At 71.2% G+C, this 55,839-nt stretch carries 55 protein-coding genes (1 of these 55 only partly in view); 21 read left to right on the top strand and 34 right to left on the bottom strand.

Translation table 11 applies throughout. From position 1 onward, the window contains the following. The 3 genes from ACLQ29_RS08380 to ACLQ29_RS08370 all read left to right on the top strand — a co-directional run. On the top strand, positions 1–912 hold the 3' portion of the coding sequence (locus ACLQ29_RS08380) for an AAA family ATPase (protein ID WP_425771057.1). The gene continues 306 nt to the left of window position 1, outside the view; 912 of the gene's 1,218 nt are visible here — the last part of the coding sequence; its start codon lies beyond the left edge, outside the window; its stop codon occupies positions 910–912. Positions 913–1,029: 117 nt separating this feature from the next. Further along, the gene (locus tag ACLQ29_RS08375) at positions 1,030–1,671 is read left to right on the top strand and encodes an RloB family protein (protein ID WP_425771056.1); all 642 of its coding nucleotides are present in this window, start codon (positions 1,030–1,032) and stop codon (positions 1,669–1,671) included. A gap of 16 nt (positions 1,672–1,687) precedes the next feature. Further along, on the top strand, positions 1,688–2,098 hold the full coding sequence (locus ACLQ29_RS08370; protein WP_425771249.1) for a hypothetical protein: 411 nt from the start codon (positions 1,688–1,690) through the stop codon (positions 2,096–2,098). Between the two features lie 4 nt (positions 2,099–2,102). On the opposite strand, the gene paaE is transcribed toward ACLQ29_RS08370, so the two are convergent. From paaE to paaA, 5 genes are read right to left on the bottom strand one after another with little or no spacing between them, the layout of a single operon-like run. Then, positions 2,103–3,239, bottom strand: a complete 1,137-nt coding sequence (gene paaE, locus ACLQ29_RS08365; RefSeq protein WP_425771055.1) for a 1,2-phenylacetyl-CoA epoxidase subunit PaaE — start codon at positions 3,237–3,239, stop codon at positions 2,103–2,105. Continuing rightward, positions 3,236–3,709, bottom strand: a complete 474-nt coding sequence (gene paaD / locus ACLQ29_RS08360; RefSeq protein WP_425771248.1) for a 1,2-phenylacetyl-CoA epoxidase subunit PaaD — start codon at positions 3,707–3,709, stop codon at positions 3,236–3,238. The genes paaE and paaD overlap by 4 nt, the downstream gene beginning before the upstream one ends. A 47-nt stretch (positions 3,710–3,756) precedes the next feature. Beyond that, positions 3,757–4,482: a 1,2-phenylacetyl-CoA epoxidase subunit PaaC gene (paaC, locus tag ACLQ29_RS08355; RefSeq protein ID WP_425771054.1), complete on the bottom strand. Its 726-nt coding sequence runs from the start codon at positions 4,480–4,482 to the stop codon at positions 3,757–3,759. Between the two features lie 37 nt (positions 4,483–4,519). Continuing rightward, a complete protein-coding gene (gene paaB / locus ACLQ29_RS08350) occupies positions 4,520–4,807 on the bottom strand; it encodes a 1,2-phenylacetyl-CoA epoxidase subunit PaaB (RefSeq protein ID WP_355027413.1) in 288 nt (95 codons plus the stop codon). Continuing rightward, a complete protein-coding gene (paaA, locus tag ACLQ29_RS08345; RefSeq protein ID WP_425771053.1) occupies positions 4,804–5,895 on the bottom strand; it encodes a 1,2-phenylacetyl-CoA epoxidase subunit PaaA in 1,092 nt (363 codons plus the stop codon). Before paaA ends, paaB begins: the two co-directional genes overlap by 4 nt. A gap of 369 nt (positions 5,896–6,264) precedes the next feature. Between paaA and ACLQ29_RS08340 the strand changes: the two genes are divergently transcribed. Both ACLQ29_RS08340 and ACLQ29_RS08335 read left to right on the top strand, forming a co-directional pair. Then, positions 6,265–7,275 (top strand): hypothetical protein, encoded by a 1,011-nt coding sequence (locus ACLQ29_RS08340; protein ID WP_425771052.1) that lies wholly within the window; start codon positions 6,265–6,267, stop codon positions 7,273–7,275. Next, positions 7,275–8,234 (top strand): hypothetical protein, encoded by a 960-nt coding sequence (locus ACLQ29_RS08335; RefSeq protein ID WP_425771051.1) that lies wholly within the window; start codon positions 7,275–7,277, stop codon positions 8,232–8,234. Before ACLQ29_RS08340 ends, ACLQ29_RS08335 begins: the two co-directional genes overlap by 1 nt. A 36-nt stretch (positions 8,235–8,270) precedes the next feature. Here ACLQ29_RS08335 and ACLQ29_RS08330 read toward each other — a convergent pair whose 3' ends face one another. From ACLQ29_RS08330 to ACLQ29_RS08320, 3 genes are all read right to left on the bottom strand, one after another. Then, positions 8,271–9,122: a menaquinone biosynthetic enzyme MqnA/MqnD family protein gene (locus ACLQ29_RS08330; protein WP_425771050.1), complete on the bottom strand. Its 852-nt coding sequence runs from the start codon at positions 9,120–9,122 to the stop codon at positions 8,271–8,273. Next, entirely contained in the window at positions 9,074–10,444 is a 1,371-nt protein-coding gene (locus ACLQ29_RS08325) for an MFS transporter (protein WP_425771049.1), read from the bottom strand. Before ACLQ29_RS08325 ends, ACLQ29_RS08330 begins: the two co-directional genes overlap by 49 nt. Positions 10,445–10,616: 172 nt before the next feature. Then, the gene (locus ACLQ29_RS08320; RefSeq protein WP_425771048.1) at positions 10,617–11,201 is read right to left on the bottom strand and encodes an ArsR/SmtB family transcription factor; all 585 of its coding nucleotides are present in this window, start codon (positions 11,199–11,201) and stop codon (positions 10,617–10,619) included. Positions 11,202–11,370: 169 nt separating this feature from the next. Here ACLQ29_RS08320 and ACLQ29_RS08315 point away from each other — a divergent pair, with 169 nt between their 5' ends. Both ACLQ29_RS08315 and ACLQ29_RS08310 read left to right on the top strand, forming a co-directional pair. Then, complete coding sequence (locus ACLQ29_RS08315; RefSeq protein WP_425771047.1) at positions 11,371–12,621, top strand: DUF222 domain-containing protein; 1,251 nt, start codon at positions 11,371–11,373, stop codon at positions 12,619–12,621. A gap of 346 nt (positions 12,622–12,967) precedes the next feature. Next, complete coding sequence (locus ACLQ29_RS08310; protein ID WP_425771046.1) at positions 12,968–15,187, top strand: HelD family protein; 2,220 nt, start codon at positions 12,968–12,970, stop codon at positions 15,185–15,187. On the opposite strand, the gene ACLQ29_RS08305 is transcribed toward ACLQ29_RS08310, so the two are convergent. After that, positions 15,176–15,787 (bottom strand): hypothetical protein, encoded by a 612-nt coding sequence (locus tag ACLQ29_RS08305; RefSeq protein WP_425771045.1) that lies wholly within the window; start codon positions 15,785–15,787, stop codon positions 15,176–15,178. The two genes, ACLQ29_RS08310 and ACLQ29_RS08305, sit on opposite strands and share 12 nt — an antisense overlap. 251 nt (positions 15,788–16,038) lie before the next feature. On the opposite strand from ACLQ29_RS08305, the gene ACLQ29_RS08300 reads away from it, so the two are divergent. From ACLQ29_RS08300 to ACLQ29_RS08290, 3 genes are all read left to right on the top strand, one after another. Then, positions 16,039–16,980: an ABC transporter ATP-binding protein gene (locus ACLQ29_RS08300; RefSeq protein WP_425771044.1), complete on the top strand. Its 942-nt coding sequence runs from the start codon at positions 16,039–16,041 to the stop codon at positions 16,978–16,980. 10 nt (positions 16,981–16,990) lie between these two features. Continuing rightward, positions 16,991–17,728: an ABC transporter permease gene (locus ACLQ29_RS08295; RefSeq protein ID WP_425771043.1), complete on the top strand. Its 738-nt coding sequence runs from the start codon at positions 16,991–16,993 to the stop codon at positions 17,726–17,728. Between the two features lie 96 nt (positions 17,729–17,824). Next, positions 17,825–18,589, top strand: a complete 765-nt coding sequence (locus ACLQ29_RS08290; RefSeq protein ID WP_357244012.1) for a VOC family protein — start codon at positions 17,825–17,827, stop codon at positions 18,587–18,589. Positions 18,590–18,605: 16 nt separating this feature from the next. Here ACLQ29_RS08290 and ACLQ29_RS08285 read toward each other — a convergent pair whose 3' ends face one another. From ACLQ29_RS08285 to ACLQ29_RS08270, 4 genes are all read right to left on the bottom strand, one after another. Next, positions 18,606–19,442 (bottom strand): ABC transporter ATP-binding protein, encoded by an 837-nt coding sequence (locus tag ACLQ29_RS08285; protein ID WP_425771042.1) that lies wholly within the window; start codon positions 19,440–19,442, stop codon positions 18,606–18,608. After that, complete coding sequence (locus tag ACLQ29_RS08280) at positions 19,439–20,473, bottom strand: FecCD family ABC transporter permease (protein ID WP_425771247.1); 1,035 nt, start codon at positions 20,471–20,473, stop codon at positions 19,439–19,441. Before ACLQ29_RS08280 ends, ACLQ29_RS08285 begins: the two co-directional genes overlap by 4 nt. A 169-nt stretch (positions 20,474–20,642) precedes the next feature. Beyond that, positions 20,643–21,572, bottom strand: coding sequence for an ABC transporter substrate-binding protein (locus ACLQ29_RS08275; RefSeq protein ID WP_425771041.1), 930 nt, complete (start codon positions 21,570–21,572; stop codon positions 20,643–20,645). Between the two features lie 354 nt (positions 21,573–21,926). Continuing rightward, positions 21,927–23,804, bottom strand: coding sequence for a M14 family zinc carboxypeptidase (locus ACLQ29_RS08270; RefSeq protein WP_425771040.1), 1,878 nt, complete (start codon positions 23,802–23,804; stop codon positions 21,927–21,929). Between the two features lie 212 nt (positions 23,805–24,016). Between ACLQ29_RS08270 and ACLQ29_RS08265 the strand changes: the two genes are divergently transcribed. Further along, entirely contained in the window at positions 24,017–25,354 is a 1,338-nt protein-coding gene (locus ACLQ29_RS08265; protein WP_425771039.1) for a C39 family peptidase, read from the top strand. 132 nt (positions 25,355–25,486) lie between these two features. Here ACLQ29_RS08265 and ACLQ29_RS08260 read toward each other — a convergent pair whose 3' ends face one another. From ACLQ29_RS08260 to mqnE, 3 genes are all read right to left on the bottom strand, one after another. Continuing rightward, positions 25,487–25,786, bottom strand: a complete 300-nt coding sequence (locus ACLQ29_RS08260) for a DUF4229 domain-containing protein (RefSeq protein WP_425771038.1) — start codon at positions 25,784–25,786, stop codon at positions 25,487–25,489. A gap of 72 nt (positions 25,787–25,858) precedes the next feature. Then, positions 25,859–26,299 carry a hypothetical protein gene (locus ACLQ29_RS08255; RefSeq protein ID WP_425771037.1) on the bottom strand — a complete coding sequence of 147 codons (441 nt, stop codon included), beginning with the start codon at positions 26,297–26,299 and terminating at the stop codon, positions 25,859–25,861. A 23-nt stretch (positions 26,300–26,322) separates the two neighbouring features. Continuing rightward, positions 26,323–27,492, bottom strand: coding sequence for an aminofutalosine synthase MqnE (mqnE, locus tag ACLQ29_RS08250; protein WP_393365565.1), 1,170 nt, complete (start codon positions 27,490–27,492; stop codon positions 26,323–26,325). Between the two features lie 238 nt (positions 27,493–27,730). Here mqnE and ACLQ29_RS08245 point away from each other — a divergent pair, with 238 nt between their 5' ends. Then, positions 27,731–29,296: an NlpC/P60 family protein gene (locus ACLQ29_RS08245; RefSeq protein ID WP_425771036.1), complete on the top strand. Its 1,566-nt coding sequence runs from the start codon at positions 27,731–27,733 to the stop codon at positions 29,294–29,296. Between the two features lie 536 nt (positions 29,297–29,832). Here ACLQ29_RS08245 and ACLQ29_RS08240 read toward each other — a convergent pair. Both ACLQ29_RS08240 and ACLQ29_RS08235 read right to left on the bottom strand, forming a co-directional pair. After that, positions 29,833–30,135 (bottom strand): hypothetical protein, encoded by a 303-nt coding sequence (locus ACLQ29_RS08240; RefSeq protein ID WP_425771035.1) that lies wholly within the window; start codon positions 30,133–30,135, stop codon positions 29,833–29,835. A gap of 48 nt (positions 30,136–30,183) precedes the next feature. Then, positions 30,184–30,744 (bottom strand): hypothetical protein, encoded by a 561-nt coding sequence (locus ACLQ29_RS08235; RefSeq protein WP_425771034.1) that lies wholly within the window; start codon positions 30,742–30,744, stop codon positions 30,184–30,186. A 97-nt stretch (positions 30,745–30,841) separates the two neighbouring features. Between ACLQ29_RS08235 and ACLQ29_RS08230 the strand changes: the two genes are divergently transcribed. From ACLQ29_RS08230 to ACLQ29_RS08220, 3 genes are all read left to right on the top strand, one after another. After that, positions 30,842–31,195: a hypothetical protein gene (locus ACLQ29_RS08230; protein WP_425771033.1), complete on the top strand. Its 354-nt coding sequence runs from the start codon at positions 30,842–30,844 to the stop codon at positions 31,193–31,195. A gap of 355 nt (positions 31,196–31,550) precedes the next feature. Beyond that, positions 31,551–33,449 carry a DEAD/DEAH box helicase gene (locus tag ACLQ29_RS08225; RefSeq protein ID WP_425771246.1) on the top strand — a complete coding sequence of 633 codons (1,899 nt, stop codon included), beginning with the start codon at positions 31,551–31,553 and terminating at the stop codon, positions 33,447–33,449. 103 nt (positions 33,450–33,552) lie between these two features. Continuing rightward, the gene (locus ACLQ29_RS08220; RefSeq protein ID WP_425771245.1) at positions 33,553–34,173 is read left to right on the top strand and encodes a putative glycolipid-binding domain-containing protein; all 621 of its coding nucleotides are present in this window, start codon (positions 33,553–33,555) and stop codon (positions 34,171–34,173) included. A gap of 15 nt (positions 34,174–34,188) precedes the next feature. Here the strand turns inward: ACLQ29_RS08220 and ACLQ29_RS08215 are convergent, their stop codons facing one another. Both ACLQ29_RS08215 and ACLQ29_RS08210 read right to left on the bottom strand, forming a co-directional pair. Then, positions 34,189–35,280 (bottom strand): PLP-dependent cysteine synthase family protein, encoded by a 1,092-nt coding sequence (locus ACLQ29_RS08215; protein WP_425771032.1) that lies wholly within the window; start codon positions 35,278–35,280, stop codon positions 34,189–34,191. Between the two features lie 114 nt (positions 35,281–35,394). Next, positions 35,395–35,853, bottom strand: a complete 459-nt coding sequence (locus ACLQ29_RS08210) for an Lrp/AsnC family transcriptional regulator (RefSeq protein ID WP_393365557.1) — start codon at positions 35,851–35,853, stop codon at positions 35,395–35,397. Between the two features lie 269 nt (positions 35,854–36,122). Between ACLQ29_RS08210 and ACLQ29_RS08205 the strand changes: the two genes are divergently transcribed. Continuing rightward, positions 36,123–36,389 (top strand): BldC family transcriptional regulator, encoded by a 267-nt coding sequence (locus ACLQ29_RS08205; protein WP_007454516.1) that lies wholly within the window; start codon positions 36,123–36,125, stop codon positions 36,387–36,389. Between the two features lie 103 nt (positions 36,390–36,492). Here ACLQ29_RS08205 and ACLQ29_RS08200 read toward each other — a convergent pair whose 3' ends face one another. The 3 genes from ACLQ29_RS08200 to ACLQ29_RS08190 form a co-directional block, all read right to left on the bottom strand. Further along, positions 36,493–37,122: a UbiX family flavin prenyltransferase gene (locus tag ACLQ29_RS08200; RefSeq protein ID WP_425771031.1), complete on the bottom strand. Its 630-nt coding sequence runs from the start codon at positions 37,120–37,122 to the stop codon at positions 36,493–36,495. Positions 37,123–37,189: 67 nt separating this feature from the next. Then, the gene (gene mqnP, locus ACLQ29_RS08195) at positions 37,190–38,170 is read right to left on the bottom strand and encodes a menaquinone biosynthesis prenyltransferase MqnP (protein WP_425771030.1); all 981 of its coding nucleotides are present in this window, start codon (positions 38,168–38,170) and stop codon (positions 37,190–37,192) included. Continuing rightward, complete coding sequence (locus ACLQ29_RS08190; protein ID WP_425757319.1) at positions 38,170–39,630, bottom strand: menaquinone biosynthesis decarboxylase; 1,461 nt, start codon at positions 39,628–39,630, stop codon at positions 38,170–38,172. Before ACLQ29_RS08190 ends, mqnP begins: the two co-directional genes overlap by 1 nt. Positions 39,631–40,021: 391 nt before the next feature. On the opposite strand from ACLQ29_RS08190, the gene ACLQ29_RS08185 reads away from it, so the two are divergent. From ACLQ29_RS08185 to ACLQ29_RS08175, 3 genes are read left to right on the top strand one after another with little or no spacing between them, the layout of a single operon-like run. Further along, a complete protein-coding gene (locus tag ACLQ29_RS08185) occupies positions 40,022–40,909 on the top strand; it encodes an alpha/beta fold hydrolase (protein WP_425771029.1) in 888 nt (295 codons plus the stop codon). A 53-nt stretch (positions 40,910–40,962) separates the two neighbouring features. Next, positions 40,963–41,412, top strand: a complete 450-nt coding sequence (locus tag ACLQ29_RS08180; protein ID WP_425771028.1) for a hypothetical protein — start codon at positions 40,963–40,965, stop codon at positions 41,410–41,412. After that, the gene (locus ACLQ29_RS08175; protein ID WP_425771027.1) at positions 41,387–41,617 is read left to right on the top strand and encodes a hypothetical protein; all 231 of its coding nucleotides are present in this window, start codon (positions 41,387–41,389) and stop codon (positions 41,615–41,617) included. Before ACLQ29_RS08180 ends, ACLQ29_RS08175 begins: the two co-directional genes overlap by 26 nt. Here ACLQ29_RS08175 and ACLQ29_RS08170 read toward each other — a convergent pair. The 7 genes from ACLQ29_RS08170 to hemL form a co-directional block, all read right to left on the bottom strand. Then, entirely contained in the window at positions 41,602–43,083 is a 1,482-nt protein-coding gene (locus ACLQ29_RS08170; protein ID WP_425771026.1) for an AAA family ATPase, read from the bottom strand. The genes ACLQ29_RS08175 and ACLQ29_RS08170 overlap by 16 nt on opposite strands. 69 nt (positions 43,084–43,152) lie before the next feature. Next, complete coding sequence (gene ccsB / locus ACLQ29_RS08165) at positions 43,153–44,124, bottom strand: c-type cytochrome biogenesis protein CcsB (protein WP_425771025.1); 972 nt, start codon at positions 44,122–44,124, stop codon at positions 43,153–43,155. Next, positions 44,124–45,761: a cytochrome c biogenesis protein ResB gene (gene resB, locus ACLQ29_RS08160; protein WP_425771024.1), complete on the bottom strand. Its 1,638-nt coding sequence runs from the start codon at positions 45,759–45,761 to the stop codon at positions 44,124–44,126. Before resB ends, ccsB begins: the two co-directional genes overlap by 1 nt. Beyond that, complete coding sequence (locus tag ACLQ29_RS08155) at positions 45,761–46,579, bottom strand: cytochrome c biogenesis CcdA family protein (protein WP_425771023.1); 819 nt, start codon at positions 46,577–46,579, stop codon at positions 45,761–45,763. The genes resB and ACLQ29_RS08155 overlap by 1 nt, the downstream gene beginning before the upstream one ends. Then, entirely contained in the window at positions 46,579–47,148 is a 570-nt protein-coding gene (locus tag ACLQ29_RS08150) for a TlpA family protein disulfide reductase (RefSeq protein ID WP_425771022.1), read from the bottom strand. Before ACLQ29_RS08150 ends, ACLQ29_RS08155 begins: the two co-directional genes overlap by 1 nt. Further along, on the bottom strand, positions 47,149–47,796 hold the full coding sequence (locus ACLQ29_RS08145; RefSeq protein WP_393365537.1) for a histidine phosphatase family protein: 648 nt from the start codon (positions 47,794–47,796) through the stop codon (positions 47,149–47,151). Between the two features lie 6 nt (positions 47,797–47,802). Next, positions 47,803–49,140: a glutamate-1-semialdehyde 2,1-aminomutase gene (gene hemL / locus ACLQ29_RS08140; RefSeq protein ID WP_425771021.1), complete on the bottom strand. Its 1,338-nt coding sequence runs from the start codon at positions 49,138–49,140 to the stop codon at positions 47,803–47,805. Positions 49,141–49,308: 168 nt separating this feature from the next. On the opposite strand from hemL, the gene ACLQ29_RS08135 reads away from it, so the two are divergent. Continuing rightward, entirely contained in the window at positions 49,309–49,644 is a 336-nt protein-coding gene (locus tag ACLQ29_RS08135) for an STAS domain-containing protein (RefSeq protein WP_007454492.1), read from the top strand. Between the two features lie 121 nt (positions 49,645–49,765). Here ACLQ29_RS08135 and ACLQ29_RS08130 read toward each other — a convergent pair whose 3' ends face one another. After that, entirely contained in the window at positions 49,766–51,376 is a 1,611-nt protein-coding gene (locus tag ACLQ29_RS08130) for an ABC transporter permease (protein ID WP_425771020.1), read from the bottom strand. Beyond that, a complete protein-coding gene (locus tag ACLQ29_RS08125; protein WP_425771019.1) occupies positions 51,373–52,269 on the bottom strand; it encodes an ATP-binding cassette domain-containing protein in 897 nt (298 codons plus the stop codon). Before ACLQ29_RS08125 ends, ACLQ29_RS08130 begins: the two co-directional genes overlap by 4 nt. Positions 52,270–52,361: 92 nt before the next feature. On the opposite strand from ACLQ29_RS08125, the gene ACLQ29_RS08120 reads away from it, so the two are divergent. Further along, the gene (locus ACLQ29_RS08120) at positions 52,362–52,859 is read left to right on the top strand and encodes a GbsR/MarR family transcriptional regulator (RefSeq protein WP_425771018.1); all 498 of its coding nucleotides are present in this window, start codon (positions 52,362–52,364) and stop codon (positions 52,857–52,859) included. A 3-nt stretch (positions 52,860–52,862) separates the two neighbouring features. Here the strand turns inward: ACLQ29_RS08120 and ACLQ29_RS08115 are convergent, their stop codons facing one another. Together ACLQ29_RS08115 and ACLQ29_RS08110 are read right to left on the bottom strand one after the other, a co-directional pair. After that, on the bottom strand, positions 52,863–53,417 hold the full coding sequence (locus ACLQ29_RS08115) for a response regulator (RefSeq protein WP_425771017.1): 555 nt from the start codon (positions 53,415–53,417) through the stop codon (positions 52,863–52,865). Then, positions 53,414–55,839: ATP-binding protein (locus tag ACLQ29_RS08110; protein ID WP_425771016.1), on the bottom strand; the 2,426-nt coding region annotated here is incomplete at its 5' end. The genes ACLQ29_RS08110 and ACLQ29_RS08115, both read right to left, overlap by 4 nt.

Below are 55,839 nucleotides of genomic sequence, written 5' to 3'. Positions count from 1 at the left end.
GTCTTCGACTTCGTCGTCGAGAACGTCAGGTACGAGTTCGGCTTCTCACTGGACGACGAGGCAATCCGACAGGAGTGGCTGTACGCCTTCCCGAAGGGCCGGCGGCAGGTCTACCTTGAGCGCGACGGCGGGTCACTGCACTTCGGGAACAACTTGACCGGTCCGCGCGAGCTGATCGCGGAGACTGTCCGACCAAACAGCCTGTTCCTCTCCGCGGCAGCCACGCTGAACCACCCACAGTTGAGCAAGATCTACCGCTGGTTCAGTCCTCGTCAGATGATCGCCTCGGGCGATGTGTCGATCGCTCGGCCTCCACACGTCCTACCAGATGATCGGATGCTCGCGCTCCTCCGATTCGCGGATCTGGGCATCGTTGGCGCGGCGCTCGTTCAGCGGGAGTCGGACCCGGGCACGGGTCCAACAGAGCCGCAGATTGAGCTTGTGCACTCGGCACACACCGAGGACGGGAAGGCAGCTCTGCCTTGGCAGTGGGAGTCAGCCGGCACCCGCAGCTGGTTCGACCTCTTGCAACTGGCGGTGCGGGCACTCGACGTCGGCGGACTACTGGCCGTCGACGACCTTGGTAGTGAGCTGCATCCGCTCCTCACGACCGAACTGATTCGCCTCTTCCACACGCCGGATACCAACCCGCACGGCGCACAGCTCATCTTCAACAGTCATGATGTCGGGCTTCTCGGCCGCCACCGCAATCTTCGACTCAGCCGAGACCAGATCTGGCTCACCGAGAAGGGCAGCGGCGGCGCGACGCGGCTCTACCCCCTCAGCGAGTTTCGGGTACGCGGCGGCCTCGACGACGTCGAGGGCCGATACCTGAAGGGCCGCTACGGTGCCGTGCCCTTCCTGGACCACGAGGTGCTGGACCTCCTCGTTCCGCCGACGCGCGCGGCCTGAGCACCACCAGCCGAAAACTCCAAACTTTGAACACTGGCCTTTGAAGTTTGGTGGCTTGGTGGCTTGGTGGCTACTCATGCCCCTTGTCGACGTGCGCCACTTCTCGGCCGTCCGCTGATGGCCCGTCCCGGCAAGCCGCTGCGCCGCCAGCCCGGAACTCGACGGGAGCGCAAGACCTACCTGGTCTGCTGCGAAGGCGAGAACACCGAGACGCTTTACTTCAAGGGTCTGCGCCGCGAGCTACGGGCGGGCAATGTGCGGATCGAAGTCGTCTCCGGCCACGGTGAGCCGTACGGCGTTGTCGAGAAGGCCGTCGCGGACACCAACCGGGCCGCCGCCCAGGGTGATGGTTACGACGAGGTCTGGTGTGTCTTCGACGTTGAAGCTCCAGATGTACACGCCCGCCTCGGCGCGGCACTCGCGCTGGCCGCGCGGCACGGCATCAACTGCGCCATCTCCAACCCCTGCTTCGAGGTCTACCTACTCCTTCATTACGAGGAGCTGCCCTACCTGACATCCGACGAGGCGTGTCGCCGACTGGAACGACACCCGTGTGGTTATCGCCGACGGTGCAAGCTCTTGGACTTTGAGGCGCTTAGAGCCGGCCGTCCTGACGCGTTCCGTCGGGCGGCGCGACTGGACAGGCTGAGCGCGGGCCTGCCGCTAGCCGACCGGAATCCCTCAACCTCGGTGCCAGGCCTGGTGGCCGCGCTCGAGTCCGACGCCGCCACCAGCACGTTTCCCCAAAGAACGGCTTGAGGAGCACACCGTGCCCATGCACAAGATCGAGATCGACGACGAGGTGTACGCCCTGCTTCAGCAGCACGCGGAGCCCTTCGTCGATCGGGAGAACGACGTGCTCCGCCGGTTGCTGGGGCTCGACCTCGACCCCAAGAAAGCGAAGGAAGCTCGGCTGTCAAGCGGAGACCTCATGGGTCTGATCGAAGCCGAGCTGCTGATCCCAGGCGATGAACTCATCCACGTTCAGTTACGGAAGGGCAGGACACACCGAGCGGTGGTCACAACAGATGGACACCTTCGCCTTCCCGACGGGTCCACCTATGCGAAGCCTTCGCCAGCATTGAAGGCGTGCGTGGGCCACGACATCAACGGTTGGGGGCAGTGGACCCACGTCCGGAGCAATAAGCCACTTCAGGCGCTCCGAATCAAGCTACTGCAAGCTTGAGTCGTCAGGCGTCGTAGTCGACAGTGAGCTTGTCGGTGGTCGGGCTGGACTGGCAGGTGAGGACGTAGCCGGCGGCCAGTTCCTCCGGCTCCAGGGCGTAGTTGCGGGCCATCGAGACCGACCCGTCGACGACCTTCGCCTTACAGGTCGAGCAGACACCGCCCTTGCAGGCGTACGGCAGCTCGCCGCGCACCTTCAACGCGGCGTCCAGCACCCGCTCCTCGCGACCCATCGTGAAGCTCGACGACCGGCCGTCCAGCACGATGGTGACCTCCGCGCCGGCGCCCGCCTGATCCGCCGGACGGCGCACCGGCTCCGGCGGCGCGTCGACGTGGAACAGCTCGGTGTGCACCGCCGACTCGGGCAGGCCACGTGCGGTCAGCACGTCCCGGACGTCGACCACCATGGCGTACGGGCCGCAGAGGAACCACTCCTCGATCACGTCGCCCGGCACGATGGTGCCCAGCAACCGGCCCAGCCGTTCGGTGTCGATCCGCCCGGAGAGCAGCGCCGACTCGCCCTGCTCCCGGGAGAGCACGTGCACCAGGTGCAGCCGGGTGGGATAGCGGTCCTTCAGATCGGCCAGCTCCTCGGCGAACATCACCGTGTTCGCCGTGCGGTTGCCGTACACCAGGGTGAAGGTGCTGGCCGGCTCGACGGCCAGCGCGGTCGCGACGAGCGCGAGCACCGGCGTGATGCCGGAGCCGGCGACGACCGCGCCGTAGTGCCGCACCCGGTCCGGCGCGAACGCCGTGGTGAATGTGCCCAACGGCGGCAGCACCTCGACCGTGTCGCCGCCCCGCAGCGCCCCGCAGGCGAACGCCGAGAAGGCGCCGCCGGGGATCTCCCGTACCCCGATCCGCAGCCGGCCGTGCCGGGCCAGGTCGTCGGGGGTCGAGCAGATCGAGTACGACCGGCGCACGTCCGTGCCGTCCGCACCAGCGGAGCTGGTGGCCCCGGCTCCGCCGGGAAGACGCACGGTGAGGTGCTGGCCCGCGCGGAACGCGAAGGTCTCCCGCAGATCCTCGGGTACGGCGAAGGTCACCGCGACCGCGTCGTCGGTGAGCCGGTCGACGGCGGCGACCGACAGCGGGTGGAAGACCGGCCGGCGACGGACCGGGCGGGTGATGGTGACAGTCACAGCGCCTTCAGGTGGTCGAAGGGTTCGGAGCAGGAGCGGCACCGCCACAGCGCCTTGCACGCAGTGGAGCCGAACCGGCTGACCTGCTCGGTCTCCGGTGAGCCGCACTGTGGGCAGCGGACCGCGAGGGTCAGCGCGACGACGCCGGCGGCGGGCACCGGGGCCGGCGGGGCGATCCCGGCGGCGGCGAGCTTGGCCCGACCACCCGCGGAGATCCAGTCGGTGCTCCACGGTGGGCTGTAGACGGTGCGGACCTGGGCGTCGGGGTGGCCGGCGACCGCCAGCGCGCGGCGGATGTCGGTGCGGATCACGTCCATCGCCGGGCAACCGGTGTAGGTCGGGGTGATGGTGACGGTGACCCGACCGTTCGTCGGGTCCTGCTCGACGGCCCGCAGGATGCCCAGCTCGTCGATGGTGATCACCCGGATCTCCGGGTCCACGACGCTGGCGGCCGCCGCCCGCGCGCTCACCGTGCCGCCGTTCGCGACCGCGGGGCTCCGCCGCGCTGCCACCGCGCTCACCAGGTCGCTCCGGGATGGGCGCGGTGCAGCACCTGCATCTCGGCGAGCAGGTAGGCCAGGTGTTCGGTGTGCACGCCGTCCCGCCCGCCGGCCGGGGCCCAGCCGCTCTCCGGTCGGGTGAGCGTCGCCTCGGCCAGCACCGCGCCGACGGTCTCGTCGAAAGCGGGCCGCAGCGTGGCCGGGTCGACCGGCGCCGCCGGGTCCGCGGCGAACAACTCGTGGGTGTACGGCCACACCTGGTCGACGGCGGCCTGCATGCGACGGTGTGACTCGTCGGTGCCGTCGCCGAGCCTCCGCACCCACAGCGCGCCATGGTCCAGGTGGTACGCCGACTCCTTGCGCGCCTTCGCACCGATCGCGGCCAACCGCTGGTCGGCGCAACCGGCCAGCTCCGTGTACAGCGGTAGCTGGTAGGCCGCCAGGAAGAACAGCTTCGCCATGGTCACCGCGAAGTCGCCGTTGGGCAGCTCGACCAGGAGCGCGTTGCGGAACTCGCGGTCGTCGCGCAGGAACGCCAACGCGTCCTCGTCCCGGCCCGCGCCCTCCAGCTCGCCCGCGTACGACAGCAGCAGCCGGGCCGCGCCGAGCTGGTCGAGGGCGATGTTGGCGAGCGCGATGTCCTCTTCCATCTCCGGCGCGCGGGTCGTCCACTCGGCCAGTCGTTGCGCCGCGACCAACGCGTCGTCGCCGAGGGCGAGTGTGAAGTCGTACGGCCCGTTCACGCCGCCACTCCATTGCTGGGCCTGTTGCTTCGCTCGCTCACAGGTGGGCCACCCCGTCCGGCACCTCGTAGAAGGTGGGGTGGCGGTAGACCTTGTCGGCGGCCGGGTCGAAGAAGGCGTCCTTCTCGTCCGGGCTGGACGCGGTGATAGCGCCGGCCGGCACCACCCAGATCGAGACTCCCTCCTGACGGCGGGTGTACAGGTCCCGGGCGTTGCGCAGGGCCAGCTCCGCGTCGGGGGCGTGCAGGCTGCCGACGTGGGTGTGCGACAGCCCACGTCGCGCCCGCACGAAGACCTCCCAGAGCGGCGAGTGTTCGGTAGTCACGCGGCCACCTTCTCCTTCTGTTGCGCCCGCTTCGCGGCGTACGCCGTGGCGGCCTCGCGGACCCAGGCGCCCTCGGTGTGCGCCGCCCGGCGGTGGGCCATCCGCTCCCGGTTGCACGGCCCGTTGCCGGAGATCACCCGCAGCAGCTCGTCGTAGTCCGGCTGGGTGTAGTCGTACGCCTGCCGTTCCTCGTTCCAGCGCAGGTCCGGATCGGGGAGGCGGACGCCGAGGATCTCGGCCTGCTGGACGCACATGTCGACGAAACGCTGCCGCAGATCGTCGTTGGAGAAACGCTTGATCTTCCAGGACATCGACTGGGCGGAGTGCGTGGAGTCGCCGTCCGGCGGGCCGAACATCGCCAGCGACGGGTACCACCAGCGGTCCACCGCGTCCTGGGCCATCGCCTGCTGGGCCGGGGTGCCGTGCGCGAGGGTGTGCAGGATCTCGTAGCCCTGCCGCTGGTGGAACGACTCCTCCTTGCAGACCCGGATCATCGCCCGGGCGTAGGGGCCGTACGAGCAGCGGCACAGCGGCACCTGGTTGACGATCGCCGCGCCGTCCACCAGCCACCCGATGGCGCCCATGTCGGCCCAGCTCAGGGTGGGGTAGTTGAAGATCGAGCTGTACTTCTGGCGGCCGTCGAGCAGCAGTTGGACCAGCTCGTCGCGGCTGATGCCGAGGGTCTCGGCGGCGGCGTAGAGGTAGAGGCCGTGACCCGCCTCGTCCTGCACCTTGGCCAGCAGGATCGCCTTGCGTTTGAGCGACGGCGCCCGACTGATCCAGTTACCCTCCGGCTGCATGCCGATGATCTCGGAGTGGGCGTGCTGGGCGATCTGCCGGATCAACGTCCGGCGGTACGCGTCGGGCATCCAGTCACGGGGCTCGATCTTCTGCTCGGCGTCGACCACCTCGGCGAAGTACGCCGCGAGGTCCTCGTCGGGCGCGGGTCCGCCACGTCGGCCGCGCGCCGCGGCCGCGCGGAGCTCCGCCTCGGCGGCCTCGACCTCGCCCAGCAGGCCGGCAGCGGGCGCGTCGCCCGCAGCGGCGTCCGACGTGTCGGTCGGGGTCGGGAAGTCGTTGCCATACATGGGACAAGTGTTACAGCTTGCGACCCAAGAAACCAGAGCGTGTAACAGGAATCCGTGGATCCCATCCGTGATGGAATGAGTGCTTTGCGTTACCTGGGCACGCCGACGTCACCGTGACCTGGGCCACGATGGGAAGGCAAATCGCCACAACTGCCGCATACCGTCTCGATATCCCGCCTTTATCTCCTGTTGCCTAGTGTCGGACCCTGGCGGGTCCGCAAACCGGACGTAGACTTTCCGCCGGCACACCGATCGGCTCCAGAAGATCGCCGCCAGACAGAGGCCACCTCCCCCGGCCTCGGCGATCGGCCGATCCGTCCGGACAACAAGCCGGTCCCCCCGGCCCTGACACCTGGAGTTCACCCACTCATGCGTTCCCGCGTGACCCTGGTGCTCGCCATCGCGGCGGTCCTGCTCGGCGGAGTCCTCGTGGTCCCCGCCGCGTACGCCCGTCTCTCCAGTGGCGACAGCGGCGGGAGCGGAGGAGGCCACGGCGGCGTCATCGCCGCCCCGAAGGTCGCCGCGCCCCCACCCGCACCCACTCCACCGCCGCCGCCCACGCTGGCGGCCGGCCCGGTGTCGGTGGACTTCCAGGGCGACTTCTTCTCGTGGGCACTGCTCGATCGGCAGACCGGCACGATCTCCGGATCACCGAACATGGCCGCGACCAGCTCCACCGAGTCGATGATCAAGGCGTGGATCGTCTCGGACTACCTGCGGCAGCTCAAGGGCAAGGAGCCGCCCGCAGGGTTGAAGGAGGCGGCCCGGCTCGCCATCATCGACAGCAACGACGTCGCGGCCGACAAGGTCCACGCTGCGGCGGGCGGCTCGTACCGGCCGTCCACGAGCAGCACGCCCGACGCGGTGATCCAGCGGGCCATCAAGATCTGCGGGCTGACCGACACCACGCGCGGCGCGATCAAGCCGTTCTCCGGCTACTGGAGCTTCACCCAGATGTCCCCGCGGGACGCGGTCCGGCTCGGCGACTGCATCGCCGACGGTAAGGCCGCCGGCCCGAAGTGGACCCCGTGGGTGCTGGATCAGATGAGCAAGGTCCGGGGCACCACCGCGGCGAAGGACCAGAAGGAAAAGTCCGGCGGTGGCCGCTGGGGCATCATCGACGGCCTGCCGAAGTCGATCACCGCGCAGGGCCCGGTCAGCATCAAGAACGGATGGACGCGGATCTACTATGACCGAAACTGGCACGTCAACTGCCTCGCTGTCACCGGCAAGTGGAGTCTCGCGGTGATGCTGCGCTATCCGGCCAGAAGCAGTCTCGACTACGGCGCGAAGGTCTGCGCCAGCGTGGCCACCCAACTGGTCACCCCCCAGCCCGGCGCGGCGCTCAAGGTGCCGCAGCAGCCGGTCGGGAAGCTCTGATGGCCGGCAGTCGGCGGGCCGACCGGCGCGGCGGCGGTGAGACGTCCCCGCTGCGGCTGGTCGCCATCGCCGTCATCCTGCTCGGGTTGGTGCTGGTGTCGCTGCGGCTCCTGCCCGGGTCGCCGTTCGAGTCGGCGGCGGCCGCCAAGTGGGGCGACGCCGGCCCCGGCACGAGCGACCGCCCCACCGGCCCGGGCACCAACCGCAGTGCCCGCGAGCCGTCCTCGCCGTCACCGAGCCCCAGCCCGCTGGAGCCGCTGCCGTTCGTCGCCAAGGACCTCAACCTGGACATCGAGGGCTGGTACTCCTGGAGCGTGTTGGATCGTCGCACCGGGGAGATTATCGGTTCCAAGAACATGGGCGAGACCAGCACGACCGCTTCGATGATCAAGGCCTGGGTCGTCGCCGACTATCTGCGTCGCGCGGCCGACAACGGCCAGACCCCGAGCAGCGCGAAGCTCGCCGACGCGACGCTGATCATCCGGGACAGCGACAACACCCGGGCCCAGCAGTTCTACAACCAGGTCGGCGGGGCCGCCTCGATCAAGCGCCTGATCTCGATGTGCAAGCTGACCGACAGCAAGGTCGCCCCCGACCGCGGCTGGAGCGAGACGGCCCTCTCCCCCCGGGACGCCGCCCGCATGGGCAACTGCATCGCCACCGGCATCGCCGCCGGCCCGAAGTGGACCAAGTGGCTGCTCAACGAGATGAAACTGGTTCGCGGCGCCGGTGATTTCGGCATCCGCAAGGCCTTCCCCGCCGCCGAGCAGAAGCAGATCGCCATCAAGAACGGGTGGATCGACCGGACCGAGCTGCAGGAGATGCACATCAACTGCATGGCCATCGGTGACACCTGGACGATGGGCGTGATGGTCAGGTACCCGATCAACATGGGCTACGACTACGGCATGAAGAACTGCGAGAAGATCACCGAGGCGCTCCTGCGCCCCGGCATCTGAGCCGCGGCCCCGCGGGCCGCGGGGCCGACCCGCCGGTCAGCCGGCGAAGAACTCGGGGCCGCCTTCCGGCAGCTCCGGGGCCGCACCGATCGCGGCGGCCCGCCGGGCCCACTCGCGCAGCCCGGCGACCTGCCGGTCACCGAGCGAAAAATCCAGGGTACGGAAATACGTGGCGAGCGTCGCCGCGTCGAACGTCTCCCAACGGGCCGCGGCCTCCGCGACCTGGTCCAGCTCGGCCAGGCAGAGGTCCCGCGAGCGCAGGAACGCCTCGTGCACCTCCTTGACCAGGCCCGGATGGGCGGCGGCGAAGTCGCGGCGGACCGCCCAGACGGCGAAGACCATCGGCAGACCAGTCCACTCCCGCCACGCCTGCCCGAGGTCGGTGACGATGAGCCCCCGCTGCGGCGCCTCGTAGTACGCCCGCAGCGCCACGTCCCCGATCAGCACCCCGGCGTCGGCTTCGAGCAGCATCTGGGTCAGGTCCGGCGGGCAGCGGAAGTATTCGGGCCGCACGTTGTACTGCTCGGCGAGCAGCAACTGGGCCAGCATCACCCCGGTCCGCGAGGTCGAGCCGAGCGCCACCCGCGCGCCGTCCAGCTCGGCGAGAGGCCGGGTGGAGACCATGTTGACCGAGAGCACCGGTCCATCGCTGCCCACCGCCAGGTCCGGCAGGAGGAGCAGCTCGTCGGCATGCTTCAGGTACTCCAAGAGCGTGATCGGGCCGATGTCGAGGTCACCGGCGACAAGCGCCGCGCTCAGCCGGTCCGGCGAATCCTTCTGCAGGTCGACGTCGAGCAGGGCACCGGAACGCATCAGACCCCAGTAGATCGGCAGGCAGTTCAGGAACTGGATGTGCCCGACCCGCGGTCGTGCGATGCGCTCAGCCATGACCCGACCGTATCCCCGGCCTTCGGGTCCGGCTCGGCGGGTCGGCCCGGAGTGGCCAACCCCGCATCCGTGCCCTCCGCTCGGGGCACTGGCCGTCGTACCGCCCGGGCTACGACCGGCACGAAGGCCAACACGACCAGGAGCCCAGCCGCGCCCGCCCCGGCGATGAGTGGTCGGGGTGGGACGACCGTGAGCAGTGCCCCGCCGACCAGATAACCGGCCATCGAGCCACCCTGTACCGCCGCGCCGTAGCTGGCGTACGCCCGGCCACGCATGGGCTCCGGCACCCGGCGGCTGGTGAGCAGGTTGGCGAAGACGTTCTCGCCGCCGTTCGCCGCGCCGGCCACCAGCCAGAGCGGCACGAGCAGGCCGGCCGTCGGCACCGTCGCGGCGAGCAGCACCAGCAGGCTGCACATTGCCAGTGTGACCAACACCCCATGGATGAACGCCCCGTCGTGGTCGAACCGACGGGCGAGTCGTGCGGCGATCCAGCTGCCGGGCAGCATGCCGGCCATCCATACCGCTCCCACCAGGCCGTACGTGGTCGCCGAACCGTGCAGCGTCTCCCGGATGAAGAAGACCTCGATCACGTTGATGCCGCCGATCGCCGCGATCACCACGGCGGTGCTGACCACCATGACCAGCATCAGCGGGTCACGGCGCAGCCGCCAGCGCACCTCCGTACCGCTCGGGTTGGCCTGGTTCGCGGGGCTTCCCCCGCCCGCCGGCCCGGCGGCGGCGGGTCGTCGGCCGCCCCGACGGGTCCGCAGCAGCAGGCCCGCGACCACCAGCGCCAGGTAGGTCACGGCATCGAGAAGCAGGGGTACGCGAGTGCCGAACTGCCCCACCAACAGGCCGGCCAGCGCCGGCCCACCGAGCGCGCCGAGGGAGACGGCGTTCTGACTGATCGCGCTGGCCCGGGGCAGGTCAGCCGGACGGACCATCGCCGGCAACAGCGCCGCCAGGCAGGGCTGGGTCACCGCGAGCCCGCAGGCGAGCAGGGCGACGAGACCCACGACCAGGACCGGGTGCTCGGCGACGGCGAGCAGCGTACAGATGACCGCCTGCGCTAGCCCGACGGTGACCAGCAGGGTGCGACTGTCCACCCGGTCGACGAGCCGTCCGGTGAGCGGGGCGAGCACCACCAGGGGCAGTGTGGCCGCGAGCAGCAGCCCCGAGACGGCGAGCCCTCCGGCGCCGGCGCCCTGCAGCGCCAGCGCGAGTGCGGTGGCGGCCAGGAAGTCTCCACAGATCGTGGTGCCACGGGCGGTGGCGGCAAGCCAGACGTCCGGCCAGCACGACGAGTCAGTTGTGAAGGACATACTTCGAAAATATTCCTTCACAACTGTCCGGCGCAACCCCTGCCGTCGGAACACGCGCATCCGACGGCCGCGCCGCGACGGCGAACGCCGGCACAACTCGCCGCCTCGGCGGGCCGGGTGAGCTGCGGCGAGGAAGCCGTCCGCAGCGCCATCGAGCCGGCGCCTGGGAGAGCTAGGCCAGCGGCACTGCCCGGTACTGCACGGCGACCGTGCGTGCCCCCGCCGGAGGATCCGCCTGGCGCCGACGAGCCTGGTACGGCCGCAACATGGTCAGGACCGCCTCGTTCACCTCGGCCAATTCCTCGGCGGTGAGCAGCAGCAGCGTGTCGGTGAACAGAGCGTTGGCGTACCACTCGGCGGGCTCGCCCCCAGCGCGCCGCAGCCAGTCCCGCGTCCGCTCCATGGCCCGGACCGCGTGCGCCTCCACCAGCGCCTGCTCGGCCGCGCGCGCCTCGGGCCCGGCATCGCGACCCGCCTCGACCAGCACACTCCCACTCGGCACGCGCCACAGCCGCTCGCGCGCGTCCCCCCGACTCGGCGCCTGCTCGACCAGGCCGAACTTCGCCAGCGCGCGCAGGTGGTAACTTGTCGCGCTCGGCGACAGCCCGGCGATCTCCGCGCACTCGGTGGCGGTCCCACCGCCCTCGCGGCTACTCAGGTATTCCATGATCGCGATCCGGGCCGGATGAGCCATCGCCCGCATCACCTGCGGGTCACTGATCGTCATCCGACGCGAATCGGGGCTGGCCTCGGTCATGAGCCCATGATCCCGGGCGGCTCCCCGACCCGCCATCACCTCCGCGGTGGGCGGCAACCGACTTCCGCTAACAGCCGGCCGAGAGCGTGGCCGGTCGATGCGACATTCAGCGTCAACGCCGCGGTCGAAGCGGGCCGAACGTGTCGTACATCTGTCCTATTCTGTCTTCATGTTGGGGGTGTTGACGCAGGCCGGAGGCACGGTCGACGACTGCGCCGAAACCGCGCTCTGGGGGCTCTCCGACGACGAGCTGCTCGCCTCTCTCGACGCGACCCACGTGTTGGCGCAGCGGCTGGCTACCGTCCAGCTCGGCCTGGTCCGCGAGGTGGACGGCCGGGGCCTGGCGGTCGCCCAGGGCGCCTCGTCCACCGCCGTCTGGCTGCGGGAGCGGCTGCGGCTCTCCGGTCGTTCCGCGCGCCAGCTGGTCCAGCTCGCCGCCACCGTCGATGACGCGCCAGCGGCGGTGCGCGACGCGCTGCTCAGCGGCGCCATCACCGTCGAGCAGGGTCGAGTGGTGGCCGAGACGATCGCCGCGCTCCCGGTGGAGGCCGGCCCGGAGGTGGCGGACAAGGCCACCCGACTCCTGGTCGACTGGGCCGACCGGTTCGATCCCACCATCCTGAACCGGTTCGGAGAGCGGGTCCTCACGCACGTCGCACCGGATCTCGCCGACCAGGCTGAGCTGAAGGCTCTCCAACGGGCCACCGAGCGGGCCGAGGCCTGCCGGCACGTCACGCTCTCCGAGCAGCAGAACGGTCAGGTACGCCTCAGCGGAAACCTGGACACCGAAACCGCGAGCCTGCTGCGTGAGGCGATCGACCCGCTCTGCGCCCCGGCCGGTGAGCACGACGACCGCAGTCCAGGCCAGCGCCGAGCCGACGCGCTCGGCGAAGTCTGTCGGCTGGCGCTGCGCACCGGGCACTTGCCCGACAATGGCGGAGACCGGCCGCAGCTCATGGTTACCGTGTCGCTCGACGATCTGGTCAACGGCGTACGCGCCGGCACCGTGGAGACCGGAGTTCGTCTCACGCCGGGCGCGGTCCGCCGTCTCGCCTGCGATGCGGGCGTGCTGCCCGCGGTGCTGGGCGGCGACAGTCAGGTCCTGGACGTCGGCCGCCAGCGCCGGCTCTTCACCGGCCCGCTGAGGCGTGCGCTCGTGCTGCGCGACGGCGGTTGCGCCTTCCCTGGCTGTGATCGGCCGCCGCGATGGTGCGACGGTCACCACGTCCGACACTGGGCCGACGGCGGAGCCACCGCGCTGGGCAATGCCGTGCTGCTCTGCGGCTACCACCACCGGTTCGTCCATCGCAGCGACTGGACGGTCCGCATCGGGGCGGACGGCCGACCCGAGTTCCTTCCGCCTCGCTGGCTCGACCCCCTGCGCACACCACGCCGCAACCGCTACCACCGGCGCTGCTGATACCGGAGGTGCCTCCCCTGTCCGTCCGGGCATGCCGACCGCCTGGCAACACGCCGCACACCGCCTCGGGCAGCCACCGCACCGCAGCGCTGCACCCGGTGCGACGCCCACCGCGTTACTGCCCGCCGACACGCCCACTTTCGTGCGCCGCGCCCGGCGACACGCCCTCTCCTACGGGTGGTTGCGTGGGTAATTCGGTGGAACGGACGGGCTTGGGAGCGTAGGGTTGCAGCCCGCTTGACGGCCGAGGTGAGCTGCACCGGAACGGACGTCTTCGCGCCGGGCGGCCGGCCATCCGCCCCCGGACACGCGAGCGCGCAGCAGATGTGAACGATGGGACGTCAGCATGCCCGCACTTGACCTCGACACCGATCTGTCCGCCGAACGCGCACACCTGGCAGCATCGCGGAACGCGCTGCGGCGAATGCGGGACCGGGCCGAAGCCCTCTTCGCCACCGGTGACCAGGTGGCCGGCGACGCGTACGCGGCGGAGACACTCGGCCGCACCCTGGCCCGTCGGGTGGCCGAGCTGGCCGACGACCCGACAACGCCCCTGTTCTTCGGCCGCCTGGACTTCACCGAGTCCACCGACCCCGACGGCACCGACACCACCGACAGCGGCAGCGGCAGCGGCAACGGCAGCGGCAGCGGCAGCGGCAGCGGCAACGGCAGCGGCACCACGCACGGCACCACCACGCACGGCACCACCGACACCGGCAGCACCGGCGGCAGGGCCAGTGACGGGGATCCCGGCGTGGGTGTGCGCAGCTCAGATCATGAGGGTCGGCGGTATCACGTGGGGCGGCGGCATGTCGCCGACGACCGCGGCGAGCCGTTGGTGCTGGACTGGCGGGCGCCGGTCTCTCGGTCGTTCTACCAGGCCAGCGCGCGGGATCCGCAGGGCGTGGCGGTCCGGCGACGGTTCGGGTTCAGCAACGGGGTGCTGACCAGTTTCGAGGATGAGCGTCTCGATCGGGGCGAAGAGCTCGGCACGACCAGTCGGATCCTCACCGCCGAGATCGAGCGGCCGCGTGTCGGGCCGATGCGGGACATCGTCGCCACGATTCAGCCGGAGCAGGACGAGCTGGTTCGGGCCGACCTTGCCGACTCGATCTGTGTGCAGGGGGCGCCGGGCACGGGGAAGACGGCTGTCGGCCTGCACCGGGCCGCGTACCTGCTGTATCTGCATCGGGAGCGGCTGCGGCGGGCGGGTGTGTTGATCGTCGGGCCGAACAGGGCGTTCCTGTCCTACATCGCGGCGGTGTTGCCGGCGCTCGGTGAGGTCGAGGTCGAGCAGGCCACGGTGGAGGAGTTGATTGCCCGGGTGCCGGTTCGGGCGGTCGAGGCGCCGGAGGTCGCCGTGCTCAAGCACGACGTACGCATGGCGTGTGTGTTGCACCGCGCGGTGCAGGCACAGATCGGCTCGGCCACCGAACCGATCACCGTGTCGGACGGTTCGTTCCGCTGGCGGATCGGGCTGGAGCCGTTGCACCGGATCGTCGAGGAGACCCGCCGGGAAGGGCTGCCGTACGGCACGGGTCGGGAGCGGGTCCGCGCGCGAGTGGTGAGCCTGCTGCAACGACAGGCCGAGGCGCGGCGGGCGGAGTCGCCGAGCGACGCCTGGTTGCGCCGGATGGGCCGCTGCCGTCCGGTGCTCGACTTCCTGGACGCGGTCTGGCCGGCACTCACCCCGGAAGGGCTGGTGTTCGGTCTGCTCTCCGACCCGGTACGGCTCGCCGCTGCGGCGGACGGCCTGCTCACCGACACCGAGCAGGCGTTGCTCAGCTGGGTGAAGCCGGCCCGCACCGCGAAGGCGACCCGCTGGACGGCCGCCGACGTGGTGTTGCTCGACGAGGCGGCCGGGCTGCTGGAACGGCCCTCCGGTTTCGGGCACGTGGTGGTGGACGAGGCGCAGGACCTCTCCCCGATGCAGTGTCGGGCCATTGCCCGGCGCAGCGAGCACGGCTCGGTCACCCTCCTCGGTGACCTCGCCCAGGGCACCGCGCCGTGGGCGGCGACGGACTGGCGGGAATCCCTCGCCCACCTGGGCAAGCCAGACGCCGTGGTGGTCCCGTTGACAGTTGGTTTCCGGGTGCCCGCCGCGGTTGTCGCGTTCGCGAACCTGCTGCTCCCGGCACTCGCGGTGGACGTACCGCCGGCCGAGTCGCTGCGCCACGACGGCGGCCTGGACGTGCGTACCGTGACCGACCTGGTCGCGGAGACGGTGGCCGAGGTGCGGGCGGCGCTCGCGCACGACGGCTCGGTGGGTGTGATCGCGGCCGACGACGCGGTCGACGAACTGCGCGCGGCGCTGGCCGCCGCCGGTGTCGCGACCGCGACCGCCGACGACGTCGCGGCCGCGGAGCGGGTCACCGTGGTGCCCGCCACGCTGGTCAAGGGCCTGGAGTACGACCATGTGGTGGTGGTCGAGCCGGCCGCGATCGTCGCGGCCGAGCCGCGCGGGCTGCACCGGCTGTACGTGGTGCTCACCCGGGCGGTGTCCCGGTTGGCGGTGCTGCACCGCGAGCCGCTGCCCGCCCCGCTCGGGGGCGGCTCAGCCGGCTGACACGGCCGTCGCTACCTCGCGCAGGGGGCGGCCGGAGTCAGCCAGCGGCACGTGGAACGACAACCACGAACCGTCGGCGAAGTCGAGCCGCAGCCGCTTCCAGTTCAACCGGTACCAGCCGACCCGGGCGGCCACCGTCGTGCGCGGCGCCGACCCGAGCAGTTCGACGTCGGCCTGCGCCCGGTCGCTCGCTCCCGAACTGGAGAACAGCCCGACCGGTGCTGTCGCGCCGAGCAGCAACCGCTCGTCGGTGACCCCCAGCACGACGTCGCGGAGGCCGGAACCCTTCGTCGCCACGGTCAGGGCATGGTGCAGCAGAGATGCCTGCGAACCCGGTTCGCCTCGACCTCCGACACCGAAGAAGAGCCAGTCGACGGCGTCGTCGGCCCGGCCGAAGGTGATGTTCGGCGAGAGCACAATGAACAGGGCGCCCAATAGGCTCGGCCCGCCGGAGGCAGGTGGCGTCGCCGGCTGCGGGGGTGCCGCCGGGGTCAGACCACCGCCCACGTGGACGCGGGCCACGGCACGCACCCGTTCGCCGGTGGGGAGCAGTCGGGTGAGCCCTTCGACGTACCGTGCGTGACTCTCGTCGACGATCATCGACGCCCCGGCTGGGCGTTCAGCTCGCTGTGCGGGCTCGACACGGACCCTCCTCTGTGTCCTGTGCGACGGGTCAGCCGCCGCCGCTGCCACCATAGGCACTGCCCCCGCGACCTGGTGACCCCGCCCGCGACGTCGGGGGCACCGCACTTTGACTCCGCGTCCTAGGGTTCGTGCTGGGGGGTAACCCGCCACGACCTGCTTCCCCACGACGCCGCCGCGGGGGCAGTGTGAATGCCCGAGGAGCTGACATGACCCTCGTCCGCGCCGACCAGGCCAGCCGCCGGTACGGCGACGTCCTCGCCCTCGACCGCGTCGACCTGGAAGTCCGGGCCGGTGAGCTGGTCGGCCTGCTCGGGCCGAACGGCGCCGGCAAGAGCACCCTGATGAACCTGCTGGTGGGCCTGCGCCGCCCCACGTCCGGGCGGGTCGAGCTGTTTGGCGGCGACCCCCGCGACCCGGCGAGCCGCCGGCAGATCGGGGTCACTCCGCAGGAGACCGGCCTGCCGGGCACGCTGCGCGTCGGTGAGGTCGTCGACTTCGTCTCGGCGCACTATCCGGACCCGGTGCCCCGCGGGGAGTTGCTCGACCGCTTCGGTCTGGGCGATCTCGTCCGACGGCAGTGTGGCGGGCTCTCCGGTGGGCAGCGCCGTCGGTTGGCGGTGGCGCTGGCGTTCGTCGGCCGGCCCCGCCTGGTGCTGCTCGACGAACCGACCACCGGCCTGGACGTCACCGCCCGGCACAGCCTGTGGGAGGCGATCCGCGCGTTCCACGCCGACGGCGGCACCGTGCTGTTGAGCAGCCACTACCTGGAGGAGGTGGAGGCGCTGGCACAGCGGGTGGTCGTCATCGGGCAGGGGCGGGTGCTCGCCGACGACACGGTGGACGCGGTGCGCGGCATCGTCGGCGTACGCCGGGTCAGCCTGGTCGCCGACGACCTCCCCGACCTGCCCGGGGTTGTTCGCAGTGAACGGATCGACGGGCGGCTGCACCTGCTCACCACCGACGCCGACGAACTGGTCCGCGCGTTGGTCACGGCCCGGACCACCTTCAGCGACCTGGAGGTACGGCCGACCTCGCTGGAGGAGGCGTTCCTCGCCATCACCAGCGGGGACGTGCCCGTCGGGGGTCAGCGCGCCAGCGGAGACCGGCCCGCCACCACCGCTGCCGGCGGTCGGTCCACCACCGCCTGAGGAGGCCACCGTGCAGCTCGCCCTGGTCCACGCCCGCTACCAGCTCCTGGAGATCATCCGAATCCCGGTGGCCGTCGTCGGCAGCGCCTTCTTCCCGGCCGCCGCCATGATCTTCTTCGTGGTGCCGTTCGCCCGCGACGACGCGGTCGGCGCCACCTTCGCCACCGCGTCGATGGTCACCTTCTCGGTGATGAGCGCCAACATCTTCCAGTACGGCGTCGGCGTCGCGGAGGACCGTGACCAGCCCTGGAACCCGTACACCCGGACCCTGCCGGCCGGGTCGGCGCCCCGCTTCGCGGGCCGGGTGCTGGCCGGCCTGGCGCTGACGTACCTGTCCCTGATCCCGGTCGTGGTCATCGGCGCGACGCTCACGCCGGCCCGGGTCACCCCGGCGGCGTTCCTGTTGACCGCCGTCACGATTGCCGTCATCTCGGTGCCGTTCACGCTGATGGGCCTCGCCATCGGCTACTCGCTGCCGAGCAAGGCCGCGATCGTGGTGGCCCAGGTGGTCTTCCTGCCGCTCGCGTTCGGCGGCGGGCTGCTCTCCGCGCCGGGAGACGCGCCCGGCTTCATCGAGACGATCGCGCCGTTCCTGCCCACCCGGGGGGTGGCCGAACTGATGTGGTCGGCGGTCGGTGACTACCCCGTCGAGCCGCTGGCACTGATCATGCTGGGCGTCTGGGTGGTGCTGCTCGCCGCGCTCGCCGGCTGGGCGTACCGGCGGGACGAGGGTCGCCGGTTCAGCTGACGATTCGTCCGTTTCCGCCCCGCGCCGCGGCGGGACGGTGCCAGGATTCCGGCAGGGGGTCGCCGTGGCCACCCGGGCCGAGAGGGGTCTTTGACCGTGAGCACCGTCCCGCCGGGCACGCCCTGCTGGGCCGACCTGGCCACCCCGGACCTGACCGACGCGCGGCGTTTCTACCCCGAGCTGTTCGGTTGGACCGGTCGGGTCACCCCGGAACCCGAGGCGGGCGGCTACACGGTCTTCCTGCTCGACGGCAGACCGGTGGCCGGGGCCGGGCCGCCGGCGATCCCGGACCAGGTGCCCATCTGGTCGACGTACCTCGCCACCGACGACGCCGAACTGGTCGCCGGTCGAGTCGAACGGGCCGGCGGGCAGGTGGTGGTGCCGCCGTTCGAGGTCTTCGACCGAGGCTGGATGGCGGTCTTCGCCGACCCGGCGGGCGCCACGTTCAGCGTCTGGCAGCCACTGGCGATGGCCGGCGCCGAGGTGTTCAACGTGCCGGGCGCGATGAGCTGGAACGAGCTCGTCACCCCCGACCCCGAGGGCGCGAAGGTCTTCTACGAACTGGTGTTCGGCTGGCAGCCCGACGACCAGGCGGTGGGCCCGATGACGTACACCGGGTGGCGGCTCGGGACGCAGATCGTCGCCGGGATGATGCCGCCGCTGGCCGACGACTTCCCGGCCGACCTGCCGGCGTACTGGACCGTGTACTTCGCGGTGACCGACGCGGACGCCGCCGCGGCCCGCGCCGCCGAGCTGGGCGGAACGATCCTCGTCCCACCCCGCGACATCCCGGCGGGCCGCTTCGCCGCTCTCCGCGACCCCCAGGGCGCCCTCTTCTCCGTCATCGACCTGGGCCCCTGACCCAGCGCCTGCGTGCTCAGGGGCGGGTGGGGCGGACCGGGACCACCAGAGGGCCGTGGGTGCCGGGGACGACCCGCACACTGGCCCGGTAGTGGGTGGCGAGCAGGTGCTCGGTGAGCACCTCGGCCGGAGTTCCGGCGGCGACCACCTCACCGCCGTCGAGCATGACCATCCGGTCGGCGTACTCGCCGGCCAGGGAGAGGTCGTGCATCGTGGCGAGGACGGTCAGACCGTGCTCGCGGCGTAGCTGGTCGACAAGCTCCAGCACCTCCTGCTGGTGACCGATGTCGAGCGCGCTTGTCGGCTCGTCCAGCAACAGCAGGGTCGCGCCCTGGGCGAGCGCCCGGGCGAGGAACACCCGTTGCCGTTCGCCCCCGGAGAGGGTGGCCAGTTCGCGGCGCTGGAAGCCGGTGAGGTTCAACCGCCCCAGCACGTCGTACGCGGCGTCGACGTCGGCCGTCGACTCCCGGCCCAGCGCCGGGATGTACGGGGTACGTCCGAGCAGCACGTAGTCCAGCACCGACATGCCGGGCGGTACCACCGGGGACTGCGCCACCGTGGCCACCACCCGGGCGCGGTCCCGGCGGCGCAGCGCGGCGCTCGCCGTACCGAACAGGGTGATCGCCCCCGGCGCGGGCAGCAGGCCGCCGACGGCGCGCAACAGGGTCGACTTGCCGGCGCCGTTCGGGCCGATCACGGTGACCCACTCGCCGACGGCGACGGTGAGGTCGACGCCGGTCAGGATCGGTGTGCCGTCCAGGCTCACGTGCAGCCCGCGTACCTCGATGGCCGGCACGCCGCCGGCGGCCGACCGAGCGCCGGCGGGCGGGCCGGCGGTGGCTTCGCGGCTCATGTGAGCACCCGGCGGGCCGTTCGCAGCACCAGCACGAAGAACGGGCCGCCCAGCAGCGCGGTCACCACTCCGATCGGCACCTCGGAGGGAGCGGCGGCGGTGCGGGCCACCACGTCGGTGAGTGCCAGGAACGCGCCGCCGAACAGCAGCGACATCGGCAGGATCACCCGGTAGCTCGACCCGGCGAGCAACCGGACGGTGTGCGGCACGATGATGCCGACGAAGCCGATCAGCCCGGTCGCGGAGACCGCCGCCGCGGTGCCCAGGGAGGCGGCGGCGATCAGCAGGTAGCGGGTGCGTTGCGGGTGCAGGCCCAGACTCCTCGCCTCGTCGTCACCCACCGCGAGGACGTCCAGCTCACGGCGGTGCAGCAGCACCACCACAGTGGTCAGGGCGGCGTACGGCAACACCAGCAGCACGTCGTGCCAACCGGCGGTGGCCAGCCGACCGAGCAGCCAGGAATAGACCGGCTGGATGCTGTCGGAGTGTCGTTGCAGCAGGTACGTCTGCCCGGCGGAGAGGAACGCGGAGACCGCCACCCCGGCCAGGATCAGCATCGCGGGCGAGCCGCGTCGCCCGCCGGCCGCGCCGAGCACGTAGGTCATCGTGACGGCCAGCAGCGAGCCGGCGAACGCGGCCAGCGGAATGGTCATCGGCAGCCCCGAGATCGCGCCCTGCCGGCCGGCGCCGCCGAGGGCGATCGCCGCGGTGACCGCGAGGCCGGCGCCCGCGGCCACACCCAGCAGGTACGGGTCGGCCAGCGGGTTGCGGAACACACCCTGGTAGCACCCGCCGGCCATGGCGAGCAGGCCGCCGACGAGCAGGCCCAGCACCACCCGGGGCAGCCGCAGCTCGGTGACGATCGCGATCTCCCGCTCGGTCAGCCCGCTGTCGAGGTGCACCCCCGGGATCAGGTTGAGCAGTTCGGCGGCGACGCTGCCCGGAGGCAGGCTCACCGGGCCGAGCGACACCCCGACGACGAGCGCGACGAGCACCGCGAACACCCCGGCGACCAGCCAGCGCACCCGCAGCCCGGCGGGCCGGGCCGCGGACTCCTGCCCGGCGGGCCGGGCCGCGGACGACCCAGCGGGCGAGCCCTCCGGCGGCGGGCCAGCGGGCGCGCTCGCCGGCGGGGTCTCGGCCGGCCGGGTGGGTACCGGTTCGGACACCTGTCGCGACCCGGTCACTGACTCACGACGGTCACGCGGGCACCTTGGCGACCGCGTCGATGATCACCCGGAGCAGGTCCACGACTCGCGGTCCCCAGCGGGAGGCGATGTCGTCGTCAAGCGCGACCACCTGGTTGTTCTTCACCGCGGTGAGGCCGGCCCAGCCGCTGCGAGCCTTGACCGTGTCGGCGCTCTGCTGGCAGCACTTGGCGTCGGCCAGGAAGACGAAGTCCGGGTCGGCCTTGACGATGAACTCCTGGGACAGCTGCGGGTAGCCGGCGCTCTTGCCGTCCGCGTCGGCGGGGTCGGCGATGTTCGTCAGACCGGCCTGGCTGTAGAGCGAGCCGATGAAGGTCTTGCTCGTCGCGCTGTACAGCTCCGGGCCCAGCTCGTGGAAGTAGGTGAGCTTCTCGGCGCGCTGCGGCACGTCCTTGACCAGCTTGGCGATGTCGTCCTTCATCCGGGCGGCCACGTCGGCGGCCTGGTCGGCGTGCCCGGTCAGCGTGCCCAGCTCGGTGATCTGCCGGTACGAGTCGTCGAGCGTGGTTGCCGCCGGCGTCCGGTAGACCGGGATCTTCAGTTTGCCGAGCTGCTCGACGACCTTGTTGCGGTCGTCGGAGAGCACCACGAGGTCGGGGTTCTTGCCGGCGATCGCCTCGGCGTTGGGCTGGAAGGCGGAGAGGTCGGTCTTCGGCACGTCGGCCGGGTAGTTCGACTGGTCGTCGACGGCGGTGACCTGCGGGCCGGCACCGATCGCGAAGAGCATCTCGGTGGCGGTGGGCGACAGCACGACGATCTTCTCGGGGCGCTTGTCGAGAGTGAGCGCGCCGACCGTCACCGGGTACGCGGCGGCCGCGGTGCCGGCACTGGGCTTGTCGTCGGTCTTCTCGGCGCAGGCGCCGAGGGCGAGCGCGGCGACCGCGAGGGTCGCGGCGAAGAGCCGAGGGGTACGTCTGTTCATGGGGGCCTCCTGTCGGTCGAGGAGTGTGGTGCTTCGCCGACAGGGACTTTCGTACGCCCGCCCACGAGGCGCCCTTCCTCGAGAGCGCGTATCGCGACCGATCCGTAGGCGACCTGGCTTGTCCCCACCGGCCGGTGGGGCTTCACAGTTGCGGGACAGCGCCGGGTTTCGCACCGGCTTCGCTGCGGACTGGTCGCTAAGACGGTAGCGCACCGCCGGGACGTGCCGGATCGATCAAGGACCGATCGTCGCTCGTTGATCGGCCCGGCAGGCGCGGGGAGGCATATGTCCCGGATCTGGGGCTCGGGAGCGGGTGGTGGGGCCCCGTCAGGGGCGGGACGGGGCCCCACCCGATCAGGAGGACGTGATGGTGACGTTGTCCACAGCGGCCTCCACGAGGCTGGCTCCGGAGGCGTCCGCCGCCTCGACGAGGATGCGGACCGACTGACCGGCGTACGGGCTGAGGTTGAGGTTGGCCACCGCCCAGCTCCCGTTGCGGTTGGTCGCCGCGCCGGCCTGGGTGAGCAGCGCGGTCGTGCCGCCGTTGTGCACCACGCTCACCCGCAGGTAGTCCGCGGACGAGGCGTTCGACCCGTGCGCCAGGTACCAGGCCAGCGAGAGGGTCAGCGTGCCGGACGACGGCAGGGTCACCGCCGGGGACCTGGCGCTTGTCACGCCGCCGTCGACGTCGTAGTCACCGGCGGCCGAGCCGGCGAGCCGGCCGGTCACCAGGTCGTTGGACCCGGCGTACGGGGTGAGCTGCTTGGCGCCGGAGGACGTGGTCGCCTGGGCGGCGCCCCGTTCCCAGACGCCGAGGGTGGCGGTGTCGGTGCCGGCCGGGTTGATGGTCCACCCGGTGGCGGTCTCGAAGGTGTCCGACCAGACCGTGGTGCCGCCACCACCGCCGCAGTACTGCGCCTGCTTGCCGATGGCCCGGTACGGGCAGTCGGCGTACTCGCTGAGCAGCAGCACGGCCTCGCGGTTGCGGGTGGTCTGGGCGGGGATGACCTCGTCGGGCGGGTAGAAGCCGCCACCGCCGGACGAGCCGGGGTACATCTCGAAGGTGTACGCCCAGATGTTGTGGGTGGCCCACATCCAGTCGAGGCTGTCCCCGTCGGTGATGTAGAGGTCGCTGGACTGCTCCGGGGTGTAGTTGTTGGTGGCGGCCATCTGCTGACCGATGGTGGCGAAGGTGTTGTACTGGTCCGCGCTCATCCCGGTCGCGGTGTTCGCGGTGGTGTAGCCGTACGGCCAGAGCACCAACTGCGAGTACGTGTGGAAGTCGATGTTCGCCTTGATCTGCTGCACGCCGCCGACCACCCGGCCGTTGACGAAGTTGCGCAGCGCCTGCGTCTCGGGGGCGGAGAACGCCGACGGCCCGCGGTAGGTCTCCGACGAGGTGCTGCCGGACGAGCCGCCGCAGCAGCCCCAGTTGTAGCCCCAGTTGCGGTTCAGGTCGGTGCCGACGTTCGACGAGCCGCTGTTGGGTTGCCGGTTCTTGCGCCAGGACCGGTACGACCCGGTGGCGATGTCGTACTCGCTGCCGTCCGGGTTGACCGTCGGCACGATCCAGATCTCCCGGCTGTTGACGATGTTGGCGATCCGGGAGTCGCTGCCGTAGCTGTCGGTGAAGAGGTTGAGCAGGTAGATCGCCATCTCGACGGTCAGGTGCTCGCGGGCGTGCTGCTGGGAGTTGAACAGGATCTCCGGCTCGTTCTCGTCGGTGCCGACGTTGTCGGAGATCTTCACCGCCATCAGGTCGCGGCCCTCGTACGACGAACCGATGCTGATCTTGCGGGCGATCGCCGGATGGTCGGCGACGACCTGGTTCACGACGGCGGTCAGTTCCGCGTAGTCGTGGTAGTTGGAGTCGGCGGGCGGGAAGGCCAAGGTGCCGATCTCGCCGGCGCCCCGCTCGGCGTTCGGCGGCGGGGCCAGCGGTTCCAGCCGGAAGCCGAGCTTGCCGATCGCGGCGGCCTCACCGGCGGTGGCCGAGATGTGCAGGACCCCGTGTTCGGAGTAGTCGATGGCGGCTCCGGTGCGGGCCACCGCGTTGCGGTCGGCGAGGGTCCGGGGCCCGAGCACCCGGTAGCTGGCGGCGGCCGGCTCGGTGCCGCGGTCCGGTGCCGGTCGGGCGGCGACCGGACCGGCGGCGACGGTGACGATGCCCAGCCCGGTGACGACGGCGAGCACCAGGACGCGGCGGAGAGGGGTGGGCGTGCGGAGGGCCATGGACTACCTCCTCGATGGGCGGGAGATCCCGCTCGGTGAAGGACACTTCACCACCTGTCACATGGTCATATCAACATTGATCGCTGCCTGGTCCATCCCAGGCGGATCATCGCGGCGGCAATGATTTTCCATACGCCAACATCTGGCGAAACTTCCTTCCGAGCGGAAAACTGACCAGCGACGATGCCCCTCTCGACACCCGCGGAGCACTCATGGCCAGATCCCGCATGCGCGCGGGCGCCCTCGCCGGCGTCACCGCACTCACCCTGCTCGCCACCACCGCGCCCGCGATGGCAGGCCGCCCACCCACCGCCGGTCACGACGAGCAGATCACCTTCCAGGACTGGTCCGGGCCCGCCGACTGGCACCGGGGCAGCCGGGCCGGCACCCGCGTGGTGCCCGGCGCCCGAGCGGGCCTCACCCTGGCCCGCCCGGCCGGCACCACCGAGTACGCCGACCCGCACACCGGCACCACCCGCACCTGGGAGTACGGCACCTGGACCTCACCGGTGACCCGGATCGGGTTCGACGCCACCGAACTGATCGCCTCGTGGAACGCCGAGACCCCCGCCGGCACCTGGATCCAGGTGGAGATGCAGGGCAGCTACACGAGCGGCGACCAGACCCCGTGGTACGTCATGGGTCGCTGGGCGTCCGGCGACACCGACATCAGGCGGACAAGCGTCGAGCCGCAGGGCGATCCCTGGTCGACGATCTGGACCGACACCTTCAGCATCGACGACGCCGACGCCGGGGTGCTGCTGCGGTCGTACCAACTGCGGTTGACCCTCTACCGGGCACCCGGGCAGACCGCCGCGCCGGTGGTCCGGATGCTCGGCGCGATGAGTTCGACAGTGCCGGACCGCTTCACCGTGCCGCCGAGCGCCGGGCACATCGCCTGGGGCGTCGAGCTGCCGGTGCCGCGCTACTCGCAGAACGTGCACGCCGGGCACTATCCCGAGTACGACGGCGGCGGCGAGGCGTGGTGCTCACCCACCTCCACCGAGATGGTGGTCGAGTACTGGGGTCGCAAGCCGTCGGCGGCCGACACCTCCTGGGTGGACCCGACCTACCCGGACCCCACCGTCAACCACGCGGCCCGGATGACCTTCGACTACGCGTACGACGGGGCCGGCAACTGGCCGTTCAACACCGCGTACGCGGCCAGCTTCCCCGGCCTGGAGGGGCGGGTGACCCGACTGCACTCACTGGACGAGCTGGAGCGCTTCATCGCCGCCGGCATACCCGTGGTGACCAGCCAGTCCTTCCTCGCCAGCGAGCTGGACGGGGCGAACTACGGCACCTCCGGGCACCTCTTCGTGGTGGTCGGCTTCACCGCCGAGGGCGACGTGATCGTCAACGACCCCGCCTCGTCGAGCAACGACGTGGTGCGCAACGTCTACAAGCGCGCGCAGTTCGAGCAGATCTGGCTGCGGACCAAGCGCACGAACGCCAGCGGTGGCGTCTCCGGTGGCTCCGGCGGCATCGCGTACCTGATCAAGCCCACCGCAAAGCCCTGGCCCAAGGTCCCCAACTCCACCAACTGGTAACCCCAACCCCCGCCCACCCGACCCCCACCCGACCCCCACCCGACCCCTCCCGGCCCCCGGCCCCCGGTCCCGCGCAGGTGATCATGAGGTTATCGCCCGACTACTCGGCGTGTCATGGCTATAACCTCATGATCAACGCTGGGAGTCGGGGGCCTGGGTGGGGGGGTCGGGGGTTGGGGTTGGGGTTTGGTCTTCGCCGGCCAGGGCGGAGCGGAGGCGTTCCTTTTCGGCGCGGCGGCGCTCGGTGGCTTCGGCGACCTCTCCGGCCATCTCGTCGCGCCAGCCGCGGAGCAGGAAGAAGGAGAGCGCGGCAGAGAAGGCCAGCGCCAACATCAGCTTCAGGAACACGTTCACGTCGATCAGCCAGAGGCCCGCCAGCACGGCGACGAACAGCCCGATCCGGCCCAGGGTGTACTTGAGCGCGGCGCTCACCCGCACCACTCCGTTCTCTTCGTCGCCCGCCGGTGCCGACGGGACTGTCGATCCGCCCCGCGGGCGGTCCGGTCAGCCGGTCCGGCGGGACAGCCAGCGGACGCCCGGGAACCAGATCATCGCGTACACCACTGTGAACGCCCCCGCCGCCAACGTCCCGGAGAACAGCGTCGGCAGGCCGGCGGCGGCCAGATCGGCGATCAACAGCCCGACGAACACCCCGACGGCGGCGGCGGCAACCGCCGCCATCACCCGGGCCGCCCCGAACTCCCAGGCCCGAAAGTCGTCCCAGAACAGCCAGGCCGGCAGGATCACGGCCAGCCAGCCGTTCGTGTGCCCGAAATCGCCGGCGCCGATCGAGGCGAACGCCCAGTCGAAAAGCACCAACGCCAGCGCGCCGATCACCAGACCGGCCAGGCAGACCCCGAGCAGATCGCCAAGGGTACGAACGCGCCCCTGTGCGTCCCGCCGGGGGAACCCGCCCTGCTGCTCGGAACCACTCTGCTCGGTCATCGACTGCGAGGGTACGTGGCGGCTCAGGCCCAGACCTGCTGCGGCTCGGCGCGGCGCTCGGCCAGCGACGGAGCCTTGTCGTACTCGCGTACCACGTTGTAGCGGGTGTCCCGCTCGACCGGCTGGAAACCGGCGTCCCAGATCAGGTGCAGCAGGTCGTCGCGGTGCATGGTGTTCGGGGTGCCGTACGAGTCGGCGTCGTGCGTGATCTTGTATTCGACCACCGAGCCGTCCAGGTCGTCCACGCCGAAGTTCAGCGAGAGCTGGGCCACCGACAGCCCGTGCATCACCCAGAAGTTCTTCAGGTGTGGCACGTTGTCGAAGAGCAGTCGGGAGACGGCGAACGTCTTCAGCGACTCGGCCGGCGAGGCCATCGTGGTGCGCGCCTGGATCCGGTTACGGATCTTGCCGTCCGCCGAGTCCACGAAGTCGTGCTGGTAACGCAGCGGGATGAAGACCGCGAAGCCGCCCGTCTCGTCCTGCAACTCCCGCAGCCGCAGCACGTGGTCGACCCGGTGCCGGGGCTCCTCGATGTGGCCGTACAGCATGGTGGCCGGGGTCTTCATGCCCTTGCGGTGCGCCAGGGCGTGGATACGCGACCAGTCTTCCCAGTGGCAGGCGTGGTCCACGATGTGCTGGCGGACCTCCCAGTCGAAGATCTCCGCGCCACCGCCGGTCAGCGACTCCAGGCCGGCATCCATCAGCTCGTCGAGGATCTCGTCGGCGCTCAGGCCGCTGATCTTCTCGAACCACTGCACCTCGGTCGCCGTGAAGCACTTGAGCTTGACGTTCGGCAGCGCCGCCTTCAGCTCGCGCAGCACCTTCGGGTAGTAACGCCAGGGCAGCGTGGGGTGCAGGCCGTTGACGATGTGCAGCTCGGTGAGCTGCTCGTCCTCCATCTCCTTGGCCTTGCGGACCGCCTCGTCGATGCGCATCGTGTACGCGTCCTTCTCGCCCGGCTTGCGCTGGAACGAGCAGTACGCGCAGGACGCCGAGCAGACGTTCGTCAGGTTGAGGTGCCGGTTGACGTTGAACATCACCCGCTCGCCGTTCAGCTCGGTGCGCTTGTGGTGCGCAAGCCGCCCCAGCCAGGTCAGGTCGTCGCTCTCGTAGAGGGCGATCCCGTCCTCGCGGGTCAGCCGCTCACCGGCGTACACCTTCGCTTCGAGCTCACGCTTGAGTCCGGCGTCCATGGCACGTCCCTTCCACCTGCGGTCGAATCGAGCGTACGTCGAGCAGCCGAACACCCCGGCGGCACGGTCGGCGACAGCGACCCACTTCACCAGACTCTCAGCCTCCCGTAACCCTGCAACGCATCGACATGAGTGGCGAGGTGCGGTAGTAACAAGGTGGGGCGGAACACACACACTGGTACCGTCCCGGCGGTCGCGCCCACCGAGCGCGGCGACGAGTTGTCGAACGGGGAGCGGAATGGTCTACAGCGGGCGCGGGCGACAGCAGCGACGACGGAGCCCGGTGATCTCGCCGGTTCTGCGTCCGAAGCTCTGGGCCGCCCTGCTCGGCGCGATTGCCGCCGCCGTGCTGGCCACTCCCGCGTACGCCGATCCGGCAGTGCCCACGACGGTGCCGGACACCGGCGCCCGCCCGCCCGCGGTCGGCGCGCTCCAACCGCCCGGCGTTCCGCCCTTCGGCGGTGTCCCGTCGCCTCCGGTGGGCACCATCGGCACCGGCCCGCTCGCCGCGCAGATCTACACCGCCGAGACCCAGGTCGGCACGCGCGGCGAGGAGCTCCTGAAGAGTCGGCAGAAACGCACCGACGCCCAGGCCCAGCTCGACGCCGCCGGCAAGGTGCTCGCGACCGCGCAGGACGCCCTGCTCCGGGCCCAGCAGGACGCCGACGCGGCCGCCGCGGAAGCCGTCAAGGCGGACGCCGCGCTGCCGCCCGGCGAGTTCGCCCAGGACCTCCGTGGGCTGAGCCGCCTGCAACAGATCACCCGCGGTGAAAAGGTCGACGGCGGCACCACCGGAGTGGCCGGGGCGTTGGCCCGGGCCCACGCCGATGAGCAGGCCGCCTACCAGAAGCACACCGAAGCCAAGACTCTGCTCACCACCGCCCAGTCGGAGTTCACGACGGGCGAGACGGCCCTCCGCGCGGCCGAGGCGAGCCTGCTCACGCTGCGCCGGAACAACGCCACTCAGCTGATCGAGATCGAGCGTCAGCAGGAAGCCGCCGAGCAGCAGTTCGGCGCCGGCTACGTCACCAACCAGAACGTCAGCGGGATGGCCGCGCACCCCCGGGCAATGGCCGCGGTCCGCTACGCGCTGGCCCAGCTCGGCGACCCGTACAAGTGGTCCGAGGAGGGGCCGGACCGGTTCGACTGCTCCGGTCTGATGTGGGCGGCGTACCGGTCCCCGGGCGCCGACTACTTCGACCTGCCGCGGGTCTCCCGCGACCAGTACGCCGCCACCCGGAGCCGGACCGTGCCGCAGAGCGCGCTGCTCCCCGGCGACCTGCTCTTCTTCGCCTCCGGCAGCAGCTGGACGACGATCCACCACGTCGCCATGTACATCGGCAACGGCAAGATGGTGCAGGCGCCCACCACCGGCGACGTCGTCAAGATCTCGGTGGTCGGTTGGTCCCGGCTGTACGCCGCGACCCGGGTGATCGGCGCGGTGCCGGCGCCGATCGTGACCGTTCCGACCCCGCCGGTCGCGACGCCCCCCGTCAAGCCCACCCCGAAGCCGACGCTCACGCCGAAGCCCACGCAGACCACGAAGCCGACGCCAACCCCGACGCCGACCGGGCCGGCCACCCCGACGCCCACCGACACCGCGACGCCCACGCCGACGCCGACGCCCACACCGACGGAGAGCGCCTCGCCGACCCCGCCGCCCACCCCGGACAGCACGCCGACGACGCTGCCCTCGGCGCCGACCAGCGCACCGGGCAGCACCGCCCCGACGACCACACCGAAGGCCAGCACAAGCGTGACGGGCAGTGGCAGCTCGGCGGGCAGCCCCAGCGCCACTGGTTGATCCGCCACGACCGGCTCCGGCTGTCCGCTCGGGAAGATCTGTGGCACCGTGACAACCAGGCACATCCGACCCGACGTCTCGGGTACGGGTGCGAGCATGGCGCGGAGGGCGGAGATGGCCGAGCAGAGTGATCCGGCGGAGACTGTCGACCCCGTGGTCGACCAAGCCGACCCGTCCGGGTCGGGCACCGTCGACCCGGTGTCCACCGACGCCTCCGCGGCGGTCCCTGCCGCCGGCCCGGCCAGCGCCGACGCCGACCCGGAGGCCTCGAACGCCAGCCCCATTTCCGCCACCGCCGCCGGTGACGACGCCTCCGTCGACGCTGCTCCCGGCAGCAGCGTCGGCGCGGACGGTCCCGGCGCGGACGGTCCCGGCGCGGACGCCGGGCAGCCGGTAGTCGCCGGCGCGGGTCGGACAGCGGCCGCCGACGATCACCCGGACCAGCCCGCCGCACCGGTACGAGCCCGAGCCAGCGTCGCGACCGCGGGGGCTCTCCGCAGTGACCTGCCGGTCAGCGCCCCGGTCACCCCGACCACCTACCGCACCACCGGCTCAGCCGGCTCACCCGGCGCCGCCGGCTCAACCAGCCCCGCCAGCTCAACCAGCCCCGCCGGCTCGCCCAGCGCCGCCAGCTCAGCCAGCCCCGCCGGCTCAGCCAGCCCCGCCGGCTCGCCCAGCGCCGCCGGCTCGCCCAGCGCCGCCGGCTCGCCCAGCGCCGCCGGCTCGCCCAGCGCCGCCGGCTCGCCCAGCCCCAGCGATGTCTGGTTGCCGGCGCAGCGGAAGGACTCCGCGGCGTCGGCGCGGGCCAGCGCCACGGTCCCCGGCAGCAGTCGGGCCACGCCCGGTGACCTGGGCACTCCGGACGCCCGGGGCAGCACGCCGGCCGTCTATCGCGCCGGACCGGTGCGCCCCGAGCCGACCGACCCGGGGCAGGCGCCCGAGCCCGGCCAGCCGCCGGCACCGGAGCCGACACCCACGCCGCCCGGCCCCGGACCGACCCAGCCGTCGCCAGCCGAACCGGAGCCCGCGCCCACCCCGGGGCCGTACCCGCCCGGCCCGATGCCGACGCCCGGGCCTCGCCCCACGCCGTCACCCGGCCCGGTTCCGCCCGTTCCGGGTCCACCCGTCCCGCCGCCCTCGCCGATGCCGCCCATCCCGGGCCCGCCGGCACCGCCCATCCCGAGCCCGCCCATGCCGCCACCCGGTCCGCCGGTGCCCGCGCCACCCGGCCCGCCCGGTCCGATGCCCGCACCACCGTTCCCGCCGCCGCCGGCGATGATCGACACGCCCGGGGTACGGGCCAGCGCGGCGGTTTCCGCACCGCCGGCCGGATGGCCGTCCACCGCCGGGACGACACGCCCGGCATCCGGCGACGGGTGGGCCGGCGCACCCGTCTCCGCGCCGCCGGTGGTGCCCGCGCCCGCCCTGCCGACTTGGCCGCCGTCCACCGCCAGCGCTTCCCGAGCGGCGGGGACTGACAGCGGAAACCCGCGCGGGGCCACCAGCGCCTCCCGAGCGGCCGGAACTGACAGCGGAAACTCACGGGTGGCCGCGTCGACTGGGAAGCCTTCGGGTCCCCCCGCCGTCCAGAGCGCGGTCGGCGGCGGAGGTCGGCACAACGGCGGCTCTGACCTGGCCGGCACCGTCTACGGCAGCGGCGAGGGGCCGGGCTTCGCCACGATCGCGATACCCGCCAACGCGGTGGAGCATTCCGGGTCGCTGACCGGGCACATCCTGGCCCAGGGCTGGGCGGACACGCCGACCGAACGATCCCGGAACACCCGCGTGATGATCGTCCTGGCCGCCGCTCTCGGGCTGCTGGTGGCGATCAGCGTCATGGTCGTACTCCTCGCTGGTGACGCGCTCGACGGTCTCGTGGGCAGCGTGCTCAATGGGTGAGTCACCGAGCGGGACGATGGTGAGTCCGCCCACTACCGTCCGGCAACCGGCTGGCGGCTTCGCCGGATCGCCGTACACTGGCTGAGATCACTGACCCGGCGCGCGTGGTGTGCGCCCCTGGGCGATCTTGCGGGCGATCCGGCGGCACAGCCGCGGCAGGCCATCGCGAAGATGCGCCCCGCTCGAAAGGCTTTTGTTGACCACCTCTGCTGACCCCAGCACTGTTACGTCCGTTTCCAACCCCGCTGCGACGACCGACACCGCCCGGGAGCAGCTCGACGCCTCCCCGAGCGAGACCGGCGCCGCGACTGCCGCCCCGGCGGCCGAGCCCGCCCCGGCCGCGACCGCCGATCCGATCACCTTCGCCTCCCTCGGCCTGCCCGAGCCGCTGGTCCGCGCGCTGGCCCAGCAGGGCATCACCAGCCCGTTCGAGATCCAGCGGGCCACCGTTCCGGACGCGCTGGCCGGTCGTGACGTGCTCGGCCGCGGGCAGACCGGTTCGGGCAAGACGCTGGCCTTCGGTCTGCCGATGATCGCCCGGCTGGCCAGCCGCAACCGGGCCCGGCCGATGCGCCCGCGCGCCCTGGTCCTGGTTCCCACCCGTGAGTTGGCCATGCAGGTCAACGACGCGCTGGTGCCGCTGGGCAAGTCCGTCGGCATCTTCCTCAAGACCGCCGTCGGCGGTGTCCCGTACGACCGTCAGATCGACGCGCTGCGGCGCGGCGTGGAGATCATCGTGGCCACCCCGGGCCGGCTCGGCGACCTGATCGAGCGGGGCATCTGCCAGCTCGACGACGTCGAGGTAACGGTGCTCGACGAGGCCGACCAGATGGCCGACATGGGCTTCCTGCCCGAGGTGACCGACCTGCTGTCGAAGACCCCCGCGAACAGTCAGCGGTTGCTCTTCTCGGCCACTCTCGACGGTGACGTCGACGCGTTGGTCAAGCGGTTCATGACCGATCCGGTGACGCACTCGACGGCGCCGTCCACCGCGTCGGTGTCCACCATGGATCACCACATGCTCTTGATCCCGCCGCACGAGAAGTTCCCGGTGGCGGCCTCGATCGCCGCCCGCGACGGCCGGACGATGGTCTTCGCCCGCACCCAGCTCGGGGTGGACCGGCTGGTCGAGCAACTCGCCGCCGTCGGCGTACGCGCCGGTGGGCTGCACGGTGGCAAGACCCAGCGGATGCGTACCAAGACGTTGGCCGAGTTCCGTGAGGGCCGGATGAACGTGCTTGTCGCCACGGATGTGGCGGCTCGGGGCATCCACGTCGACGGCGTCACCCTGGTGCTGCACGTCGACCCGCCGAAGGACCCCAAGGACTACCTGCACCGCGCGGGGCGCACGGCCCGGGCGGGCGAGTCGGGAGCGGTCGCCACCCTGGTGCTGCCCAAGCAGCGCCGCACCACCCTGGCGATGATGGAGAAGGCCGGTGTCGCGCCGGCCGAGACCCGGGTGCGGGTCGGTGACCAGGCCCTGGCCGAGCTGGTCGGTGCCCGCGAGCCCAGCGGCGTCCCGGTTCGGATCGAGGCGGAGCCCCGCGGCTACGGCGACCGTTCCGGCGGCTCGCGTCGCTTCGACGACCGCTCCGGCGGCCCGCGCCGGTTCGGTGACCGCACCGGCGGCGAGCGCCGCTACGGCGACCGCCCGACCGGCGAGCGACGCTTCGGCGACCGCCCGCAGGGTGACCGCCAGTACAGCGACCGGCCCACCGGCGAGCGACGGTACGGCGACCGCCCACAGGGTGACCGCCAGTACAGCGACCGGCCCACCGGCGAGCGACGGTACAGCGACCGCCCACAGGGTGACCGCCAGTACAGCGACCGCCCGCAGGGCGAGCGACGGTACGGCGACCGGCAGCACGGCGACCGGCAGCACGGCGACCGCCCGGCCGGCGAGCGGCGGTACGGCGACCGGCCCGCCGGCGAGCGGGGCTTCGGCGACCGCCCGCAGGGTGAGCGGCGGTACGCCGATCGGGACAGCCGGGGTTCCAGCGACCGGCCGCAGTTCGGCGACCGGGACGGCCGTCCGACCGGCGAGCGGCGCTTCGGCGACCGCCCGCAGGGTGACCGTCAGTACGGGGACCGCCCGACCGGTGAGCGTCGCTTCGGCGACCGCGACACTCGGGGTGGCTTCCGTCCGGAGAGCCGTGGTCGGGACGACCGTCCCCGCGACGACCGGCCCCGCGACGACCGTCCGCGTGACGACCGGCGCGGTTTCGGCGGGCGACCGCCGGCGCGTACCCACTGATCTGACTGTTTCTCGAACGCCGTCGCGGAGCCCATCCGCGGCGGCGTTCGCGCATGCCCTGCCGATGTCGGTGGGGTCGCGTAACGTCCGGCTCATGCCGACCATGCCGAAGTCGATCTTCTGGTCCCGGACGGACACCGCCGGCAGCGAGCAGGTGCTGCTCGACGACGGTCACGGGTTGACGGCCCGGGGCACCCTGCTCGCCGTGGACCCGATCCCCTGGACCGCCCGTTACCAGCTGACCACCGCGCCGGACTGGACCACCACCCGGGTCGAGGTCGAGGCCGAGGGGCTGGGCTGGCTGCGCAGGGTGAAGCTGGAGCGGGCCACGGACCGGTGGCGGGTGACCACCGCCGAGCAGGGCGACCTGGACGCGGCGCTGGTCGCGGCCGGTCATCCTCGGGCCGGTCTGCCGGGCACGGATGATCCGGACCGGCTGGCCAACGCGCTCGACGTCGACCTGAGCGGCTCGCCGCTGTTCAACACCCTGCCGGTCCACCGGCTCGGGTTGCCCGCCGAGCCGGCCGACGTGGCCCACCGGATCACCGTCGCGTGGGTGCTGCTGCCGGGTCTGGAGGTGGTGTCGGCCGAGCAGATCTACACCGGGCTCGGGCCGGGTCGGGTGCGTTTCGCCAGTGGCACCTTCACCGCCGAGATCGATCTGGACGACAGCGGCTACGTGGTGCGCTACCCGGGGCTGGCCGAACGGATCGACCCGCGCTGACCGGCGCGGACAGGCTCAGACGGGCCAGGTGCCGCTGGTCAGGAAGCGGTCGATCGAGGCCAGGTGCGGCGCCAGGTCGAGGCCCTGGGCGGCCACCCAGTCGTCGGAATAGTAGGTGTCGGCGTACCGGTCGCCTGGGTCGCAGATCAGGGTGACCACCGAGCCGGTCCGGCCCTCCGCGAGCATCCCGGCGATCAGGCCGAACGCACCCCACAGGTTGGTGCCGGTGGAGCCGCCCACGCGGCGCCCGAGGAGCGCCGATCCGGCGCGCATCGCGGCCAGGGACGCCGCGTCCGGCACCTGGACCATCCGGTCCACCACCGAGGGCAGGAAGGACGCCTCCACGGTGGGGCGGCCGATCCCCTCGATCCGGGAGCCCTTCCCGGTCCGCACCGACCAGTCGGCGGCCAGCCAGGCCGGGTAGAACGCCGAGTTCTCCGGGTCGACCACGCAGAGCTTGGTGGCGAGCCGGCGGTACCGGGCGTACCTGCCGATTGTCGCGCTGGTGCCCCCGGTGCCGGCGCCCACCACCACCCAGCTGGGGATCGGGTGTCGCTCCAGCTCCAACTGCGCGTAGATCGACTCGGCGATGTTGTTGTTGCCCCGCCAGTCGGTCGCCCGCTCGGCGTAGGTGAACTGGTCCATGAAGTGCCCGCCGGAGTCCTCGGCGAGCCAGCGCGCCTCGACCACCACTGTCGCGGGGTCCTCCACCAGGTGGCAGCGGCCGCCCTGGAACTCGATCTGCGCGATCTTCTCGGGCGAGGTGGAGGAGGGCATCACCGCGATGAACGGCAGACCGAGCATCCGGGCGAAGTACGCCTCGGAGACCGCCGTGGACCCCGACGACGCCTCGACGATCGTGGTGCTCGGCCCGATCCAGCCGTTGCAGAGCCCGTAGAGGAACAGCGAACGGGCCAGACGGTGCTTCAGTGAGCCGGTGGGGTGGGACGACTCGTCCTTGAGGTAAAGGTCGATCCCCCAGGCCCGGGGCAGGGGGAACGGCAGCAGGTGGGTGTCGGCCGAGCGGTTCGCGTCCGCCTCGACGGTGGCGATCGCCCCCGTCACCCAGGTCCGGCTGGCCTCGTCGCAGCGGTCGAGATGAGTCACGCTCGGAAACGTAGCAAGCAGGTCAGGGGTGGTCGGCGCCGGTCCGGCGGCGTTGCCGGCGTTGGCCGGCCCGGCCGGGCCGGCCGATCCGGCGACACCAGGGGTACGCGAGGGTCAGGCCGGGGGCGGGCCGACCGGCTGGGGGCGGTTCTCCCACTTGGTGGAGAGCGCGATGGCGGTGCGGGTGGAGGCGACCCCGGGGGTCCGGTTCAACCGCACGATCAACTGCTCCAACTCGGCGATCGTGCCGACCCGCGCCTTCAGCAGGAACGACTCCACCCCGGCCATGAAGTAGCAGGACTCGATCTCGGGCAGTACCCGCAGGGACTCGAGCATGTCGTCGCTGTCCGCGCCGGAGTCTTCGACGATGCCGATCAGCGCGGTGACTCCCAGCCCGATCGCCTCCGGTTCAACGTCGGCGCGGTAACCGCGGACCACACCGCTGCTCTCCAGCTTGCCGACCCGCTCGTGCACGGCCGGGGCGGAGAGGCCCACCTGCCGGGCCAGCTCGGCGTACGACAGGCGGGCGTTGCCGCGCAGCAGGTCGACGAGGCTCAGGTCGATGGCGTCCACGGAGAGTGACCTTAGCCGGTTACGCGTAACGCGACGCCTTCAGCATCCGTTGGACCGAACAGTGAGTAACTGTTCACGAACCGACAGTCAAGGCAGGGGTTGCACCAGTAGCATTTACTAACTTCCCACTCAGTGCATTTTTCGCGTTTGGCGGACAGGCCAGGTCCCTGGTGCTGTAATTGCCATACGTCCCTCATGACGGCTCTGGGCTCGCACCAGCCGGGGGCAGTGTGTTCAGCCAGGGGCTTCGTCGACGCGAGGAGGGGGCTGTGGACACTGGAGATCGCCTGCTGACACCGGGTGAGGTCGCCGCGCTGTTTCGGGTGGACCCGAAGACTGTGACGAGATGGGCGGCGGCCGGCCGGATAGGAAGCATCCGGACTCCAGGCGGGCATCGCCGGTTTCGGGAATCCGAGGTGCGAGCCCTGCTTGAGGGGGAGGGCATGCTGGACGAAGTGGACGAGGTCGGTAAGCCACGCAATGTGGGGCCGGCCGCATCCACGGGGCCGGGTCCGGCCAACGCCGGCATGTACTGAACTGGTGCGGACTACGCCACGCGGACCGGACACCAGTCCGGTCCGCGTACCGTTTCGGCCGAATCCGGTCGGGCGGCACGACGACGCGCGCTGAGCCGACAGCTCAGCCCCGGGCCGCACCGAGCTGGCCGGACCACCTGCGGAACAGGGTGTGCGGGACGCCGAGCGCGTCCAGCACCTTGCCGGCCACGAAGTCGACCAACTGCTGGGCGCTGGCCTCCGCGCCGGCCCCGTAGAAGCCGGGGCTGGCCGGCAGCACCACCGCGCCGGCGTCGTGCAGCGCGATCAGGTGCTCCAGGTGGCTGCGGGTCACCGGTGTCTCCCGGGGGACCACCACCACGGGCCGCCGTTCCTTGAGGTTGACCTCGGCGGCACGCTGCAACAGATCCTTGGACAGCCCGATCGCGATGCCCGCGCAGGCCGCCGTGCTGGCCGGGACCACGGTCATGCCGCGTACCCGGTAGGAGCCGCTGCTGGGCCCGGCGGCCAGGTCGCCGGCCGGCCAGTACCGCACGTCCGCTCCGGTCAGGTCCCGGCCGAGCCAACCCGCGAGGTCCTCGGCCCAGTGCCCGTCGCGGAACGGTCGGCCGGTCTCGTCGAGCACGGTGAGTCGGGCCGCTCGGGACACGATCAGGTCCACCGACTCGCCCGCGTCGAGCAGGCCGCCGATGACCGCCGCCGCGTACGGCGTGCCGGAGGCCCCGGAGACCCCGACCACCCATGGTTCCCGCATGCCCCCAGCCTGCCTGGTCCGGCTGGTGCGCTGGTGCGCACCCCCGGGATCGTCCGGCCGGGCCGCCTCAGGGGCGCAGGCCGAGCCGGATCACCAGGTCGAGCAGGGCGAAGACGAACAGCGCGATGCCGACGAACCCGTTGGCCGTGAAGAACGCGCGGTTGACCTTGCTGAGGTCGGTGGGGGTCACCACCAGGTGCTGGTAGCCGAACGCCACAGCGGTCAGGGCGAGCCCGATCCACCAGAGCCAGCCCAGGCCGATCAGCCCGCCGAACCAGATGAACAGCGCGAACGTCACCACGTGCGCGACCGTGGAGGCGTGCAACGCGAAACGACGACCGTACCGCGCGGGCACGCTGTGCACGCCGATCTCCCGGTCGATCTCGGAATCCTGGCAGGCGTAGATCAGGTCGAAGCCACCGATCCACAACCCCACCGCCGCACCGAGCAACCAGGCCGGCCCGGAGCCGTCCAGGGTGCCGGTGACCGCCAGCCACGCGCCGACCGGGCCGACCGCCTGGGCGATCCCGAGGATGGCGTGCGGCCAGTTGGTGAACCGCTTGGCGTAGGGGTAGACGACGAGCGGCACCACGGCGAGCGGCGCCAGCACCAGACAGAGCGGGTTGAGCAGGGCGGCGGTGACGAGGAAGACCACCAACGCGACGGCCGCGCCGGTCCAGGCCGTCCGCACGCTCACCGCGCCGGTCACCAGTTCCCGACCGGCGGTGCGCGGGTTCCGCGCGTCGATCCGCCGGTCGAGGATCCGGTTGGCGGCCATCGCGAACGTCCGTGCCCCGACCATGGCCATCGTGATCAGCAGCAGGTCCCACCAGCGCACGTGCCCGCCGTTCACCTGCATGGCGGTCAGTGCGGACAGGAAGGCGAACGGCAGGGCGAACACGGAGTGCTCGATCTTGACGAGGTCCAGGAACGCCCGCACCCGCCCCGGCTCCCGCGATCTTGCACTTTCTGTCGGGGCAGAAGGGGAGGAAGGGGGCAAATCGGGGACCGAAAGTGCAAGATCGCGGGTGTTGTCGGCGGGGGCCATCAGATGCCGTATTCCTTCCAGCGCTTGTCGACCAGGGCGGTGACCTCCGGGGCCATGCTCATCTCCTCCGGCCAGCCGCGGGTGTAGCCCTCGGTGGGTAGCTTGCGGGTCGCGTCGACACCCGCCTTGCCGCCCCAGAACTGCTGGTACGACGAGTGGTCGAGGTGGTCCACCGGGCCCTCGGTGAGCAGCAGGTCGCGCGCGTAGTCGACGTTGCCGAAGGCCCGGAAGGCGACCTCGTTGTAGTCGTGCACGTCGCAGTCCTCGTCGACGATCACGATCAGCTTGGTCAGCGACATCAGGTGCGCGCCCCAGATCGCGTTCATCACCTTCTGCGCGTGCTTCGGGTAGCGCTTACGGATCGAGACGATCGCGCAGTTGTGGAAGACACCGGCCGCCGGCAGGTCGTAGTCGACGATGTCCGGGATCATGAGCTTGAGCAGCGGCTGGAAGATCCGCTCGGTGGCCTTGCCGAGGCCGTGGTCCTCCTGTGGCGGCTTAGACGTGACGATCGAGTGGTAGACCGGCTTGCGCTGCATGGTCATTGCCTCGATGTGCAGCACCGGGAACGGCTCGACCGGGGTGTAGAAGCCGGTGTGGTCGCCGAACGGGCCCTCGGGCAGTCGCTCACCGGGCTCCAGGTAGCCCTCCAGCACGATCTGCGCGTGCGCCGGCACCTGCAACGGCACGGTGAGGCAGTCGACCATCTCCACCCGTTCGCCGCGCAGGAACCCAGCGAACAGGTACTCGTCGATGTCGCCGGGCAGCGGGGCGCTTGCCGCGTACGAGACGACCGGGTCGCAGCCGATCGCGACCGCGACCGGCAGACGCTGCCCGAGCCGCTCGGCGACCGCGTGGTGGGCCGTCGAGTCCTTGTGGATCTGCCAGTGCATGCCCAGGGTGTTGCGGCCGTGCTGCTGGAGTCGGTACAGGCCCAGGTTGCGCTTGCCGGTCTCCGGGTGCTTGGTGTGGGTCAGCCCGTAGTTGTGGAAGATCCCACCGTCGTCGGGCCAGACCTGTAGCCCCGGCAGCCGGTTCAGGTCGACGTCCTCGCCCCGGTAGACGACCTCCTGGCAGGGCGCGGTCTTCACCTTGCGCGGCGGCACCGACTTGAGCTGCATGACCTTGCCGAGGCCCTCCCGGATGCCGGACCAGCCGACCGGCAGTTCCGGCTTGATCAGCGCGCCGATTCGGGCGCCGATCTCGTCAAGTGACTCGACGCCGAGCGCCATCGCCATCCGCTTCTCGGTGCCGAACAGGTTGATCGCCAACGGCATCTCGCCCCGGGTCGGGCGCTCGAAGAGCAGCGCCGGGCCGCCGGCCCGCACCGTGCGGGTGACCACCTCGCTGATCTCCAGGGTGGGGTCGACCGGGACGTCGACCCGGCGCAACTCCCCCGCGCGCTCAAGCGCCGCGAGGAAGTCCTTGAGATCGGTGTACGGGAAGCCACGAGCCGCCATGTCGCCAGTCTCCCGCACCGGGTGCCACACGGCCCAAGCCGGGTGCTGTGACACTCGCGATGACCCGGGAACCAGTGGCCGGGTCAGTGGACGCGGGCGGTCCGCGCGGACCGCGCGGTCCGCGCCCTCCGCGCGGTCCGCGCCCTCCGCGCGGTCCGCGCCCTCCGCGCGGTCCGCGCCCTCCGCGCGGTCCGCGCCCCAAGATCCACTCGGTTTTCGTGAAGTCGGTGCATCGCGGGCCGCAGGACACCGCGACTTCACTGAAACCGAGTGGATCAACCGGCAGGAGCGGCGCCTCGCGGGGCATGGCGGGCGGTTGAGCGGGTAGCCGGGCAGGCGGCGGGCGGACGACAGGCCGAGGCGCGCGGACGGACGGCGGACGGGGGCGGCGATGGGCGCGGAGCGGGTTCCGGCGGGGTTCACCGAGCAACGGGCGCGGGTCGGCCAGATCGCCATGAACTACGTCCGGGGCGGCAGTGGCCCGCCACTGGTGCTGCTGCACGGGTACCCGCAGTGCTGGTACATGTGGCGGCACCTGCTGCCCGAGCTGGGACGCTCCTTCGACGTCGTCGCACCCGACCTGCGCGGCTTCGGGGCCAGCGACGCCCCGGCCGACGGCTACGACAAGAAGACGGCAGCCGCCGACCTGCACGGCCTGCTCGATCAACTCGGCCTGACAAGCGACCTCCGGGTGGTCGGACACGACCTGGGGACGATGGTGGCGTACGCGTACGCCGCCGCCCATCCGCAGCGGGTGAGTCGGCTGGTGCTCACCGAGGCGCCGATCCCCGACGAGAGCATCCACACGTTTCCCGCGCTCACCCCGGCCGGGCCCGGGGTGTGGAATTTCGGCTTCTTCTCGCTCGGCAACGGGCTTCCGGAGGCGTTGGTCAGCGGGCGGGAGTCGCTGTGGGTGGACCGGTTCACCGACGCGCTGATGGTGCGCAAGGGCAGCATCGCCGCGCCCGACATCGAGGAGTTCGCCAGCCACCTGCGCGACCCGGCGCATCTGCGGGCGAGCTTCGCCTACTTCCGGGCGTTCGAGCAGGACATCGCCGACAACGCCGAGCACCGGTCGGTGAAGCTGACGATGCCGGTGCTGGCGGTCGGCGCGGCGGCCAGCCTCGGCGGGCAGGTGGCCGAGCAGGTTCGCCGGTACGCCGACACCGTCCGCGGCGAGGTGATCGAGGACTGCGGGCACTGGCTGTACGAGGAGCGTCCGGACGAGATGCTCGCCCTGCTGCGCGACTTCCTCGAGGCGGCCGACCGGTCCGCGTGACAGAGCGGTAAGCGCCAGGCGACGCAGGCCGGCCACCTGGCGCATCGTTCTGGGTGACCGCCCTGGACGGTCAGGCGACGGGCGCCGACGGACTGCGTCGTTCCGCGGAGATCTTCGACCGGCTACGCGGGCAGTGGGCCGACACCCTCGGCCCAGAACGGGTCACCGCCATGGAGGACGACCTCCGCACGATGGCCTCCGCCAACTGGTTCCGACTCGACGTGCCCGGCTGGTTCGGCGGCTGCCAGTGGCCCGCCGACACCGCCGTGGAACGACAAGGCCGCACGGAACGACAAGGCCGCACGGAACGACAAGGCCGCACGGAACGACAAGGCCGCACGGAACGACAAGGCCGCACGGAACGGCAAGATCGCGCGAACGACAAGGCCGCACGGAACGACAAGGCCCGGGTCAAGCCCGGCGGGCACATCTCACCGATGGTGGCGAAACGGCGGGGCGTGGCGGCAGGGTGGAACCATGTCGGACGCGTTCGTCGTCGGTGACCGGGACGGGTTGTCTCCCCTCCTGGTCGCGATTCGCGACGCCGTCGCCCGGGAGCTGCACGCCCAACTGGCGCTACGCGGGGAACGGATCGAGCTGGCCGACCTGCCGGAGGTGTCGTACCAGGTCACGCTACGCGTGGACGAGACCCTGCGCGGCACCCGACATCCTCCCCAGCGACCCCGACGCTCTCAGTCGCCCGCATAGAGCCGCGACGGATCGACGAGGACGACATCGGGACGCTGAGCGGCCGCGTGCCGCAGCTCGTCGGTGAACCCTGCGGCGCTCGCGAGCAGCAACCGACCGTCCCTCACGTCCAGGCCGGGACGCGCGGCGAGCAGGTCACGTGCGCGGCTCAGTCGTTCCAGCTCGGGCCGACCCAGCGTGCGACCCCACTTGACCTCTCCGATGGCGAGCAGCGGCCGAGGGCCGTCGCCGAACGGCGGCTCGCCGAACGCCACCAGGTCGAGTTCCAGGCTGGTACGGGTGGCGGGATCGGTGAGGACGGCCGAGCTGGCGTCCGCGACGACACCACCAAACGTCTCTGGCGTGGCGAAGCGCAGAGCCCACTGCCGGACGATCTCCTCGAACGCTGGCCCCAGCACCGCGCTCGAGTACCGGCGGTTGGAACGCCTCCAGACGTCCGAGCCACGCCGTTGCTCCAAGGCCGTCCAGGAGGGCCGCATGACAGCCTGATAGAAGGTGATCAGGGGTTCGGCGATGCGGTAACGGCTGCGCCCACTGCGAAGCGGATCGGGCTCGCGAATGAGGAGACCGGCATCCTCAAGGACGGTGAGCGGATGCTGGAGGTCGGTGGCCTTCCGTCCGATGTACCCGGCGATCCCACCTCGGGTGCCGTTGCCTTCGGCGACCGCGGACAGCACGGAATGGTAAAGAGCGGTGTCTCGCAGGTCGGGATCCTCGGCAAGCAGATAGCGAGCCTCGCGGAACAACGGGCGGGCCGGATTCAGCACGGCGCGGACGACCCAGTCGTCGAAATCGTCCGGTCCGTCGGGCACATCGTCCTGGACATACTCCCGTCGGTAGGCCGGGGTGCCACCGACGATGGCGAACACGCGGGCAGCGAGCGCAGGATCATCGAGCCCCCAGAACGTCGCCGCGGCACGATAGTCCAGGGGTGGCACGGCCAGTTCAAGCCCTGCCCGTCCGCGCAACGGGGCCGAACCGGCGAGCAGACCACCCATGAACGACAGTGCCGAACCGCACAGCAGCAGGCGCGTGCGGGAATCGGTGCGCTCGACCCGGCCCGGCGTGAGCGCGTGCTGAATTATCGACGGGAGATCCCGAGTCGACCGGGCAAGATAGGGGAACTCGTCGATCACCACGGTAACCGGGCGGTGCTGGCCCAGCGCGAGCAGTGCGTCGACCGCTCCCGACCAGTCGTCCAGGCGAAGCGGACCAGGCGCGTCGGTGTGCCGGCCGAGAGCCTCCCCGAGTCGACGCAGCGACTCCACCGGGGTCGCCTCTGTCGCCCCGAAGTAGAAACCGTCGGTGGCGCGGGCCAACTCGTACAACAGCAGGGTCTTGCCCTGCCGGCGACGGCCACTGACCACGCCCAGCGTCGCGCCTGGGCGGTCGTCCGTGGCGAACCGGACCAGCTCCGCCCACTCGACGTCACGGTCGAAAATCTCCGCTGGCTTGGAGAGCTTCACTGTCACATCCCCACAGAATGTAGAACTACGCTTCCAAGAAGTGTAGTTCTACATTCTGTCAACTGTGGTTCAGTCCAGCCCGCCGTACGAGTGCAGGCCGGTGAAGAAGATGTTCACGCCGAACAGGTTCATCAGCATGGTGAGGAAGCCGAGCACCGCCAGCCAGGTGGCCACGTTGCGCCTGACGCTGGGCGTGGCGCGGGCGTGCAGGTAACCGGCGTACACGACCCAGGAGATGAAGGCCCAGGTCTCTTTCGGGTCCCAGCCCCACGGCCGGCCCCACGCCGCCTCGGCCCAGATCGCGCCGGCGATGACCGCGAAGGTGAAGATCGGGAACGCGAACGCGTGCAGCGCGAAGGTCAGCCGCTCCAGGCCCACCGCGCCGGGCAGGCGCTTGGCCAGGGTGTACGGGAAGCTCCGCTTGCCCTGCTCGTATCCGTTGCGCATCAGGAAGCCGACCGCCGGCACCACACCGAGCAGGAAGATGCCGGACGCGAAGACGATCGTCGAGACGTGGATGACGAACCAGTACGAGTTCAGGGCCGGCACCAGCGGCACGATCGGCACGTACAGCACCAGCTCGGCGGTGGCGACAAGCAGCACCATCACCAGGGTCAGGAAAAGCCCGAGTTTGCGCAGCGACGGCCGCTTCCAGAGCACCACCAGCCAGGCGGCGACACCGATGAACGTCACCGTGAGCACGAACTCGTACATGTTGCCCCACGGCATGCGGTCCGCGGCGAGGCCGCGCGTGACGAGCGCCGCCAGGTGCAGCACGGCGGCGACCGCGGTGGCGCCCACCCCGACGAGACCCGCGAGGCGGGCACGTCGCGCCGACCGGTCGGCCGCGGCAGACGGCGGGACCGGCGCGGGCGGCGGGGGCAGGGTGCCGCCACCGGCGCCCACCAGTTCACGGACCGGAGCCGCAGCGGCGATTCGGGTACGCGCGTTGCCCAGCGCGTACTCCACGGCGTGACCGATCATCGCGACCAGGTACGCGAGGATCGCGAAGGTCACCAGATTGTCGGAGAGTGCGGACATCACTCGGCTCCTTCTCGCACGCCGGCCCGGTCGGTGGAGTCACCTTCGGGCCGGTCGGCACCGTTGACCGCGGCGACGAGCTGGGTGAACTCGTCGGCGAACCCTGGGTAGTCGGTACGCGGCAACCCACCGACCTCCATCAAGCTACTACCGCTCGTCGGAGATCCTTCCCCCGGGTCGGCCGGCACCACCCGGAAGAACACCCGACGACGCCGCCCGAACAGCGAGCCCATCAACCCGACAAGCAGAACACCGCAGCTGATCAGCAGCGGGGTCGCGCCGGGATCGTGCCGGACGGAGAGGGTGACGTACCGCTTGGTGTCCAGGAACTCGACGGTCGAGCCGTCGTCGAGCGTCCAGGTCTCGCCCTTGCGCAGCAGTTTGGTGCCGACCTCCTTGACCTTGCCGGTCCGCACCTGCCGCTGGTCGAGTTGGTAGATCGAGCCGGGGATGCCGGCGTCCCGGCCGAGGTTGCCCCGGTACGCGACCAGGTTCAGCACCGGGTTGCGCTCGGCCGGATACTGCGAGCGTACGAACGGCCCCTGCTCGGGCGCCGTGGGCAGGTAGATGCCTGTGAACGCCATCTGCTGATCCGGTGCGCGCTGCCCGGTGGCCGGGTCGACGTTCGCGTCCGGGAAGGCCGCCAGCCCCTCGCTCGTCAGACCCATGTCACCTGTGGTGAGGAACGGGTCGTCGCTGAGCTGGCTGTTGCCGAACCGGTCGGTGTAGCGGATCACCGGGGCGTACCCGTGGCCGAGCAGGTAGACGCTTGCGTCCTTCAACCGCAGCGGCGAGTTCACCGAGAAGTCCGCGCTGCGGGTGGGCTCGTCCGGGCCGTCGACGGTGACCGTGGCGTTGAAGAACTGCGGCTGGCCGGAGGGCAGGAAGCGGGCCTGGAAGTCGTCCAGCCGCAGGCAGAAGCGGGGCAGGTCCGCGCTGTCCACCCGGGGGCCGAGCTTGGCCTCGGCGAACTGCTGGCGGGTGTTGCAGAACGTGTTGTCCGCGCCGGCCACCAGGAGCCGGTTGCCACTCCAGCCGTACCACGAGCCGAGCGCGACGCCGATCAACACCGCGATCAGCGACATGTGGAACAGCAGGTTGCCGGTTTCCTTGAGATAGCCCTTCTCGGCGGAGACCTCGTTGCCGCGCACCTGCACCCGCCAGCGGCGCTTGCGCAGCACCTCGGCGATCGCCGTGGCGCCACCGGCCGGCGCGGGCAGCACTGTGTGCTGCGGCAGCCGCGTCATCCGCTTCGGCGCGGCCGGCGGCCGGGCCCGCAACGCCCGGACATGGTCGCGCAGCCGGGGCGTGATGCATCCGATCAGGGAGGTGAACAGCAGCAGGTAGATCGCGGAGAACCAGACCGAGCCGAAGACCTCGAACGCGCCGATCCGGTCCAGTCGGGGGGCCCAGGCCGGGTGGTCGACAAAGTACTGGTTGACCTTTTCCGGGCTGATCCCGCGCTGCGGCAGCACCGAGCCGGGGATGGCGGCGACCGCGAGCAGGAAGAGCAGGATCAGCGCCGTACGCATGCTGGTGAGCTGCCGCCACGAGTTGCGCAGCAGGGCCAGCAGCCGGTTGGGCCGACGCCGTGGCGCCGGGGCCACGGTCTCCGGTCGGTCGTCGACGACCGTCATCAGATGCTCACCTCGCCCACCCCGACGGTGGTCTGCAACCAGATCACGAAGCTCTGCCATCCGCCGGTGACGAGCGCCAGGCCGATCAGGATGAGCAGGGCGCCGCCGACCCGGGTGACCCAGCGGCTGTTGCGCCGGACGGCGCGGAAGACCCCGAGCAGGCGTTCGAAGCCCAGCCCGAAGACCACGAACGGTATCCCCAACCCGAGGCAGTACGCCACGGCGAGCACCATGGCGCGGTCGGTCTGGCCGCTGGCGGTGGCCATGCCCATCACCGCGCCGAGGGTGGGGCCGGTGCAGGGCACCCAACTGAGCGCGAACACCGCTCCGAAGACAGGTGCGCCGAGCAGGCCGGCCGACGGCAGTCGGGAGATCCGGAACTCGCGTTGCAGGGCCGGGATCATCCCGAGGTAGCTCAACCCCGCCACGATGACCAGCACGCCGACGCCGATCTGCAACTCGCGCTCGTAGTCGAAGAACACCCGGCCGATGCTGGCGAAGAGGATCGCGGTGGCCACGAAGACGACCGTGAAGCCGCCGATGAAGAGGAGTGTGCCGGCGAGCACCCGGCCCTTGACCGCGCCGACCCGCGCGACCCGCTCCTTGACGGCGACACCGCCGGTGGCCGGTGCGGGTTCGGCCGCCGGCCGGCGACCCTCCAGGTCGGCGCCGGCCAGACCGGTGACGTACGACAGGTAGCCGGGGACGAGCGGAAGCACGCACGGGGAGAGGAAGCTGACCAGGCCGGCGAGCGCCGCCGCGCCGATGGCGAGCAGCAGCGGCCCGCTGACGGCCAGCTCCTTGAAGGTCTCGCCCATCAGCCCGATGCCGGCTTCTCGGCCGCGATCCGCTCGACGATCGGTTGCAGGCCCTCCTGCTTGACCGCGGCCCGGATCACCACGGCGATCCGACCCTCCCGGTCCAGCACCACTGTCGCCGGGACGAAGTTCGGTGGGATGTCCAGGTTGAGCGCCAGCTTGCTGCTCGGGTCGAAGAGGCTCGGATAGGTGACCCGACCCTTCTCGAACGCCTTGGCCTTGTCCCGCTCGTCGGAGACGTTGGCGCCGAGGAAGGTCACTCCGGAGCCCTTGGTGGCCTGGTAGGTCGCTTCCAGGTCGTCGGCCTCGGCACGACACGGCGCGCACCAGGAGCCCCAGAAGTTGAGCACCACCACCTGGCCGCGGGCCTGGCTGACGTCGTAACCGCCGCCGTCCAGCAGCTCACCGGCGAGCTTCGGGGGTGCCGAGCGCTGGTCCGGTGCGCACTCGAAGATCCCGTCGGTGGTGGTCGTGCAGGTCTTCTCCTGCCCCTTCGACGACGTGCAGCCGACGAGCGCCACCGCGGCGACGACGGCGAGCAGGCCGGCGGTCCACCTCCGGGCGTACATTCAGGCCCCCTTGGCCGTCCGGGCTGTCGCGGAGAGAGCGATCAGGTGCGCGGCCGGCTCGCTGTAGCCGATGCCCGCCACCTTCGCGCCCTCGAAGTGGAACGAGGTGAGGCTGGCCAGCCCACACTGCCGCTTGCGCGGGTCGTGCCAGAGACGCTTGCGCTCGACGTGGCGACGCAGCGTCCAGATCGGGAGCTGGTGCGACACCAGCACCGCCTCGCGCCCCTCGGCGGCGACCCGGGCGGCCTGCACGGCGGCGAACATCCGCTCGGCGATCACCCGGTACGCCTCACCCCAGGACGGGGTCACCGGATCGCGCAGCACCCACCAGTTACGCGGGTCGCGGAACGACCCGTCACCCGGGGACACCTTCTTGCCCTCGAACCAGTTGGCGCTCTCGATCAGCCGCTCGTCCACGCCGACCGGCAGCCCGAACTGGGCGGCGATCGGCTCGGCGGTCTGCTGGGCGCGTTCCAGCGGGCTGGCCACCACGTGCACGATCTCCCGCTCGGCCAGGCCCTGTGCGGCGGCCTTGGCCATCTGCACACCCAGCTCGGAGAGGCGGAAACCGGGCAGCCGACCGTAGAGGATCTGGTCGGGGTTGTGCACCTCGCCGTGCCGGAGCACGTGGACCACCGTCTTGCTCAAGGTCTTTTACCCCCCGTGACCAGCCGCTGCCGCCGCGTTCGCCGCCGTGGGCAGCGCTGCGGCGATGTGCTCCAGAGCGGCGTCGTCGATCGCCGCCGACACGAACCACGACTCGAACGCGCTCGGCGGCAGGTAGACGCCGGCGGCGAGCATCGCGTGGAAGAACGCCTTGAACGCCGGCACCTGCTGGGTGCGGGCGCTGTCGTAGTCGACCACGTCGGCGTCGGTGAAGAAGATCGAGAACATGCTGCCCGCGTACGACAGTCGGTGCGGGACCCCGGCGGCGGCCAGCGCGTCGGACGCCAGCTTGCCCACGACGGCGGCCGTCTCGTCGAGGCGGCGGTAGAGCGCGTCGTCGGCGAGTCGCAGCGTGGCCAGGCCGGCGGCGCAGGCCAGCGGGTTACCGGAGAGCGTGCCGGCCTGGTAGACCGGGCCGGCCGGCGCGAGCCGCGCCATGATGTCCGCCCGCCCGCCGAACGCCGCGGCGGGCAGGCCACCACCCATGACCTTGCCGTACGTCCACAGGTCGGCGTCGGAGGCGTCGAGGCCGTGCCACCCGGCGCGGGAGACCCGGAACCCGGTCATCACCTCGTCGACCACCAGCAGGGCCCCGTGCGCGTGCGCGATCCGGGCGAGCTGGGAGTTGAAGCCGTCGCGGGGTGCCACCACGCCCATGTTGCCGGCGGCGGCCTCGGTGATCACCGCGGCGATGTGCGGGCCCTCGGCGGCGAAGGCCTCCTCGACGGCCCGGATGTCGTTGTACGGGAGAACTATCGTCTCGCTGGCCGCCGCGCCTGTCACTCCTGGCGAGTCGGGCAGGCCCAGGGTGGCCACGCCGGACCCGGCGGCGGCGAGCAGTGCGTCCACGTGACCGTGGTAGCAGCCCGCGAACTTGATGATCTTGGACCGACCGGTGAAGCCGCGCGCCAGCCGGATCGCCGACATGGTCGCCTCGGTGCCGGAGTTGACCAGCCGGACCTGCTCCATCGGGGTGCGGTCGACAAGCTCGGCGGCCAACTCCACCTCGCCCGGGGTGGGGGTGCCGAAGCTGGTGCCCAGGGCGGCGGCGGCCTGCACGGCGGCCACCACCTCGGGGTGGGCGTGCCCGAGGATCAGCGGACCCCACGAGCAGACCAGGTCGACGTAGCGGCGGCCGTCGGCGTCGTACAGCCACGGACCCTCGCCACGGACCATGAAACGCGGGGTGCCACCGACCGCCTGGAAGGCGCGCACAGGGGAGTTCACCCCGCCCGGCACGATGGCGCGGGCGCGGTCGAACAGGGCCTCGGAGGCCGGCGCGACGGCTGGGTAGCGGCCGGATCCGGCGGGAAAGATGTCGGTCACGATGCCGCCATTGTGTCAGCGCCGCACGGTCAACCAGCAGCCACCCCGCGGCAGGGTTACCGGGCTCACCCCTGGCCGGGCGGTGGGCGGCGACGGCTCGTGACCTCGGCGGGCGGCGGCTCGCGGCCTCAACAGGCCGGGCCGGGCGGATCGCGCTAGGCTGACCGGGTGGATCGTGCCGAACTGTCCATCACGCTACACCGGACGGGCGACGAAGCAGTGCTGCGCCTGGCCGGTGAGATCGACATGCTCACGGCCGCCCAGCTCTCCACGGTGGTCAACGAGGTGCTGGCGGACCCACCCCCGCGGATCGTGCTCGATCTGGGTGGAGTCACCTTCTGCGACTCACAGGGCCTGGGCACCCTCGTCGTGCTCAGCCGCAAGGCCAGCCACGCGCAGAGCCTGTTGATGCTGACCCACGTGGGCGACTTCCTGATCCGCGTCCTGGACATCACCGGCCTGCGCAGCGCCCTGATGATCCGCAACGACCAACCCACCGGCTAACCCCCCGCGCCCCACCCTCCCCCTCTCGGGGTTGATCATGAGGTTGACGGGTCATTCGGGCACCAGATCGCCCGTCAACCTCATGATCAACGCGTGTCAGGGGGTGGGTCGGGGGGCACGGTTACGGGGTGGGGATGTCTCGGGTGCGGAAGGTTGCGACAGCTCCGATCAGCAGGGCCGCCGCTGTCGCTGTCAGGGCGGCCAGTGGGGCTACCTGCCAGTTCTCGCTGAGGACCTGGGGGGTGTGGGTGAACGGGGAGACATTGAGCGCCCACTGGTCCAACCCCAGCACCGCGCCGAGCTGACCGAGCAGCAGACAGCCGGCGAGCGCCGCCCAGGCAGCCGCGGAGAAGCGGGGCAGCCAGCCGACCAGCAGCGCCGCCAGCCCGGACAGCACCCAGGCCGCGGGCACCTGGGCCAGCCCGGCACCGAGCAGCCGCGGCAGCTCGCCGCCGACGTCGGAGACGCTGAGCCCGTAGGCCAGCCCGGTGGCGAGCCCGGCGACGCTCAGCACGACCGCCGGGCCGAGCAGCGCGAAGACCAGATGCGCCGCCAGCCAGCGAGTCCGGCTCACCGCCGTCGCGAGCAGCGGTTCGGCCAGCCCGGCGGTCTCCTCCGCCCGGGCCCGCAGCGCGGCCTGGATGCCGTACCCGGCGGCGGCCGGCGCGGTCAGGCTCAACGTCCCACCGAGGTACGCCTCGGCGAGCGCGGAGCTGCCGCCCAGCCGGGACAGGATGTCGGCCACCTGCTGGTTGCCCCGCACCGCCTCGCCGGCGGCATCCGCCGCCCCGCCGAGCACCAGGCCGAGCAGCCCGAAGCCGACGGTCCAGCCGAGCAGTTGGGTCCGGTGCAGCCGCCAGGCCAGGCCGAACGGGCCGGCCAGGCCGGCAGCGGCGGCGGGGCCGAGCCGGGACGGAAACACCCCCGCGCCGAGGTCACGGCGGACCGCGACGGGGTACGCGACGAGCGCGACCACCACGCTGAACAGCACCGGCAGCAGCAGCACCCACGGGCGCTGGTCGGCGTAGGCGCGACTCCGTGCCGACCAGCCCAGCGGTGAGAGCCAGCTCAGCCACTCGGCGTCTCCACCGGTGCCGCCGGACCCTCCGGCGTCGCCGGCCAGCCGCAGCACGAAGGCCAGCCCGAGCGCGCCCAGGCCGATCCCACGCGCCCCACCCGCACCCTCGGTGAGCTGCGCGGCAAGCCCGCCGACAGTGGCGAAGGCCACACCGGTGAGCGCCACGCCAGCGCCGAAGAGCACCGAACCCGCGCCGGGCAGGCCGGCCGCGATCAGACCGCCGGCGGCGAGCAGGCCGAGCAGCACATTCGCGGTGTACGTCACAAGCAGCGCGGCGGTCAGCCCCGCGTACCGGCCCAGCACTGTCGCGCCGAGCAGCTCCCGGCGACCGGCCTCCTCCTCGGTCCGGGTGTGCCGGACCACGGTGAGCACGCTGACCAGCGCGGCGATCAACGCCAGCAGACCGGCGCGCTGGACGGTGAGCGCGCCGATGCTGTCGCCGTAGACCGGGCCGAGCAGGGCGACGATCGACGGGTTACTCGCCGTGCCGGCGAGGTACGCGGCCCGCTCGGCGGCCGTCGGGTACAGCTCGGCGTACGCGCTGGCGTAGCTGGCCGGCAGCACCGCCAGCAGCAGGATCCAGATCGGTAGCAACACCCGGTCCCGGCGCAGGATGAGGCGCACCAGGTGCCGCGTCCCGGTGAGGGCCGTCATGACCGCACCTGCTCGGCCTGGTAGTGCCGCAGGAACAGTTCCTCAAGTGTCGGCGGCTGGCTGACCAGACTCCGTACGCCGATCTCGGTGAGCTGGCGCAGCGCGGTCGCCAGCGCGGCGTTGTCCACGTCGAAGCGCACCCGGTGCCCGTCCACCCGCAGGTCGTGGACGCCGGCGAGCTGGCCCAGCGCGTCCGCCGGACCGGTCAGCTCGGCGTCGATCGAGGTGCGGCGCAGGTGGCGCAGCTCGGTCAGGGTGCCGGTCTCCACGTCCCGGCCGTTGCGGATGATCGTCACCCGGTCGCAGAGCGCCTCCACCTCGGCCAGGATGTGGCTGGAGAGCAGCACGGTGCGCCCGTCGGCCTTGGCGCGGCGGACCCAGTGCTGGAACACCTCCTCCATCAGCGGGTCCAGCCCGGAGGTCGGCTCGTCCAGGATGACCAGTTCGGCGTCCGAGGCGAGGGCCGCCACCAGGCCTACCTTCTGCCGGTTGCCCTTGGAGTAGGCCCGCCCCTTCTTGCGCGGGTCCAGCTCGAAGGAGTCCAGCAGCTCGGCCCGGCGGGCCGGGTCCAGCCCGCCGCGCATCCGACCGAGCAGGTCGATGACCTCGCCGCCGGAGAGGTTGGGCCAGAGCGTCACGTCGCCCGGCACGTACGCCAGCCGGCGGTGCAGGGCCACCGCGTCGCGCCACGGATCGCCACCGAGCAGGCGGACGGCCCCCGCGTCCGTCCGCAGCAGGCCGAGCAGTGCCCGGATGGTCGTCGACTTGCCGGCACCGTTCGGGCCGAGGAAGCCGTGCACCTCGCCGGTGCGGACGGTCAGGTCCAGACCGTCGAGTGCCCGCGTCCGGCCAAAGGTCTTGACCAGACCGGACACCGCAATGGGAGTTTCCATATATCGGAAGCTACACTCGTTTCACAAAGTTGTGAAGACTGTGAGACCTGGGCAGCATCGAGGGTCACACCAGCACGTGGAAGGGGACCACCATGGCAACCGGCGACAGCCACGACCCGGTGCACCTCTTCGTCGAGCGAATGGCCCTGACCTTCGCCGAGGTCGGTTTCCCGCGAATGGCAGCCCGGGTGCTCTTCACCGTGATGACCGCGGACGACCCCCTCACCGCCGCCGAGATCGGCGAGCGGCTCGGGGTGAGCGCCGCGGCGGTCAGCGGCGCGGTCCGCTACCTCACCCAGTTCGGCATGCTGATCCGCGAGCCGGTCCCCCGATCCCGACGGGATCGCTACCGGATGCCGGACAACCCCTGGTACGAGGCGACGATCACCAAGACCATGCTCTACAAGACGTTCATCGACGTGGCCGAGGGCGGCGTGGTCGCCCTCGACGGCCCGGAGACGCCGGCCGGCGAGCGGGTGGCCGAGATGCGCGACTTCTTCATCTTCGTCCAGGAGGAGATCGACTCGCTGGGCGAGCGGTGGCGGGCCCGCCGGGCCGCCACCGGCCACCTGCGGCCCGGCGAGGTCTGAGCGTCAGGCGGTGTTGCCCCAGCGGGCCTGCTCGAGCATGCGTACCGCCCGGTCGTGGGACTCCGCGCTGTCGGAGCGGAGCAGCGTGGTCGCCTCGTCCACCGCGTCGGTGAGCCGCCGCCACTGCGTGTCGCGCTCCCGGACCAGATCCGACTGGGTGGCCAACTGCCGGGTCTTCACCCACAGCTCGACGAAGACCGACACCTTGGCCCGCAGCACCCACGGGTCGAACGGCTTGGTCAGGTAGTCCACCGCGCCCACCTGGTAGCCCCGGAGGGCGAGCTGGGCGTCCCGGTCCGCGGCGGTGAGGAAGATGATCGGCACGTGCCGGGTCCGCTCCCGGCGCTTGATGTGGCTCGCCGTCTCGAACCCGTCCATGTCCGGCATCTGCGCGTCCAGCAGGATCACCGCGAAGTCGTCCACGAGGAGCTGCTTGAGCGCCGCCTCACCGCTCTCCACCGCCACCGACTGCACCGGCAGGCCCTGGAGGATCGCCTCCAGGGCCGTCAGATTCTGCCGCCGGTCGTCCACGAGCAGCGCCTTGGCGATCTGGGTCACGAAGTCTCCTCGGTCCGGCTGCCGTTGATCCAGGACGACATCAACTCGATCAGGTCATCCAGGTCGACCGGCTTGGTGATGTAGTCGCTGCCGCCGGCCGCGAGCGCCGACTCCCGGTCGCCCGGCATGGCCTTCGCGGTCAGGAAGACCACCGGCAGATCGGCGAACCGATGGTTGCGGCGAATCTGGCGGGTGGTCTCGTAGCCGTCCTGGTCCGGCATCATGGCGTCCATCAGCACGATGTCCACCTCCGGATGCTCGGCCAGCAGGCGGACACCGTCCGCCCCGTTGTCCGAGTACAGCACGGTCATCCCGTGCAGCTCCAATGCGCTGGTCAAGGCGAAGACGTTGCGGACGTCGTCGTCGACGATCAGCACCGTGGCGCCATCGAGTTGACGGGTGGCCGGCGCCTCCGGCCGCTCCGGCAACAGCTCCAGCGGCGGCATCAGCAGCGACGAGGGCAGGCCGGCGCGCTGCGGAGACGGAAGCTGGGGCGCGACCACGGCATCCGGGGCCAACACCTGCGGCACGAACAGGGTGAAGGTCGAGCCCTGACCGGGAGCGGACGACACGGTGATCGTGCCGCCGATAAGCCGGGCCAGATCACGGCTGATCGACAGGCCCAGGCCGGTGCCGCCGTAACGGCGGCTGGTCGTGCCGTCCGCCTGCTGGAACGCCTCGAAGATGATCGACAACTTGTCGTCGGAGATGCCGATCCCGGTGTCGATCACGGTGAACGCGATCACCTGCTGGGCGTTCGTCAAGGCCGGCACGTCGAAGACCGCGTTCTCCGCCGCCGGGGCGATCCGCAACGTCACCGCGCCGTTGTCGGTGAACTTCACCGCGTTGGAGAGCAGGTTGCGCAGGATCTGCTGCAACCGCTGCGCGTCGGTCACCAGCGCCGGCGGCAGATCCTTGCTCACCCGTACCTGGAAGTCCAGGTTCTTCTCCTCGGCCTGCGGCGCGAACGCCTGCTCGACATAGCCGCGCAGCTCGGCGAAACGGATCTCGGTGGGCTCGACGTCCATCCGGCCCGCCTCGATCTTGGACAGGTCGAGGATGTCGTCGATCAGGCGCAGCAGGTCGGAGCCGGACCCGTGGATGGTCTTGGCGAACTCGATCTGCTTCGGGCTGAGGTTCTGCTCCGAGTTCTCCGCCAGCAGGCGAGCCAGCAGCAGCAACGAGTTCAGCGGCGTACGCAGCTCGTGGCTCATGTTGGCCAGGAACTCCGACTTGTAGGCCGAGGCCCGGGTCAGCTGCTGCGCCTTCTCCTCCAGGCCCAGCCGAGCCAGCTCGATCTCCCGGTTCTTCGTCTCGATGTTGCCCTTCTGCTCGGAGAGCAGAGTCGCCTTCTCCTCCAACTCGGCGTTCGTGCGCTGCAACTCCGCCGACTGCTCCTGCATCTCGTGCGCCAGCCGCTGCGACTGGGCCAGCAACTCCTCCGTACGACGGTTGGCCTGGATGGTGTTGACCGCGATGCCGATGGTGAGCACCAGCCGCTCCAGGAACGCGAGGTGCAGCTCGGAGAAGGCCGACACGCTCGCGAACTCGATCACGCCGAGCAGCTCACCCTCGAACAGCACGGGGAGCACCACCAGGTCCGACGGAGGCGTCTCGGCCAGACCGGACCGCAGGGTGAGCCGGCTGTTCGGGGAGGCGCTGACCCGGATCGTGCGGCGCGACAGCGCGGTCTGCCCGACCAACCCCTCACCCGGACCGAAGGTGACGTCGTTGCCCCGCGCCACGTACCCGTACGAGGAGGTCAGCCGCAGCCGCATGCTGCCGTCGGTGTCGTCGGCCAGGAAGAAGGCGCCGAGCTGGGCGTCGACAAGCGGGGTCACCTCCATCATGATCATGCGGCAGACCTCGCCGAGGTCGCGCTGACCCTGCAACAGGCCGCCGATCCGCGCCAGGTTGGAGTCCAACCAGCCCTGCTCGGCGTTCTTCTTCGTCGTCTCCCGGAGGGTGACGATCATCTGGTTGATGTTGTCCTTCAGCTCGGCGACCTCGCCCTGCGCCTTGACGGCGATTCGCTGGGTCAGGTCGCCCCGGGTCACCGAGGTGGACACCTGGGCGATGGCCCGTAGCTGCGTGGTCAGCGTCGAGGCGAGCTGGTTGACGTTCTCGGTCAGGTCGCGCCAGGTGCCGGACACGCCCTTCACCTGTGCCTGACCGCCCAGCTTGCCCTCGATGCCGACCTCACGGGCCACCCGGGTCACCTCGTCGGCGAACGACGAGAGCTGGTCCACCATCGTGTTGACAGTCGACTTCAGCTCCAGGATCTCGCCCCGCGCGTCCACAGTGATCTTCTGGCTCAGGTCACCCTTCGCCACGGCCGTGGTCACCGAGGCGATGTTGCGGACCTGGCTGGTCAGGTTCGACGCCATCGAGTTGACGTTGTCGGTCAGATCGCGCCACGTAC

The organism is Micromonospora sp. DT228, from assembly GCF_049841595.1.
GTDB lineage: Bacteria > Actinomycetota > Actinomycetes > Mycobacteriales > Micromonosporaceae > Micromonospora.
This window is presented reverse-complemented; position numbering and strand designations above follow the sequence as displayed.

Bases quoted from the DNA above. Each gene is read 5' to 3' on its own strand.
- ACLQ29_RS08375 (WP_425771056.1), top strand. From the start codon at position 1,030: ATGGCCCGTCCCGGCAAGCCGCTGCGCCGCCAGCCCGGAACTCGACGG.
- ACLQ29_RS08370 (WP_425771249.1), top strand. From the start codon at position 1,688: ATGCACAAGATCGAGATCGACGACGAGGTGTACGCCCTGCTTCAGCAG.
- paaA (WP_425771053.1), bottom strand. From the start codon at position 5,895: ATGTATGGCAACGACTTCCCGACCCCGACCGACACGTCGGACGCCGCT.
- ACLQ29_RS08340 (WP_425771052.1), top strand. From the start codon at position 6,265: ATGCGTTCCCGCGTGACCCTGGTGCTCGCCATCGCGGCGGTCCTGCTC.
- ACLQ29_RS08335 (WP_425771051.1), top strand. From the start codon at position 7,275: ATGGCCGGCAGTCGGCGGGCCGACCGGCGCGGCGGCGGTGAGACGTCC.
- ACLQ29_RS08330 (WP_425771050.1), bottom strand. From the start codon at position 9,122: ATGGCTGAGCGCATCGCACGACCGCGGGTCGGGCACATCCAGTTCCTG.
- ACLQ29_RS08325 (WP_425771049.1), bottom strand. From the start codon at position 10,444: ATGTCCTTCACAACTGACTCGTCGTGCTGGCCGGACGTCTGGCTTGCC.
- ACLQ29_RS08320 (WP_425771048.1), bottom strand. From the start codon at position 11,201: ATGACCGAGGCCAGCCCCGATTCGCGTCGGATGACGATCAGTGACCCG.
- ACLQ29_RS08315 (WP_425771047.1), top strand. From the start codon at position 11,371: ATGTTGGGGGTGTTGACGCAGGCCGGAGGCACGGTCGACGACTGCGCC.
- ACLQ29_RS08310 (WP_425771046.1), top strand. From the start codon at position 12,968: ATGCCCGCACTTGACCTCGACACCGATCTGTCCGCCGAACGCGCACAC.
- ACLQ29_RS08305 (WP_425771045.1), bottom strand. From the start codon at position 15,787: ATGATCGTCGACGAGAGTCACGCACGGTACGTCGAAGGGCTCACCCGA.
- ACLQ29_RS08300 (WP_425771044.1), top strand. From the start codon at position 16,039: ATGACCCTCGTCCGCGCCGACCAGGCCAGCCGCCGGTACGGCGACGTC.
- ACLQ29_RS08285 (WP_425771042.1), bottom strand. From the start codon at position 19,442: ATGAGCCGCGAAGCCACCGCCGGCCCGCCCGCCGGCGCTCGGTCGGCC.
- ACLQ29_RS08275 (WP_425771041.1), bottom strand. From the start codon at position 21,572: ATGAACAGACGTACCCCTCGGCTCTTCGCCGCGACCCTCGCGGTCGCC.
- ACLQ29_RS08270 (WP_425771040.1), bottom strand. From the start codon at position 23,804: ATGGCCCTCCGCACGCCCACCCCTCTCCGCCGCGTCCTGGTGCTCGCC.
- ACLQ29_RS08265 (WP_425771039.1), top strand. From the start codon at position 24,017: ATGGCCAGATCCCGCATGCGCGCGGGCGCCCTCGCCGGCGTCACCGCA.
- ACLQ29_RS08255 (WP_425771037.1), bottom strand. From the start codon at position 26,299: ATGACCGAGCAGAGTGGTTCCGAGCAGCAGGGCGGGTTCCCCCGGCGG.
- mqnE (WP_393365565.1), bottom strand. From the start codon at position 27,492: ATGGACGCCGGACTCAAGCGTGAGCTCGAAGCGAAGGTGTACGCCGGT.
- ACLQ29_RS08245 (WP_425771036.1), top strand. From the start codon at position 27,731: ATGGTCTACAGCGGGCGCGGGCGACAGCAGCGACGACGGAGCCCGGTG.
- ACLQ29_RS08220 (WP_425771245.1), top strand. From the start codon at position 33,553: ATGCCGAAGTCGATCTTCTGGTCCCGGACGGACACCGCCGGCAGCGAG.
- ACLQ29_RS08200 (WP_425771031.1), bottom strand. From the start codon at position 37,122: ATGCGGGAACCATGGGTGGTCGGGGTCTCCGGGGCCTCCGGCACGCCG.
- mqnP (WP_425771030.1), bottom strand. From the start codon at position 38,170: ATGGCCCCCGCCGACAACACCCGCGATCTTGCACTTTCGGTCCCCGAT.
- ACLQ29_RS08190 (WP_425757319.1), bottom strand. From the start codon at position 39,630: ATGGCGGCTCGTGGCTTCCCGTACACCGATCTCAAGGACTTCCTCGCG.
- ACLQ29_RS08185 (WP_425771029.1), top strand. From the start codon at position 40,022: ATGGGCGCGGAGCGGGTTCCGGCGGGGTTCACCGAGCAACGGGCGCGG.
- ACLQ29_RS08175 (WP_425771027.1), top strand. From the start codon at position 41,387: ATGTCGGACGCGTTCGTCGTCGGTGACCGGGACGGGTTGTCTCCCCTC.
- ccsB (WP_425771025.1), bottom strand. From the start codon at position 44,124: ATGTCCGCACTCTCCGACAATCTGGTGACCTTCGCGATCCTCGCGTAC.
- resB (WP_425771024.1), bottom strand. From the start codon at position 45,761: ATGACGGTCGTCGACGACCGACCGGAGACCGTGGCCCCGGCGCCACGG.
- ACLQ29_RS08155 (WP_425771023.1), bottom strand. From the start codon at position 46,579: ATGGGCGAGACCTTCAAGGAGCTGGCCGTCAGCGGGCCGCTGCTGCTC.
- ACLQ29_RS08150 (WP_425771022.1), bottom strand. From the start codon at position 47,148: ATGTACGCCCGGAGGTGGACCGCCGGCCTGCTCGCCGTCGTCGCCGCG.
- ACLQ29_RS08130 (WP_425771020.1), bottom strand. From the start codon at position 51,376: ATGACGGCCCTCACCGGGACGCGGCACCTGGTGCGCCTCATCCTGCGC.
- ACLQ29_RS08125 (WP_425771019.1), bottom strand. From the start codon at position 52,269: ATGGAAACTCCCATTGCGGTGTCCGGTCTGGTCAAGACCTTTGGCCGG.
- ACLQ29_RS08120 (WP_425771018.1), top strand. From the start codon at position 52,362: ATGGCAACCGGCGACAGCCACGACCCGGTGCACCTCTTCGTCGAGCGA.